Genomic DNA, 55,605 nt, shown 5'->3' with positions numbered 1-55,605 from the left:
GGTCGGGTCGACCACACGCTCGGCCGGCACGACGGGAATAGTGTACTGCTTGCCGCCGGCGTGAATCTCCGCCCCTTCTTCCCCGCGCGTGACGATGAAGGCCTCGACGCGCTGCGCAAGCTCCGTCGCACTGTAGCCCGTACGTGACAGCATGACCTGCGCTTCGTAGTCATTGACCACCACGTAGGTAGCGAGTTCAACGAAGCGGCGCAGGTCGGCGCCATCAAACAGCGGCATCGCCTGGCCCAGATCGAAGATGAACGGCACGCCCGCTTCGGCGAACTGGGTGGCGTGGTGCAGCATCCCGTCGCGGCTGTCGGGGCCGACCAGGCCGAGCCGGGCGGGCAGCGCATCCTTAACCGAATTGACGCTCGACTGGCTCATCGCGCCTGGGTGGAACGCGGTGATCTGGTTGTTGTCGCGGTCGGTGGTGATCATGGCTTGCGCCGTGAAGGTGTCCGGGATCTCCGTGATGTACTTGGTGGAGATGCCGAGCTTCTTCAGGTGGTCCAGATAGGGGCCTGCGTCCTGGCCGACGGTGCCCATGATGATGGGCTCGCCGCCGAGCAGCTTGAGCGTGTAGGCGATGTTGCCTGCGCAGCCACCGAACTCGCGGCGCATGCTGGGCACGAGGAAGGAGACGTTCAGGATGTGGATCTTGTCGGGCAGGATGTGTTCGCGGAAGTGTCCGTCGAACGTCATGATGGTGTCGTAGGCGACAGAGCCGCAGATCACGCTGGCCATATTGAGAGGGCTCCAGATATGAACGCGGCCGCCCCAGTGGACGGCCGTGTGATGGACGAGAGACCGGTGGCCGGTCCCGCAACAGTTTGCAGCTTACTTCAGCGCGGCCAGGGCAGCGTCGTAGTCCGGCTCTTCCTTGATCTCGGGCACGAGCTGCGAATACAGGACGGTGTCGTCGGCATCGAGCACGACCACGGCGCGTGCGGTCACGCCGGCCAGCGGGCCCGACGTGATGTCGACGCCGTATGCTTGCTTGAAACCCTTGTCGCGGAAGGTGGACAGCGGCTTGACGTTGGCGATGCCCTCGGTCGTGCAGAAGCGGCCGGCGGCGAACGGCAGGTCGGCCGAGATGGACAGCACGACCGTGTTGTCGAGCTTGGCAGCGGCTTCGTTGAACTTGCGCGTGGAGGTGGCGCACACCGGGGTGTCCAGGCTCGGCACGATGTTCAGGACCTTGCGCTTGCCGGCAAAGTCAGCCAGCGACACGTCCTTCAGATCTGCGCCGACCAGCGTGAATGCCGGGGCCTTGTCGCCCTTCGCCGGGAATTTGCCGCCGACTTCGATCGGGTTGCCGCCAAGGGTCACGTTTGCCATGGTGTGCTGCTCCTTCGTGTTGATACGTGTTGGGGTGAATCAGGAATTCAGGGGTAGAAGATCAGCACCCGGTAGTTGGCCGTCGGGCGCTGGGACTCGAATCGTACCCGAATCGGCAGCTCGGCGCGGGCGGGCAGCCCTGACTTGCCGTATGCACTGTCGGTCGGGTTCAGGTAGTCGGTCGGCAGCAGGGCGCGGCGCGCGAGGAGCTGGTCCTGCAGGTCGGTGGTCACCAGTTCGATGGCCGGCAGGGCGACGGGGCCGCCGGCTCGGTTGCGCAGGGTCGCCGTCAGCACATACTGGTCTGATGCGTCGCCTTCCTGACGCTGCAACTGCGACGATTCGATCTGCAGTGCGTCGAGATCACGCGGTGGTGCCACCGTGCAATGCAGGGGTTGGCACATCGCTTCCCACAGCGGCCGGGTGGACGGCACCCGCCGCGCGATTTCTGCGCGCGCCAGGAAAAGCAGCTGCGCCACCGCCAGCACCGACAGAGCGCCGATCGCAACGCGTGCGAGTGTGCGGCGGCCGGTCGACTTGCGTGCCTGCTCGCGCGCCTGTGCGGCACGCAGGAAATCGAGCGTGGCTGCCGACACGCCGTGATTGGGGCCCCGCACCTTGCGTGAGCGGGGGGCGCCGGTCAGCGTGCGCTGCGGTGTCGGGCCGGCGTGTTCCACGGGCGTGCGCCGGGCCTGGCCCTGGCGCCTCGGTACGGGCGCGAACTGTGAATGCGGGTCGGACTCGTGGCGCAGCCAGACTGAGTCGTGCCGGTCCGACGGTGCGGGGGGGGCGGGAGTTTCTTCCTCGGCGGCGATGGCCGGTTCCACCGGCAAATCTGCCGACGGCTGCCTGGGTACGGCAGCGGCGAACGGGTCCTCCTCATCTTGAGGATCGCGAATGGGTGGCAGTCCGTGGAACGGGTCAGCGGGGGCGGCGGCGGGCTGCGGGTCGGCCGGTGCGGCTTCGGCTGGTGCTTCTTCGGGCAGAGGGCGGGTGTCCGGGGCGGACGGCTGCGTGTCAGATGCCGGCGTCGCGCCTTCCACCTCACCGAGATGCACTTCGGCCACGTCGTCGCCGGGCACTTCCTCTTCCCAGATCAACGTCATGCCGAAGCCGTGGTCGTGTTCGGCGGATGCAGACGCGGCGGGTGTTTCGGTGGGCGGTGCGGCAGGCTCCGTCGCGGCGACGCGCGCAGGTTCCGCGTCGGCAACGCGTTCCTGCGCGAGCGGTGGTGGCTCTGGCTGCGCGGCCGGCGCCGGTGCAGCGCCGAGTTCGATAAGGTGATTGCGCCCATCGAAGACATGGTTGCAGCGCCCGCAGCGGACGAGGCCGCCGCGCAGCCGGAGCTGGTCGGCGACGACACGGAATGCGGTATGGCAGTTGGGGCAGCGGGCGGCGAGACGTGGCGCAGTTGCCATGCGAGACGAGGAGAAAGGAACCGACCGCGCGAGTATTGCAGACAGTGGCGCCAGCGTCGACCCACCTTTGAGGGCCGGGCCGACGCTGCGCGCGCTTCCTGACTGTTAAGCCGGTTTCACGCCGTGCAGGCAGACCCAGCCGTCACGTGCGCGCCACACCGTCAACGGAATGGCCGAGGCATACGCGGCCGCGACTTCTTCCGCCTGGCGCTCGAGTACGCCCGACAGCACCAGCCGGCCGCCTGGACGCACACGTGCGCACAGCATGGCCGCCATGAGCTTGAGCGGGTTCGACAGGATGTTGGCGACGACGAGGTCGAACGTGCCTTCCGGCGCATCGTCCGGCAGGGCGAACGTCGCTTCGACGTGGTTGCGTTCGGCGTTGTAGCGCGAGGCATCGACGGCGTTCGGGTCGATGTCGACACCGACTGTTTCACCGGCGCCGAGCTTCTTGGCGACGATGGCCAGGATGCCCGAGCCGCAGCCGTAGTCCAGTGTGCGCTCTTGCGGCTGCACGTGGTGCTCGAGCCATTCCATGCACAGGCGCGTGGTCGGGTGGCTGCCGGTGCCGAAGGCCAGACCCGGATCCAGCTCCAGCACCACGGCGTCGGGGTCCGGGGCGTCGTGCCACGAGGGCACGACCCAGATGCGCTCGCCGATATGGATCGGCTCGAACTGCGATTGCGTCACGCGCACCCAGTCCTGCTCCTCAACCTCGCGCACGGTGAACTGCGGCAGCGGCGAGAGGCCGATTTCGTTGGCCGCGGCAGCCACGAGCAGGGCGGGGTCGGCGTCGTCGGCCAGCAGCGCCACCACGCGCGAGCGGTTCCACGCCAGGCGGGTCGGCTCGTGGCCCGGCTCGCCGAAGAGCGGTTCTTCGTCGGGCGTGTCGGCATCGGCGTCTTCCACCGAGACCGACAGGGCGCCGAGGTCGAACAGCGCCTCGGACAACGCCTCGGCGTCATCCCGCGCGACTTCGAGCACGCATTCGCGGTACGTCACTTGCCGCCGCCCTTGGCCACTTCCTGTTGCGCCAGACGGTGCTCGAGGTAGTGGATGTCCGTGCCGCCTTCCACGAAGTTGGCGTCGAGCATCAGGTCGCGGTGCAGCGGCACGTTGGTCTGGATGCCCTCGACCACCATTTCCGACAGGGCGATGCGCATGCGGGCGATGGCCTGCTCGCGCGTGGCGCCGTACGAAATGACCTTGCCGATCATCGAGTCGTAGTTGGGCGGCACGAAATAGCCATTGTAGGCATGCGAATCGACGCGGATGCCGGGGCCGCCCGGCGTATGCCACGCGGTGATGCGGCCCGGGGACGGCGTGAACTTGAACGGGTCTTCCGCGTTGATGCGGCACTCGATGGCGTGGCCGCGCAGCTGGATGTCCTTCTGGCGCAGGCGCAGCTTCTCGCCGGCGGCCACGCGGATCTGCTCCTGCACGATGTCGACGCCTGTGATCATCTCGGTGACGGGGTGCTCGACCTGCACGCGCGTGTTCATCTCGATGAAGTAGAACTCGCCGTTTTCGTACAGGAACTCGAACGTGCCCGCGCCACGGTAGCCGATCTTCTTGCATGCCTCGGCGCAGCGGTCACCGATGCGCTCGATCAGTCGGCGGGCGATGTGCGGTGCCGGCGCTTCCTCGATCACCTTCTGGTGGCGGCGCTGCATCGAGCAATCACGCTCGCCGAGCCAGATGGCGTTGCGGTGCTGGTCGGCCAGAACCTGGATTTCCACATGGCGCGGATGCTCCAGGAACTTCTCCATGTAGACCTCGGGGTTGCCGAAGGCACGGCCGGCTTCTTCGCGCGTCATGTTGACGGCGTTGATCAGCGCGGCCTCGGTGTGGACCACGCGCATGCCGCGGCCGCCACCGCCGCCGGCGGCCTTGATGATCACGGGGTAGCCGACCTTGCGGGCGATCGCCAGGATCTCCTTCGGGTCATCGGGCAGGGCGCCGTCGGAGCCCGGCACGCACGGCACGCCGGACTTGAGCATCGCCTGCTTGGCCGACACCTTGTCGCCCATGAGGCGAATACATTCGGGCGTCGGGCCGATGAAGGTGAAGCCGGATTGCTCAACGCGCTCGGCAAAGTCGGCGTTTTCCGACAGGAAGCCGTAGCCGGGGTGGATGGCCTGGGCGTCGGTCACCTCGGCGGCCGAGATGATGGCCGGCATGTTCAGGTACGACAGCGGCGACGGTGCCGGGCCGATACACACGGCTTCGTCGGCCAATTTGACGTATTTGGCTTCCTTGTCCGCCTCGGAATAGACCACCACGGTCTTGATGCCGAGCTCGCGGCAGGCGCGCTGGATGCGAAGAGCGATCTCGCCGCGATTCGCGATCAGGATCTTGTCGAACATCGTGTTCTCGCTACAAAAAGGAGAGGCGAGGGCGCTGTGGCCGGGCTGCACTCAGTGGCAGCCCTTGTGCGCCGGCTCGCGCTCGGATGCGGCACGCTGCGCGCCGCACGATGAGGGTCGGATGCCTGGAGATCAGCCGATGACGAACAGCGGTTGGCCGTACTCCACAGCCTGGCCGTTCTCGATCAGGATTTCCTTGATGACGCCGGCCTTGTCTGCTTCGATTTCGTTGAGCAGCTTCATCGCTTCGATGATGCACAGCGTCTGGCCTTCCTTGACCGTGTCGCCCACCTTGACGAACTCGGCCGCGCCGGGCGACGGCGAACGGTAGAACGTACCGACCATCGGCGACGTCACGATGTGGCCCGCAGGCAGCGCCGGGGTCGAGGCTTCAGCGCCGGCGGCGGGCGCCGGGGTCGCCGTCACGGCGGGGGCAGCCGGGGCAGCGGGCATCGGCGCATACTGCATCGGCGCAGCCACCACTTGCTGCGGGGCCGACTTGACGATGCGGACCTTGCCTTCGCCCTCGGTCACTTCGAGTTCCGAAATGCCCGATTCGGCCACGAGGTCGATCAGCGTTTTCAGCTTGCGCAAATCCATGAACGTTCTCCTGCAGCGTCGGCGTCTGGGTCAGGGGATGTGCGGGAATGGCTTTTCGGCCGCACATCGGTCCAGGTGCTCCAGGCGCTGGCGTGGTTGCGTTGGTTAAAGTAGGTTGAATGAAGGAAAGAGACGGCCGTTCAGCCGCCGTGTTGATCGATTGCGTAGTCCAGCGCCGCCAGGTAGCCGCGCCAGCCGAGCCCGCAGATGACGCCGACTGCCTGGTCCGCCAGATACGAGTGGTGACGGAACGGCTCGCGGCGGTGCACGTTGGACAGGTGGACTTCGATGTACGGAATCGCCACGCCGGCCAGCGCGTCGCGCAGCGCCACACTGGTATGCGTGTAGGCGGCCGGGTTGATGATGATGAATTCGACGCCTTCACCCTTGGCGGCGTGGATGCGGTCGACCAGCGCGCCTTCGTGGTTCGACTGAAAGTGCGCCAACGTCACGCCGCGCGCCTGGGCGCGTTCCACCAGGGCGGCATTGATGTCGGCCAGGGTGGTCGCCCCATAGACTTCCGGTTCACGCGTTCCCAATAAATTGAGGTTGGGCCCGTGCAAGACGAGCACGCTGTGAAGCGCTTTGGTGGTCGGTTTGTCAGCCACGATTTGACCGGTTGAGCGAAGTTGGGCGCAATTTACAGCAACTTAGAATGCTTTGTCTAGTTTTTGCTGAAAAAGTATCGACAAATCGGTGTTTTCACGGATCTTGGCGCTTTCGACGGCAGTTTCCGGCAAAAAGAAGGGGAGTTGCCTGCACATGAACGTCATATGACGTTTTTGCAAGTTTCATATGCGTTGCAACGCGACGCGCAATTCCTCCGCATGCACTCGGCCCATCTTCCGGAAGGTGATATCACCCTGAGGGTTCAGGATCACCGTAAACGGGAGGCCCCCTACCTCGTTTCCGAACTGGCGCCCGAGTTCCGTGCCCCCAAAACCGGCCACCGCAACCGGATAGGTGACGCGCACCTTACTCAGAAACGCCTGGATGTTGGCAGCGGAGTCGATGCCGATGCCCACGAAGCGGACCTTGCCCTTCTGCTCGTTGGCCAGCGCGGATAGCTCCGGCATTTCCTCGACGCAAGGGCCGCACCACGGCGCCCAGAAATTGACCACGACCGTCTGGCCACGGAACGCCGCCAGGTCCAGGGTTGCGCCGCTCGCGTCCGGCAGTTTGGTGCCGTAGAACGTGGCGACGGCCGCATTGGCCGGCGGCTTCGGTTCGGTGTGGCGATGCCCGATGTAGACGCCCAGCGCGGCGGCGGCCGTGCCGGCAACCAGCAGGGCGATCAAAGTGGTGCGGCGGGACATGGTCGGCGTGGGCCCCTATTGTATACAGCGCGATGGCGTGCGGGATTGTACTCCTGTCGGCCCTCACCCCCCGGACAGCAGGCTGCGCACCGCCTCGGCATCGCCGCGCTGGGTCTTGCCGGTGGCGTCGGGGCGGCGGGCGCCACGCACGTCGTCCAGGTCATACAGGGCGATGTGGACGCCGACGGGGGTGCCCGTCTGCGCGCGCAGCTCCCGGGCGAGATCGCGCGATTCGGGCCCCGCCGGCCATTGACCGCGCCACAGGAAGCTGAGCGTTTCCACTTCGTCGCGGCCAGCGAAGTGAGCACTCTCTGTCGTGTCGAAATCCACGCCGGCGTTGAGCAGGAAGATCGCGACGTCCTTCGGACTGTCACAGAAGACCTGCAGGTGGATGTCGGAGTGCTCGCTGGCGGTGCCGTTGAACACTGCGCCGGCCAGATACGGGTTGTAGACCTCGAGGCCCTCCATCAAGACCAGCGCGATACGGCGTAGCAGCGCAAGCACGCGCGGCTGGGAATCCGCCTGAAACAGCGCCTGGTATTCACGGACTTCGGTTTCGACCTGCTCGTTATCCGGAAGCCACTCGCCGACTGCGCGCGCTTCCGTGCCGAGCACCTGGCGTGCGGCCTTGCGCTTGGCAGTGGCGTAGTCGGCACCGTCCTCCGCGATCATGCGGGCGGCAACGGCGGCGATTTCCTCCCGCACGCGGACGGGGTCGAGGGTAGGGCGTTTTGACATGGCTCTATTTTACTGAAGCGGGGGGAGCCGCCCCGAAACCAGCGGGTACAATGCCGCGCAACGAAGTCGAGACGTCTCCCATGCATATCCACATCCTTGGAATCTGCGGCACCTTCATGGGCGGTATTGCCCTGATCGCCCGTCAGGCCGGCCACCGCGTCACGGGTTGCGACGCCAACGTCTATCCGCCGATGAGCACCCAGCTCGAGGCGCAGGGCATTGAACTCATCGAGGGGTTCGACCCCGGGCAGCTGTCGGTCGGCGCCGATCTGTACGTGATCGGCAACGTGGTTTCGCGCGGCAACCCGCTGATGGAGGCCATCCTCGACCGCAACCTGCCTTACGTGTCGGGCCCGCAATGGCTGGGCGACAACGTGCTGCGGCAAAAGTGGGTGCTGGCGGTGGCCGGCACGCACGGCAAGACCACGACGACCTCGATGCTGGCGTGGATCCTGGAAGACGCCGGCTACCAGCCCGGTTTCCTGGTGGGCGGCGTGCCGCGCAATTTCGGTGTGTCTGCGCGGCTGACCGAATCCGACTTTTTCGTCATCGAGGCGGACGAATACGATACGGCGTTCTTCGACAAGCGCAGCAAGTTCGTCCACTACCGTCCCCGCACGGCCATCCTCAACAATCTGGAGTTCGATCACGCTGACATCTTCCCCGATCTTGGCGCGATCGAGACGCAGTTCCACCACCTCGTGCGCACGGTGCCGGGCCAGGGGCGACTCCTTGTCAATAGCCGCGAGGATAGCCTGAAGCGCGTACTTGAGCGCGGATGTTGGTCGGAAGTCGAGCATTTCGGCGCAGAAGACGTAGCAGGGTGGAACATCTCCGACCTTGGCGCCGACGACAGCTTCGACGTGGTGTTCCACGGTCAACCGCAGGGCCGGGTACGCTGGGCGCTGCAAGGCGACCACAACCGCATGAACGCCCTGGCTGCCATTGCTGCAGCCCGCCACGTCGGCGTGCCGCCCGCGCAGGCCATTGAAAGCCTGGGGCGCTTCGAAAACGTGAAGCGGCGGATGGAGGTGCGCGGTACCGTGGACGGCGTGACGGTCTACGACGACTTCGCGCATCACCCCACCGCCATCCGAACGACGCTGGAAGGCCTGCGCCGGCGCGTGGGCGATGCCCGCATCCTCGCTGTGCTGGAGCCGCGCTCGAACACCATGAAGCTGGGAGTGATGAAGCAGCAGCTGCCGGATAGCCTCGCCGGCGCGGACCAGGTGTTCGCGTTCGGCGCCGCCGATGGCCGGGACGCCATCGGCTGGGACCTCGCCGGCGCGCTGGCGCCTCTGGGCAAGCGCGCCGCTGCGTTTTCCGATTTGCCGACGCTGGTGGCGGCGGTCACGGCTGCCGCCCGCCCGGGCGACCACGTGCTTGTGATGAGCAACGGCGGTTTCGGTGGGGTGCATCAGAAGCTGCTCGACGCCTTGGCCGCCCGCGTCGGCGCGGCGCACTGAGCGCATATGCTGGCATCCATCGTCTATCTGCACGGATTTCGCTCGTCGCCGCGCTCCTTCAAGGCGCAGTTGCTTGGTAAGCGGATGGCGTCTGTCGGGCTGGCCGGCCGCTACGTGTGCCCCGCGCTGCCTGTCTCGCCGCGCCATGCCCTGGAAGAGGTCGAGGCGTTGATCGCTGAACTTGAAGCGCGTGACGGCGTCAAGCCGGCCCTCATCGGTTCCTCGCTGGGTGGCTACTACGCCACATGGCTCGCGGAGCGACACGGCTTGCGTGCGGCGATGCTGAATCCCGCCACCCGCCCTGACCGCGATCTTGCCAAGTACGTCGGCGAGCAGCCGTTGTGGCACGGTGGCGGCACGATTCGCGTCGAGCCGCATCACCTCGACGAGCTGCGGGCGCTGGCCGTGCCGGCCGTCACGCAGCCGGAGCGCTATTACCTGCTGGCTGCCACGGGCGACGAGGTGCTGGATTACCGTGAAATGCTGGCCCACTTCCCCGGCGCGGCCACGCGCATCATCGAAGGCGGCGACCACGGGATCAGCGATTTCGCGCGCTACATGGACGAAGTGCTCGTCTTCTGCGGCGTTCCGGCCGACATCTTGGCGACGCATCCCTTCGACGGCACATGACCGGGACCCCGTTGTACCCGCGTAGCGCCTGGCGTCGCGCGTTGCCTCCCGCCGTCGTGTATGCCCGGCACTGGGCGCGTTGGGCAGTCGGCGCCAGTTCGCTGACGGCACGGCTGCGTGCGGCCTCGTCCACGTTCGAGGTGCGGCTGCTTGGCCAGAAGCGCGCGATGCCGTTGCGGGACGAATGGCGGTGTCTCGGCATGACCGGGCCCGCAGAGACCCTGGTGCGCGAGGTACTGCTCGCCTGCAACGGCATCCCGGTCGTCTATGCGCACACCGTCGTGCATCCCCGCAGCGTGGCGCTCGACTGGCCGTTCCTGAAGGCGCTTGGCACGCAGCCGCTCGGCCATTCGCTGTTTGCCGATCCGCGGGTCGAGCGCGGCGCGTTCGAGTTTGCGCTGCTTGACGCGCGGCATCCGCTGGTACGTCGCGCAGACGATGCCCTGGGAGACGCGCCGGTCGCTAGGAGTGGGCGTCTGCCGGCGCGGCGGTCGGTGTTCCGGCGCGGCGCCAGTGCGATGCTGGTGACGGAAGTTTTCCTGCCGGCGCTGGCGGCTTTTCACCCGCCGCGGTAGGCGCATTTCGCGGGCGCGGGGCCCGGTCAGTGCGGTATCATCGGCCCCAACTTTTCGTTGCCGCACACGCTTCGGGTGTGGCGATTCCACCTCATTCAGAGCGGCCAGACATTGCGTTCGTGCCGCGATCCAGACAAATCCATGCAGTTGCTGTTCGAAGAAGGCGGCGAGATCCGCGCGGGCACCGTCTTGTCCCAACAGGGCGAGGCCTACCAGGTCGAGTTGCCGAGTGCCAAGCGCACCAAGGTCAAATCCCGGGACGTGTTGCTGCAGTTCGCCCAGCCGTCGGCGGGCGAGCTGTCGCAGGCTGCGCAGGCGCTGTCGACAGAGATCGATCTGGATTTCCTGTGGGAGTGCGCCCCCGCCGATGAGTTTGGCTTTACCGATCTGGCGGCCGAGTATTTCGGCGCCGGGGCAGATGCCACCCAGCAAGCGGCGCTGGCCCTCGCGCTGCATGGCGCACCCATCTACTTCCGCCGCAAGGGCCGCGGCCGGTACCAGCGTGCGCCGGAAGATCAGCTGAAGGCCGCGCTGGCCGGCCTCGAGCGCAAGAAGCAGCAAGCCGCGCTGCAGGCCGAATACGAGGCCGAGCTCAAGGCCATGCGCCTGCCTGAAGCGTTCCGCGGCAAGACGCTGCAGCTGCTGTTCAAGCCGGACAAGAACAGCCTCGAATACAAGGCGCTCGATGCGGCATGCACGGCGCTGGGCCTGTCGCCGATGCGCCTGATGGTGGCGGTCGGCGGCATTGCCAATGCGCGCGCGCTGCACGAAGCGCGCTTCCTCTCGGAGTGCTTCCCGAAGGGCACCGGCTTTCCGGAGGTAGCCGTGCCGGAACCGGCGTTGGAGTTGCCGGCGGCCGATGTGCGCGCGTTCTCCATTGACGACGTGACCACCACCGAGATCGACGACGCCATCTCGGTCACGCCGATTGACGACACGACGGTGCGCATCGGCATCCACATCGCCGCGCCGGGCTTCGGCATCCAGCGCGGCGATGCGCTCGATGCGATCGCCCGCCAGCGCCTGTCGACCGTGTACTTCCCCGGCGACAAGATCACGATGCTGCCGGAATCGGTGGTCGATCGCTACACGCTGCAGGAAGGGCGCGCGTGCCCGGCGCTGTCGCTGTATGTGACGGTCGACCGTACCACGTGGACGGTGACCGCCAGCGAGACGCGCTGCGAATCTGTGACGGTGGCGGCCAACCTGCGCCACAACCTGCTCGAGGAGGTCATCACCGCCGAGGCCCTGGCCGCAGGCTCGGGCGAGTACCCGTTCAAGGCGGAGCTGGCTGTGCTGTGGCCGTTTGCCTGCGCGTTGTACGACGCGCGTCAGCAGGCACGCATTGCCAGTGGCCTGAAACCCGAGGGTGCGCAGCGGGGCGATTACTCGTTCTACATCGACCCGATCCCCGAGGCCGAAGGCGGCGGCGAGCGCGTACGCATCGAGCAGCGCAAGCGCGGCTCGCCGCTGGACAAGATCGTCGCCGAGCTGATGATCCTGGCCAACAGCACGTGGGGTCGCATGCTGGCGGACGCCGGCGTGCCTGGCATCTATCGCACGCAGAAGGCGTGGGGCATGCACCGCACGCGCATGCAGACGTATCCCGCGCCGCACGAGGGCCTGGGCGTGGCGCAATACGCGTGGAGCACGTCGCCGCTGCGCCGCTACGTCGACCTCGTGAATCAGTGGCAGATTGCTGCGGTGGCGCAGCATGGCGTCACGGCCAAGCTGGTTGCGCCCTTCAAGCCCAAAGACGCCGACCTGCTGGCCGCCGTGGCCGATTTCGAAGCGACCTACGCCGCTTACGCCGATCATCAGTCGACCATGGAGCGCTACTGGTGCCTGCGCTGGCTGAAGCAGGAAAACCGCACGCGCATGCCGGCTGTGGTGCTCAAGGACGGCGCCGTGCGCTTCGCCGAGATTCCGCTGGTGACCAAGGTGCCGGAACTGGCACAGGCCGCGCGCGGCACGCACGTCGTGCTCGACATCCTGGACACCGATGAGATCGGCCTGGAGGTGTCGTGCCGCGTGGTGGAAATCCTTGCGCCTGCCGCGGACGCCGAAGCCGAAGCCGAGGCGATGGAAGAAGAACTGGCCGAAGCCCCGGCCGAACCACAACCTGGCGCCGATGGGGAAGAGGCGCATGCCGAAGCCGAGACAGCTGTGGCGCCGCCGCCGCAGGATGGCGAGACCGGTGGAACGCCCGCGGCCGCATAACTACAATCGCAGTCAGCTTTTTTCTTCGCGCATCGCTCAGGAACCGCCTCGACATGGCCGCCCTTGCAAACCGCCCGGACTGGTCCGGCAGCAGTACGCTCACCAAGGCGCTGGTGGTGTCGCTGGCCGTGCACGTTCTGTTGCTGTTCGTGCGCGTGGTAGCGCCGGAGGCATTCGACATCAAGCGCGACGATCCGGGGCTGGACGTGGTGCTGGTCAATGCCAAGTCATCCACGGCGCCGGCCAAGGCGACGGCCGTGGCGCAGGTCAACCTCAACGGCGGCGGTGAGTTCGACCAGCAGCGCGCCACCACGCCGCTGCCGGCCGATACCAACGAACAGACCGGCGATGCCATCAAGCTTACGCAGCGCCGCCTTGAGTATCTGGAGCAGGAGCAGCGCCGCCTGCTGACGCAATCGAAGGAGCGCGCGCCGCTGGTCAATGACCGCCAGGTCAAACCGGGCGAGCGTCCGCAGCCATCGCCCACCAACGGCACCGACGACCGCACCACTCAAGACGAAATCGCCCGCTTGCAGGCCGAGATCGACCGCAATCTCGAGCACTACGCCAAGCGCCCGCGCCGCAACGTGCTGACCGCCGCCAGCGCCCGCCAGGTCGACTACGCCCGCTACTACGATGCCGTGCGCCGCAAGATCGAGACGCGCGGCACCGCCAACTTTCCGAGCCAGAACGGCCACCCGCTGTACGGCGAACTGATTGTCGTGATCAGCATCAACCGAGATGGCCAGCTTGGCTACAACCAGGACGGCTACAAGATCGAGGGCATCGAGATTGCCAAGAGCTCCGGCAACCCGGCGCTCGATCGCCAGGCCATCGCCATCGTCCGTTCGTCGGCCCCGTTCGGCAGCTTCCCGGCCGAGATGCGCAAGCGCGTCGACATCCAGGATGTGGTCGCCACGTTCAAGTTCACCCGGGCAGGGCTCGAAACGCACCTGCAGACCCGCTGATGTCGTCGTCCAAGTCTTCGTTCCAAGACGCGATTCTCGCCGCCGCGAGCGCGCCGCCCACGGATCGCTATGGCGTGATCGGCAACCCGATCTCGCACAGCAAGTCGCCCACCATCCACGCCGCGTTTGCGCAGCAGACCGGCCAGCACATCCGCTACGAACGCATCTATGCCGAGCTCATCGCATTCGAAGAGACCGTGCAGAACTTCGTACGCGAAGGCGGACGCGGGCTGAATGTGACCGTGCCGTTCAAGCTCGATGCATATGGGATGGCGACGTCGCTGTCGCTGCGGGCGCAATCCGCAGGCGCGGTCAACACACTGAAGTTCGACGGCGAGGAGATCTTCGGCGACAACACCGACGGCGTGGGCCTGGTGCGTGACATCACGCACAACATCGGCAACAGCCTGGAAGGCGAGCGCGTGCTGCTGCTCGGCGCCGGAGGCGCGGCGCGCGGCGTGCTGCTGCCGCTGCTGGAGCACAAGCCGTCACGGGTGTTCGTTGCCAATCGCACCGCTGACCGCGCAGTCATGCTGGCGGAGCGCTTCGAGGCGGCCGCCAAGCTCCACGAAGTCGAACTCATCGGCAGCGGCTATGACCAGCTCGGTGTCGACGACGTGTTCGACGTCATCATCAACGCTACCGCCAGCAGCCTGCAGGCCGAGGTGCCGCCGATCCCGACCACCGTGTTCGGGCCCAACGCGCTGGCGTACGACATGATGTACGGGCCGCGGCCGACGGTATTCATGGAGTTCGCCAAGCGCAACGGCACGCGTGCGTGGGACGGACTGGGCATGCTGGTCGAGCAGGCCGCGGAGTCGTTTCTCGTCTGGCGCGGCGTGCGCCCGGAAACCGCGCCGGTGCTGCACGCCATGCGTGAAGGCCTGCAGGGCGAAGCCGCGGTGGCCGCGCGCACGCAACGCTGAACCGCCCCCTAGCGAAGACCCGCGATGATGCGTTGGTTCGGCTACGTGATCGGCTGTTTCGTGGCGGGCGTGGTCGCGCTCAACCTGTACTTCTTCGCTGCCATCGCGAGCTGGCAGGTGTTCAATCCCTCGTCCACCTCGTTCATGCGTGCGGAGCGCATGCGCCTGTGCGGCGCCAACGTCTTCACCTGCAGGATCGACCATCGCTGGGTGAACTACGACCAGATTTCGCGCAACCTCAAGCGGGCCGTCATCGCCAGCGAAGACGCGGATTTCGTCTCGCACAGCGGCTGGGAAGTCGACGCCATGCTCGACGCCTGGGAGAAGAACAAGAAGCGCGGCCGTGTCGTCGCGGGCGGCTCGACCATCACGCAGCAACTGGCCAAGAACCTGTTCCTCTCGGGCGAGCGCCACTACCTGCGCAAGGGCGAGGAGCTGCTCATCACGTGGATGCTCGAATTCTGGCTCGACAAGGAGCGCATCCTCGAGATCTATCTGAACTCGGTCGAGTGGGGCGAGGGCGTATTCGGCGCCGAGGCCGCTGCCCAGCATTACTTCAAGCGCCCTGCCTCGCAGTTGACGGTGGGCCAGGCGGCTCGCCTCGCCGCGGCGCTGCCGGCGCCCAAGTGCTTCGACAAGAAGAGCTACTGCGCCAATGTGCACGTGAACTTCACGCGCAAGGCGACCATCATTGCCAACCGGATGGGCTCGGCCACGCTGCCGGACTGACGCGCCGGTTCAGTTGAGCCAGCCCTTGCGCCGGAAGTAGATCAGCGGAATCGCTGCCGACACGATCATCAGCCCGATTGCATACGGGTAGCCCTCAGCCCACTCCAGCTCCGGCATCACCTTGAAATTCATGCCGTAGATCGAGGCGATCAGCGTGGGCGGCATCAGCGCCACCGACACCACCGAGAACAGCTTGATGATCTTGTTCTGGTTGATGTTGATGAAACCGACCGTGGCGTCCATCAGGAAGTTGACCTTGTCCGACAGGAACGCCGTGTGGTTCTCGATGGAGTCGATGTCGCGCAGCACCTGGCGCGCCTCGTCCTGCTGATCGGTCGACAGCAGCTGGCTGCGCAGCAGGAACGACACGGCGCGACGCGTATCCATCACGTTCCGGCGGATGCGGCCGTTCAGGTCTTCCACGCGGGCGATGATCTCCAGCACGTCGGCGGCGGCGGCGTCCGTCACCTCATCGGCCAGCACGCGTTTGCTGGCGTCCTCCAGCCGTTCGTAGACTTCCTCGATGGAGTCCGCCGAATATTCCGCGTCGGTGGCGTAGAGATCCATCAGCACGTCTTTCGCGTTGCGTACCGACCCCGGGCGCAGCCGCGCCCGCATGCGCACGAGGCGGAACGCGGGCAGGTCTTCGTCGTGGATGGAGAACAGCACATCCTTGGTCAGCACGAACGCCACGCGCACGTTGCGGGACGTGGTCTCCTCGTCGAGCAGGAAATCGGTGCGGATGTGGATGTGGCCGTCTTCGCCTTCAAAGTAGCGGGCGGAAGCCTCCAGGTCGCCCAATTGCTCGAGTTCGGGCAGCACGACGCCGTAGGCTTCCTTGATCCAGGCGAGTTCTTCGTCATCCGGGTCGATCACGTCGATCCAGATCGGCTTGTGCTGCAGCAACTCGCTGCGGTCTTCGACCTGTTCCTGCGCGAGACGGCCTTTTTGCACGACGAACAGGTTGATCATGCGGAGCTTCCTTGGAGCGGGGCGTTGAACAGCGGGGCGAAAAATCGCGCCGAGTGTAGCGTAAAGACACGGCGGAATCAGCCAGAAACCGTGACTCGGCCCGCACGCGTGGGATGGATGCGACGCCAGGATGATGCCGCCATCTGGCCGCCCCGCGGGTAAAATGGAGCGAAGTCATGCGGCAGCCCGGCCGCGTCCTCACCTTCCCGACACCATGCGATTTACCGAACAACTGGCTGCCGCCTGGCAGCGCAACAACTCCTTGCTGTGCGTCGGGCTCGATCCCGATCCGGCGCGCCTGCCGGCGTCGCTCACCAGCACGGGCGGCGCGATCTTCTCGTTCTGCCGTGCCATCGTCGATGCCACCGCCGACCTCGTCTGCGCATTCAAGCCGCAGATTGCGTACTTCGCATCGCAGCGCGCGGAAGACCAGCTCGAGCAGCTCATCAATTACATCCATGAGGCCTATCCGGGCATTCCGGTCATCCTCGATGCCAAGCGCGGCGACATCGGCTCGACGGCCGAACACTACGCGAAGGAAGCCTTCGAGCGCTATCACGCCGATGCCATCACCGTGAGCCCTTACATGGGCTTCGACTCCATGCAGCCGTACCTGGCGCACGCCGACAAGGGCGTGATCGTGCTGTGCCGCACGTCCAATGCGGGCGGCAGCGATGTGCAGTTCCTGGAAACGGGCGGCCGCCCCGTCTACCAGGTCGTGGCCGAACGCGCGCGCGATGTGTGGAACACCAGCGGCCAGATGGGCCTGGTGGTGGGCGCGACGTTTCCGCAGGAGATCGCCAAGGTGCGGGAGATCGTCGGCGACATGCCGCTGCTGATTCCGGGCATCGGCGCCCAGGGCGGCGATATCGAGGCCACCGTGCGCGCTGGCCGCACTGCCGACGGGACCGGCATGATGATCAACTCGTCGCGCGCGATCCTGTACGCGAGCAGCGACAGCGATTTCGCCGATGCCGCCCGGCGCGTCGCGGAACACACCCGCGACCAGATCAACCAGTTCCGCAACTGAGCCGGGTTCCCGGCCCGGTTGCTGTGAGAGCGAGGACGCCATGACCACGCATCCACATCCGCCTGTGGCCGGTACCCACCGGGACGAGACGGGCAAGGATCCGGACCGCAAGCTCGAGAAAGAGCGCGACGACACCCACGAGCATGAGACGACGCGCCGCGATCACGATCGCGACCGTCGCCACGAGCACGATCACGAACACCAGCCGGAACACGACCACGCGCCGCATCGACGGCCCGATCATCCAACCGACTGAAGCGGTCAGGACTCGGCTGCGTCCAGGAAGTCGAGCAGGCCGCGCAGGGCGTGCTCCGCCGCTTGCAGCCGCACCTGCTTGCGATCGCCTTTGAAGTGACGTGTCTCCACGCGTGTCTGCAGCCGGTTGCTCCAGCCGAAGCAGACCATGCCGACCGGCTTGTCGGGCGTGCCGCCGGTCGGGCCGGCCACGCCGGTAATCGCCACCGCCATCTGGGCGCGGCTATTGAGCACAGCGCCTTCGGCCATGGCGCGCGCGACGGCCTCGCTCACCGCGCCGTGCTCGCGGATCAGCGCCGCCGGCACTCCCAGCATCTGCGATTTGGCCTCGTTGGAATACACCACGAAGCCTCGCTCGAGCCATCCCGACGAGCCTGACACATCTGTGATCGCGGCCGACACGAGGCCGCCGGTGCACGACTCGGCCGTCGCCATCATCAGGCTGCGCTTGTGGAGTGTGTCGCCAACCAGTTCGGCCAGTTGAGCCAGTGCGCGGGATTCAGCCATTGCAATACCTTCCGGACTTCGGACTTCAAAGACTTCAGATCGAGCGCCAGAGCGCAAATACGAGCAGCGTGTAGAAGGCCGCCAGAATGTCGTCGACCATCACGCCGTAGCCACCGCGCAGGCCAAAGCCCTTGAGCGTGCGGTCGTAATGGCGGATGGGCGCGGGCTTGGCCATGTCGAAGAAGCGGAACCACAGGAACGCGGCAAACTGCCCGCCCAGCGTGGTCGGCGTCACGAAGGCGAGGACGAGCCAGAACGCCACCATTTCATCCCACACCATGGCACCGTGGTCCGCCACACCCAGGTCGCGCGCGGTACGGGCGCAGGCCCAGATGCCGACCACGAAGCCCACGGCGGCAATCGCGAGCCAGGCCGGCCCGCTGATCCAGCGCGCCAAGACCACGTAGATGAGCCAGGCATACAGCGTCCCCATCGTGCCCGGCAGCACCGGCGAGAGGCCCGAGCCAAAACCGAGCGCCAGGATGCGCGCCGGATGGCCGAACATGAAGCGGGCGGTGGGGCGGCGGACCTGCGCGGTCTGTCCTGCCTCGAGGATCACGGCTTCGGGCTGGCCCGGCGGGTTGGAGGGAGGAAACGGTGCAGAAGACATCATGATGCGGAAGAAAAATGGTCAAAGCTGCCGTGCGTGAAAGTGACCGGCGCCCCGTGCGCGTCCACCAGGCGCAGCCCGGCTTCGGCTTCGATGCGGCCGATGCGCGTGACGGCCACGCCTGCCTGCCGGCCGGCAGCCACCACGGCACCGCGCGCCTCAGCCGGCGCGGTGAAGCAAAGCTCGTAGTCGTCCCCGCCGGCGAGCGTGCATTGCAACTGCAGCGCCGCCGGTTGCGCAGACAGCGTCGCCGAGCGCGGCACGCGCGCCACGTCGATCGTCGCCCCGACGCGCGATTGCGCCAGGATGTGGCCCAGGTCGCCGAGCAGCCCATCGGAAACATCGAGCGCCGCCCGGGCGATGCCCCGCAGCGCGAGGCCCAGTGCAACGCGCGGCGTCGGCATGTCCATGCGCGGCTGCACCTGGGCCAGCGCCCCGGGTGGCAGCGGCCATTCGTTGCGCAGCGCGCCCAGTGCGAGCCTCGCATCCCCGACGGTGCCCGAAAGCCACACATCGTCGCCTGGGCGGGCAGCATCGCGGCGCAGTGCGACGTCGGCCGGGACATCGCCAAAGACGGTCAGGCTGAGCGTGAGCGGACCGCGCGTGGTGTCACCGCCGATCAGCTCGCAATGGAGCGCGTCCGCCAATGCCAGCAACCCTTCCGAGAATGGGCCGAGCCACGCGGGATTCGCGTCGGGCAGCGCCAATGCCAGCGTAAACGCACGAGGCTCCGCGCCCATGGCGGCCAGGTCCGACAGATTCACAGCCAGCGCCTTGTGTCCAAGTGCGCGTGGCTGCGCATCCGCGAAGAAATGGCGGCCGGCGACCAGCATATCGGTCGAAATGGCGAGTTCATGCCCGGGGCGCGGCCCGAGCAGGGCGCAGTCGTCGCCCACCCCCAGCGTGGCACGGCGCGCGGGGCGCGTGAAATAACGGCGGATCAGCCCGAATTCCGACAATTCTGCGGTCAGATCGGCGGAGTTGGAGGGCGCGGCGGATGTGGGCACGGCAGCGGTGTTGGAAGGAAGTGGGGCAAGCCCGATGGTGCCGTGGCAAGGCGGTGGAATATTGTAGCGAATGCGCACAGCAGTCCTACCCAAAATCCCGTTGTGAGATCAGTTTTCACTATATAAAATGACGGGCCCAAGGAGGCGGACCTAGGGCCGGATATCGGCCTATCCCGAGACGCTCGTGAGGGTTTCCCGGCGGCCCGCTAGATGCGACGGCCGGCGTGCGCGCTGGCCACCCGATACGAGAGACCCATGACCACGGTGGATACCCAGCCTCAGCAGCCCGCCCGCACGGATGAAGAACTCAAGGCGCAGCAACGCGCCGCCTTGCGCAAGGCCGCGCTGGAGTACCACGAGTTTCCGACGCCGGGCAAGATTTCGGTCACGCCGACCAAGCCGCTGTCGAACCAGCGCGATCTGGCCCTGGCCTATTCGCCGGGTGTGGCCGCAGCCTGCGAAGAGATCGTCGAAGACGTCGCCAATTCGTTCCGCTACACCGCGCGCGGCAATCTGGTGGGCGTGGTGACCAACGGCACCGCCGTGCTGGGCCTGGGCGACATCGGCCCGGAAGCCTCCAAGCCGGTGATGGAGGGCAAGGCGGGCTTGTTCAAGAAATTCGCCGGTATCGATGTGTTTGACATCGAGATCAACGAAAAAGACCCGCAGAAGCTGGTCGACATCATCGCTTCGCTGGAGCCGACCTTCGGCGGCATCAACCTCGAAGACATCAAGGCACCCGAGTGCTTCTTCGTCGAGCGCGAGTTGCGCAAGCGCATGAAGATTCCCGTCTTCCACGACGACCAGCACGGCACCGCGATCGTCGTGGGCGCGGGCATCACCAATGCCCTCAAGGTGGTCGGCAAAGACATCAAGAAGGTCAAGCTGGTTGCGTCCGGCGCGGGCGCCGCAGCGCTGGCGTGCCTGGACCTGCTGGTCGACCTCGGCCTGCCGCGCGAGAACATCTGGGTGACGGACCTGGCCGGTGTCGTCTACGAAGGCCGTACCGAGCTGATGGACCCGGACAAGGCCCACTTTGCGCAGAAGACCGACAAGCGCACGCTGGCCGAAGTCATTGACGACGCTGACATCTTCCTGGGCCTGTCGGCCGCGGGCGTGCTCAAGCCGGACATGGTCAAGCGCATGGCCGACAAGCCGATCATCTTCGCGCTGGCCAACCCGAACCCGGAAATCCTGCCGGAACTGGCCAAGGAAGTGCGCCCCGACGTCATCATGGGCACGGGTCGCACGGACTACCCGAACCAGGTCAACAACGTCCTGTGCTTCCCGTTCATCTTCCGCGGCGCGCTCGATGTGGGCGCGACGACCATCACGCGTGAGATGGAAATTGCCGCCGTGCACGCCGTGGCCGAGCTGGCCCGCCAGGAGCAGAGCGACATCGTCGCCTCCGCCTACGGCATCCAGGATCTGTCGTTCGGCCCCGAATACCTGATCCCGAAGCCCTTCGACCCGCGTCTGATCGTCAAGATCGCGCCGGCCGTGGCGCAGGCGGCCATGCTTTCGGGCGTGGCGCAGCGTCCGATCGAAGACATGGACGCCTATCGCCAGCACCTGCAGCAGTTCGTCTACCACTCGGGCACGCTGATGAAGCCGATCTTCTCGGCGGCCCGCAAGGTGCCGATGGAGCACAAGCGCATCATCTTTGCCGAGGGCGAGGAAGAGCGCGTGCTGCGCGCCGTCCAGATCGTCGTGGACGAAAAGCTCGCCAGCCCGATCCTGATCGGCCGCCCGGGCGTGATCGCACACCGCATCGAGCGCTTCGGCCTGCGCCTGCGCGAAGGCGTGGATTTCACCGTGGTCAACCCCGAACACGACCAGCGCTTCCGCGAGTACTGGGAAACCTATTACAAGCTCATGGCGCGCAAGGGCGTGACGCCACAGTACGCCAAGCTCGAACTGCGCCGCCGCTCGACGCTCATCGGCGCGGTCATGATCCACAAGGGCGAAGCCGATGGCATGATCTGCGGCACGGTCAGCAACACGGCCGCGCACCTCCGTTACATCGACCAAGTCCTGGGTGGCACGAACAGCGTATACGCCGCAATGAATGGTCTGGTGCTGCCGGGGCGTCAGATCTTCCTGGCCGACACCCACGTCAATATCGACCCGACGGCGGAGCAGTTGGCGGAGATCACCATCATGGCCGCCGAGGAGCTGTGCCGCTTTGGCATCAAACCGAAGGTCGCGCTAGTGTCGCACTCGAACTTTGGCTCGTCAGAGGCGCCGTCGGCGGTCAAGATGCGCGAAACGCTCGCCATCTTGCGCGAACGTGCCCCGCAACTCGAGGTCGACGGCGAAATGCACGGGGACGCCGCACTGGACGAAAAGCTGCGCAACTCGCTGGTGCCGGACTCCACCCTCGCAGGTGAAGCGAACCTGCTGGTGATGCCGAACATCGATGCCGCCAACATCGCGTACAACCTGCTCAAGACGGCCGCCGGCAACAACATCGCCATTGGGCCGATCCTGCTCGGGGCGAAGAAGCCGGTGCACATCCTCACGCCGTCGGCCACCGTGCGTCGTATCCTTAACATGACGGCGCTGACCGTTGTGGATGCGGCCGCGCAAGTGCAGCGCTGATTGGCATTGCACAAGAAGGGGGCGCACGATGCTGCGCTCTTCTTTTTTGGCTCGCCAAGTGTGTGTGCGCTCACATTGCGACAGCGTTAAGACTGGCAACAAAAAACCGCTCCAACATCGGCCGCCGGTTGATTGTTGTCATCGATGAGCGTACCCTTACGGCCTGAAGGGGTGCTTCTGAGCACACGAGGCCGGTAATCGCCTGGGCGCAGTCAAAAAAGCGGTGTTTTGTACGCGTTCGGTTTGCCTTGTTCTGTGCACGCAATCGGTGTTGCAAGCGGAAGGATTCCCCAAGTCGTCTTCGGCGCTCGCCCGACTTGTCATTCTCCCCGCAAGGCCTCTTGATTGAGCCGCTTCGCTTTCAGCTGCAAACCGGTCGTCTGGATTCACGAGACGGCCGCCTGCGCTTGTAACCTGCGCCGGGCTGTCCTGTCGGCGCGATTCTCCCGTTAGGGCCTTGCTGATGACAAAGCGACTTGGAGCGTGGATCAGGCGCTCCGTTTGCCAGGTGGCGGTGCGCGGCGCGGTAGCGGCGACGCTGGCGTTCTTGCTGGCGGGAGTGCCGGCCAGCGCGATTGCGCGAGATACCACGAATCTCAACGCCGGGCTGGGAACCATTCGCGTCGCAGATTTGCCCAACGAGGCGCAGCGCACGCTCGCGTTGATTGAGCAGGGCGGCCCCTTTCCGTATGCGAAAGATGGCACCACCTTCGGCAATTATGAGCGACGGTTGCCGGCGCAACGGCGCGGCTACTACCGCGAATACACCGTCAAGACGCGCGGTGCCCGCAACCGGGGCGCCAGGCGCATTATCTGCGGCGGCGATCAGCAGGCGGCCAACGACTGCTATTACACGGAAGATCACTACAACAGTTTTCAACGGATACAGCGATGACGACCAACATGTTTGGGCTGGACGACTCGCTCACCGCACGCGATGAGCGCGTGGCCCGCGAAGCGTGGCACAAGGCGCAAAATCTGTACGACGGCGTGGTCGGGATGCAATCCCTCGGCGCACGCCTTGGGGGTGCGACGGCAAAACCGCCGCAGACGAGCATGACGCAGGACATTACCAAGACGGACGACGGAGGCCGCGAAGACGCCATGAACCTGTTCAAGACCGTGCGTCCGAACATCGTGCAGTCGATTCGTGCGTTTCGCGTGGCGGACCTGGCCGAATCGGCGGCAAGCCTGGGCCAGCACTTCCTGTACGCCAACTGTTCGGCGGCCACCACGAAGAGCGAAGTGCTGGACGTCATCGCGCGCGAATTCCTCTTTCCCAAGCATTTCGGGAAGAACTTCGATGCGCTGGCCGATTGTCTGACCGACATGATCTACAAGGCCGGCCCGCAACCGGGTTTCGTGATCGTGCTCGAGGGCCTGCCGTGCCAGCCCAAGTTCGACAAGGAAGCGCGCGAGACGCTGCTGGATGTGTTTCGCGATGCGGCCGAGTTCTGGGCGGAGCGGAAGGTGCAGTTCCGCGTGTTCTACTCTTTCGCCTGAGGCGGCCGGCCGGTTCCTCGGCGTAGCGATGAAAAAGCCCGCAACTGCGGGCTTTTTTGCGTCTGGTGAACGCTGCGGCTCAGGCCGCGCGCTTGTTGCGGCGGATGCGGTCGAACCAGACCGCGAGCAGCAGTATTCCGCCGCGGATCAGGTACTGATAGAACGTCGGGACGTTCATCAGGCTCATCGCGTTCTGCACGGATCCCATGATGAGCACACCGACGAGGACGCCCGAGACCGTCGCCACGCCGCCCGTCAGCGAGACGCCGCCCAGCACGCAAGCGGAAATCACGCCGAGCTCCAGCCCGACCGACGTCTTCGGGTCGCCCAGGCTCATGCGCGAGGCGAGCATCACGCCGGCAAAGCCCGTCACCAGGCCCTGCAGCACGAACACGGCGATCTTGATGCGCATGACCGGCAGGCCGGCCAGCAGGGCCGCCTCCTCATTGCCGCCCACGGCCAGCACGTTCTTGCCGAAGACGGTCTTCTTGAGCAGGAAGCCGAACAGCGCGAAGCCGACGATGTTGCTCCAGATCGGGTAGGAGATGCCCAGGAACGCGCCGCCGCCGAGATCGAAGAAACGCTCTTCGGAAATCATCACCGCGTCGCCGTTGGAGGTGATGTAGGCGAGGCCGCGTACGACTTCCATCATGGCCAGCGTGACGATCAGCGAGTTGATCTGGTACCGCGCCACGAGCACCCCGTTGACCAGCCCGACCAGGCCGCCGGCCAGCACGCCCGCCGCCACGCCCAGCATCACGCTGTGCGTGGCGGTGATGAGCGTGGAGGCGACCACGCCCGCGAACGCGACGATGGACGCGACGGACAGGTCGACCTCGCCGAGCGCGAGCACGAACATCATCGTCACCGAGATCGAGCCGATGAGGGTGACCGACAGCAGCAGGCCCTGGATGTTGCGGCTGCTCACGAAGCCCGGCACGGTGAAGGCGAGGGTCGCAAACAGCAGCAGGAACACCACGACGATGCCCGATCGGTTGACGAGTTCCCACGCCAGGGTGGCGCGGTTGCCGAGGCGCGGAGGTGCCAGCGATGGCGCGCCCGGCACAGGTTCGGTGGATGGCGTTTGCATAGGTTCGGTTTCCATGGTCGTTGCGCGGCCCGTGAGTGGCGCGCCTTCAGCGCGGCAGCGCGAGTTTGATCAGTGCGTCGGGCGTGGCGTGCTGCCTCGGCAGATCGCCGACGATGCGGCCTTCCTTCATGACGAGCACGCGGTCGGCCACGCCGATGACTTCGGCCAGGTCGCTCGACACGACGATGACGGTGCGCCCGGCCTCGGCCAGGCCGTAGAGCAGGCTGTAGATCTCGCTGCGGGCGCCGACGTCGATGCCGCGCGTGGGCTCGTCCATCAGGAAGACGTCGATGTCTTCGGCCAGCCAGCGCGACAGGATCACCTTCTGCTGGTTGCCGCCCGAGAGCTTGCCGATCGGCGTGTCGCCGTTGCGCGTCTTGATGGCAAGCTTGTCGATGAACGCCTTCGTGGTCCGCGCCTCCTGCCGGTTGTTCAGCACGTTGAAGCGGCTGAAGTGGCGCCGGCAGCTGATGTTGAGGTTGTCCGACACCGAGGCGATGGCGACGATGCCTTCCTGCTTGCGGTCTTCCGGACAGAGGGCGACGCCGGCGCGCACGGCATCGCGCGGCGTGCTGAACTGTACGCGCCTGCCTTTGAGGTGCACCTCGCCTGCGGTCGGCTTGACTGCGCCGTACAGCAGCTTCATCAATTCCGAGCGCCCCGCGCCGACCAGCCCGAAGAAGCCCACGATCTCGCCGGCGCGTGCCGTGAACGAGGCGGGTTCGCGCAGGCCCGGGCCCATCAGGCCGCGCACGTCGACCTGCACCTCGCCGAGCTGGCGTGGCCGGTAGCCGTAGACGTCCTGGATGTCGCGGCCGACCATGCCGCGGATCAGCCGTTCGCGGTCGAGGCCCGCGCCGGCGTCGAACGTGTCGATGCGCCGGCCGTCCCGGAACACGGTGACGCGGTCGCACAGCTCGTACACCTCTTCCATGCGGTGCGTCACGTAGATGACGGCGCGGCCTTCGGCCCGCAGCGCGCGGATGATGCGGAACAGCTGCTGCGTCTCGCGCGAGGACAGCGAACTCGTCGGCTCGTCAAATGCGATGACGCGCGCATCGCGCATCAGCGCCTTGCCGATCTCGATCATCTGGCGCTGGCCGATCGACAGGTGCTTGACCGGCTGGTTCGGGTCCAGCTTCTCGCCGAGGCGTTCGAGCTCGCGCAGCGCACGCGCCATGAGCGTTTTCTCGTCGAGCACGCCGAGGCGGTTGGGCAGCGCGCCGAGCATCAGGTTTTCGGCCACCGTCAGCTCCGGCACGAGGTGCAGTTCCTGGTAGATGATCGCAATGCCCGCCGCGATGGCCGCGCGCGTGTTCGTGAACTGCTGCGGCACGCCGCCGAGCGACAGCGTGCCGTCCTCCGGTTGGTTGACGCCCGACAGCACCTTGAGCAGCGTCGATTTGCCGGCGCCGTTCTCGCCCATCAGGCCGTGCACCTCGCCGCGACGGATGTCGAGCGATACGTGGTCGAGCGCCAGCACGCCAGGAAAGCGCACGGTGATGCCGTCGAGCTTCAGATAGGCGCCAGCGGAAGCGTCGGCCGGACCGCTCGCATCAAGTGATTGGACTGTCATCGATTGCTCTTTGCGGATGCGCGTGGGGCGCGGAGCAGGCCCGCGCCGCGCGTTGCATCAAATGCCCAGTTCCTTGCGCACCTCCTGCCAGTTGCTGCGCGTCATCAGCTTGCCGGTGGTCTGCGTATCGGCGGGCGGCTGCTTGCCGGTCTTGATCCACTGGACGAGGTTGGCGGCGCTGTCCTTGCCGTGGCTCGTCGAACTCACGGCGATCGTGCCGAAGAAGCCTGTCGGTTCCTTGCGCTGGAACTCGGCAAACGCCTCCCCCGCGCCGTTGATGCCGACGCCGATCACATCGGCCGCGGGAATGTGCAATTGCTCCGTCGCCCGCACGCCGCCCAGCACGGTTTCTTCGTTGAGCGCGAAGATCACCCACTTCTTGATGTTCGGATGCTGCGCCAGCACCGGCGACGCCGCATTGAAGCCGCCTGCGTCATCGGTGGTCTTCTGCGGCGCGTCGAAGATGTTCTCTTTCTTGAAGCCGCCGGCCAGCAGCGTCTGCGTGGCGCCGTCGGTGCGCAGCTTGGCGGTCGGCAACTCGTAGTTGGTGATGCGCAGCGCGCCGACCTCTTCGGGTTTCCAGCCGCGGCGCTTCATCTCGTCGGAGATGGCCTGGCCGACCTGGTTGCCGATCTTGAAGGCGGACATGCCGAGGTGCGGCACGTCGGCCAGCGGCTTGCCGGACGAATCCACGAGTTGATCGTCCACGGTGACGAACTTCATGTCATAGCGCTTGGCGCGCGCCTTGATGGCCGGGCCCAGGCGCACGTCGGGCGCACAGATGACAAAGCCCTTGGCGCCTTGCGCGCCGAGGTTGTCGATGGCGGACAGCACCTTCTCGCCATCGGGCGTACCGATGTTCACGACCGTGAAGCCTTCCTTCTTGCCGAGATCCGTGGCGGCCTTCTGCTCGTTGATGAACCAGGCCTGCTCGGGCATCTTGACCAGGAAGCCGATCTTGAGCGGCTCGTCTGCATGGGCGGGCAGGCTGGCGGCCAGCGACCCCAGGCACAGGGCAGCGGCCAGGGCGGACAGGGTCAGCCGGCGAAGTTTGTGTTGCATGGTTTGTCTCCTCGTTGGTATGGCTCTAGTGGCACGACGTACTGCGGTGTGACTTCAGGGCTCGAACGGTTCGACCAGGTGGCGCCGGCCGAGCAGCATGGCGTCGGCCACGTGCTGCAGCGGGCGGACGTCCACGTCGCTCTGGCCGGCGTGGATCAGCTCAAGAAAGCGGGCGTACAGGCTGGGGTATTCGCGCTCCGGGCCGATCTCGATACCGACCCGGTCGATGGTCAGTTCCTTGCCGCCATGCGCGAGCCGCAGCGTGCCGTCACGCGTGGCGACTTCGATCTGCCAGAGCTCGCCGGCATCGTGGCGCCAGTCGAACTCCGCGTGGATGGGCGTGCCGCGCGCATCCGTAAAGTTGAGGTTCGCGGCAATCGGCGTTTGCTGGTTGGCGGGTACCCACAGCTCGGCGGACTCCAGGAAGAACGCGCGCGGCAGGATGCGCGTCAGGATCGACAGCGCGTTGATGCCGGGGTCGAACACGCCCAGCCCGCCTGGTTCCCAGATCCACTGCTGGTTCGGGTGCCAACGGCGCACGTCTTCCTTCCATTGCACGTCGACCGAGAAGATGGCCCGCTCAGCAAGCCACGCGCGTGCCGCCTCGACCCCCGGGGCGTGGCGCGAATGCCAGGACGCGAACAGCGTGCGGCCACGTTCGCGTGCCATCTGGGCGAGGAGGCCGACTTCGGACACGCTGGCGCCGGGCGGCTTCTCCAGCATCACGTGCTTGCCGGCGGCCAGTGCCGTGCGGGCTTGCGCAAAGCGCACCTGCGGCGGCGTGCACAGCGATACGGCCTGCAACTCCTGCTCGGCGGCCAGCATGGCCTCGAGCGACGTGTAGTGCCGCAGCCCCTCCACACGCGAATGCGGGCTCGCACACGCTGCCAGGCTGAACCCCGGTTCTGCGGCCAACGCCGGCAGGTGCTGATCGCGCGCGATCTTGCCCACACCGACGATGCCGATCGACACCTGCGTGAGTTCTCGGTGCATGGTCTATCGCCCCCAGCGCAGCACGAGCGGATCGAGCCGCCGCGCAATGTCGATCAGGCCGCGCCGCGTTTCCGGATGCATCGGCGGCAACGGGTGGCGCGGCGCCTCGCACGCGATCACGCCGCCTTCCTTCATCAGCGCCTTGGCGGCGAGGAGGCCGGCCTGGCGGTTCTCGTGATTGATGAGCGGCAACCAGCGCTGATAGCGCTCGAAGGCTAGGTCGAGCTGCCCTTGGGCGTGCGCCTCGATGATCGGCCGGATGCCGTCGGGATACGCGCCGCCGGTCATGCTGCCCGTGGCGCCGGCGTCGAGATCGGCCAGCAGCGTGATGGCTTCTTCGCCGTCCCAGGGGCCTTCCACCGCGTCACCGCCGAGGCGGATCAGTTCGCGCAGCTTGGCCGCAGCCCCGGGCGTTTCGATCTTGAAGTAGGCCACTTGCTCGATCTCGCGGGCCATGCGCGCGAGGAAGGCGGGCGACAGCACCGTGCCGCTGGCCGGCGCATCCTGGATCATGATCGGAATGTCCACCGCGTCGGACACGCGCGCGAAGAATTCGTAGATCTGCGCCTCTGGCACGCGGAAGGTGGCGCCGTGGTACGGCGGCATCATCATCAGCATGGCGGCGCCCATGTCCTGGGCGCGGCGGCTGCGCTGTGCGCACACCTGGCTGCTGTAGTGCGACGTGGTGACAATCACCGGCACGCGGCCCGCCACGTGCTCGAGCGCCGTGCGGGTGAGCACTTCGCGCTCGTCGTCGGACAGCGAGAACTGCTCCGAAAAGTTGGCCAGGATGCACAGGCCGTCCGAGCCCGCGTCGATCATGAAGTCGATGGCACGTTTCTGGCTGGCGAGGTCGAGCTCGCCGGCTTCTGTGAACGTGGTGGGCACCACCGGAAAGATGCCCTGATAGCGCGGCTTGCGGGTCATGGAATCTGGAATGGGAGGAAGTCAGCGAACGTGTTGCGATCAGCGTGCAGGCCGCGCCGTCAGCAGGGCGCGCACGACAAACGTCATCATCACGGCAAACACGAGCGCGGCGGCGAGGAAGTACAGGCCGGCGGACAGGCTGCCCGTGGCGTTCTTGATGACGCCGATGCCGTAAGGGCCGAAGTAGCCGCCCAGATTGGCCAGCGAATTGATGGTGGCGATGCCGACCGCGGCGCTCGCGCCTGTCAGGAACTGCCCCGGGAGCGCCCACACCACGGCCTGGATCGCATAGGCCGCAAACCCGAAGAGGCACAGGCAGGCCAGTTGCAGCGCGGGCGTTTGCGCCCACGCGCTGGCCGCCATGCCCACCGCAGCCAGCGCCGACAGGGCGGCGATATGCCAGTACCGCTCGCCCGTGCGGTCCGAATGGCGCGGCACCAGGAGCAGGCCCACCACGGCAAACAGATATGGCACCGCCGACAGCACGCCCGTGGTGGCATCGCTCACGCCAAACTGCTTGATGATGGTCGGCAGCCACAGCGAGAGGCCGTAGATGCTCAGGGGAAACGGCAGGAACAGCAGCGCCAGCGCCAGGACGCGCACATCCTTGAGCGCCTTGAGCGGATTGCCGTGCGACTTCAGCGCATAGGCGGCGTGGTCTGCGGCCAGCTCGTGCTCGATCCACGCGCGGTCGGCGGCGGGCAGCCACCGTGCATGCGCCGGGGATTCCGGCAGCACGCGCAGCGTGGGCAGGCACAGCAGCACAGCCGGCAAGCCGCTCCACACGAACAGCATCTGCCAGCTCGACAGCCCGAACGCGCCGGGCACCGACAGCAGCCACCCTGCCACCGGCCCCGTGATGATGAGCGCGATGGGCTGCGCCAGCACCAGCAGGCCGACGACGCGTGCGCGATGGCGCATCGGAAACCACTTGGTCAGGAAGTAGAGGATGCCGGGGTACAGGCCGGCTTCGGCCGCACCGAGCAGAAAGCGCAGCACGTAGAAGCTGACGGGCCCGCTCACGAGCGCCATGGCCATGGTGATCACGCCCCAGGTGAACAGGATGCGCGCGAACCAGCGGCGCGCGCCAAAGCGTTCCAGCGCCAGGTTGCTCGGCACTTCACACAGGAAATAGCCGACAAAGAACAACCCTGCGCCCAACCCGTAGGCCGCATCGCCGATACCGACCGCCGCATTCATGTGCAGCTTCGCAAATCCGACCACCGAGCGGTCGATATACGCCACCACGTAGATGAGCGCGAGAAACGGCATCAGCTTGCGCGTGAGCATGCCGATGATGCGCTGCTCCTGCGAGGCGTCGGCCGGGTTGGTGTGGGCGGTGCGGGCCGAAGTCGGCGTGCTGACGGTTTGAGTGGTCGCCATGTGTGCCCTCGGCTCAGTGGGAGTGGCGCGGCACGGCCGCGCCCCGGCAGCCGACCAGGAAATCGAGGTCGCAGCCTTCGTCGGCCTGCAGCACGTGGTTGACGTACAGGCGCTGGTAACCTCCCGCTTCGCCGTGCGAGCGCTGGTGCGGGTAGGCCGCCAGGCGGCTGGCGAGTTCTTCAGGCGAGATGTCGAGGTGCAGCGTGCCGGCCTCGCAGTCGAGTTCGATCCAGTCGCCGTCCTGCACGGCCGCGAGCGGTCCACCGGCGGCGGCTTCGGGCGCCACGTGCAGCACCACCGTGCCGTAGGCGGTACCGCTCATGCGGGCGTCGGAGATGCGCACCATGTCCTTCACGCCCTGACGCAGCAGCTTGGGCGGCAGGCCCATGTTGCCGACCTCGGCCATGCCCGGATAGCCCTTCGGTCCGCAGTTCTTCATCACGAGCACGGAGCTGGCATCCACCTCCAGGGTTTCGTCGACGATGCGCTCCTTGTAGTGCTCGAGATTTTCGAACACGACGGCGCGGCCGCGATGCTTGAGCAGCTCCGGACTCGCCGCGGAGGGTTTGAGCACCGCACCGCGCGGCGCCAGGTTGCCACGCAGCACGCGGATGCCGCCGTCGGCGATCAGCGGCTTGCTGAGCGGGCGGATGACTTCGTCGTCGGTGATGGGCGCGTCCTTGACGTTCTCCCACAGGGTCTTGCCGTTGACCGTCAGCGCGTCGGGATGCGGCAGCAGCTTGGCCTCGCCCAGGCGGCGCAGCACGGCTGGCAGGCCGCCGGCGTAATAGAACTCCTCCATCAGGAAGCGGCCCGAGGGCATCAGGTCAACGATGGTCGGCGTGTTGCGCCCGATGCGCGTCCAGTCTTCGAGCTCGAGCGGCACGCCGATGCGCCCGGCAATCGCCTTGAGGTGGATGACCGCATTGGTCGAGCCGCCGATCGCTGCGTTCACGCGGATGGCGTTCTCGAACGCTTCGCGCGTGAGGACCTTCGACAGCGTCAGCCCTTCCAGGGCCATCTCGACGATGCGGATGCCCGACATGTGCGCCAGCACGTAGCGCCGCGCATCCACCGCCGGGATGGCCGCGTTGTGCGGCAGCGAGGTGCCCAGCGCCTCCGCCATGCACGCCATGGTGGACGCCGTGCCCATCGTGTTGCACGTGCCGGCCGAGCGCGACATCCCCGCTTCGGCCGAGAGGAAGTGATGCAGCTCGATCTCGCCGGCCTTGAGCGCTTCGTGCAGTTGCCACACGGCGGTGCCCGAGCCGATGTTCTTGCCGTCGAGCTTGCCGTTGAGCATCGGCCCGCCGGTCACCACGATGGCCGGCACGTCGCAGCTTGCCGCGCCCATCAGCAGGGCCGGCGTGGTCTTGTCGCAGCCGGTGAGCAACACCACCGCGTCGATCGGGTTGCCGCGAATCGCCTCTTCGACGTCCATGGCCGCGAGGTTGCGTGTGAGCATGGCGGTCGGGCGCAGGTTCGATTCGCCATTGGAGAACACCGGAAACTCCACCGGAAATCCGCCCGCTTCGTAGATGCCACGCTTGACGTGCTCCGCCAGCTTGCGGAAATGCGCGTTGCACGGCGTGAGCTCCGACCAAGTGTTGCAGATGCCGATGACCGGGCGGCCGTCGAACTCATGATCGGGAATGCCCTGGTTCTTCATCCAGCTCCGGTACATGAAGCCGTTCTTGTCGGCAGTGCCGAACCATTGGGCCGAGCGCAGCTTGGGTTTTGTTTCCGCCATGGGTGCGTGTGGGACGGACGCGCGCAATACTGGCGGCGCAGCATGCAGAAGCCGCGGGGCGTCCGTTGTCTCCGGTGTGGTTGTGGTTTTGATCGCCCCGAGTGTACGGAGGGCCCTGATATCCTTCCAATGAAATATTGGCCCCTACCGATATCGAATCCGATATCCCAGGAACACTCCGATGTCGAACACCAGTCCGTGGTACGTGCGTGCGCGCCTGAAGACGCGGCAACTCCTGCTGCTTATTGCGCTGGCTGAGGAAGGCAACATCCACCGCGCCGCCGCGGTGCTCAACATGACGCAGCCGGCCGCCTCCAAGCTGCTGCGCGAGCTCGAGGCGATGCTCGACGTGCCGCTGTTCGAGCGCATGCCGCGCGGCATGCGGCCGACGCGCTATGGCGAAGCGTTGATCCGCCACGCACGCGCGGTGGTCGGCAGCCTGGACCAGGCGCAGGAGGAAGTGCTGGGCCTCAAGGCCGGCCACCTTGGTCATGTGGCGGTGGGCACGATCACGTCGCCGGGCGTGCGGCTGCTGCCGCCGGTGGTGGCGCAGGTCACGCGCGAGCACCCGGGGCTGCGGGTGTCGCTCGAGATCGAGAACAGCAACGTGCTGCTGGAGCGCTTGGCGCAAGACAAGCTCGACCTTGTCGTCGGCCGGCTGTTTGCCGAGCACGACAAGCTGCACCTGCGCTACGAGCCCCTGGCCGACGAGCCGGTGGTGGCAGTCGCCCGCCCGGGGCATCCGCTGCTGGCCGAGCCGAGCCTGACGCTGAACGATGTGCAATCGGCCACATGGGTGGTGCCGCCCATCGGCAGCGTGCTGCGCCATCGGTTCGATCTCATGTTCCAGCGCGCCAGCCTGACCGCACCGACGAGCGTGGTGGAGACCTCCGCGCTGCTGTTCCTCACGCGCATCCTCGAGCAGAGCGACATGCTGGCCGTGATTGGCGTCGACGTCGCGCAGTACTACGCGTCGTATCGCATGGTGGAGATCCTGCCGCTGCCGATGCCGTGCCAGATGGACGACTTCGGCATCATCACGCGCACGGACCGGTTGCTGTCGCCCGCCGCGCTGCACGTGGTGGAAGCCTTGCGCGCGGCTGGGCGGGCGGCGTACGGCGCGGCGTGATGCAGCCTCGGCCTGAAGACAAGAAAAGCCCGCGCTTGCGGGCTTTCTGCTGTTGGGGGCTTGCCGCTCAGGCGTTGGGCAGCGTGCCTTGCGGCGTCAGGTGGTTTACCGCCTCGGGCAGGCCTTCCGCGAGCTGGTCGGCAAGATCGCTTTCGTTGATTCCGAAGCTCGACGCGAGTTGCGACAGGGCGCCCGTGCCGCCCAGCGCCTGTGCGATCTGTTCGCCGGACACCGGCAGGTTTTGCCCGTTGCCGATCCACGACTTCACCTGTTCGCCCAGGCCGGCCTGCTCCAGGATCTGCTGCAGCGGGCCGATGCCGGCCGGGGCTGCCGCATCGACGGCAGCCGCATGGTCGGCGTTGCCACCGCCAAGCAGCCCGCCTAGCAGGCCGCCCAGGCCACCTGCGCCGGCCCCGCCGAGCAGGCTGCCAAGGGCCCCGCGCCACCGGCTGCACCGAGCAGGCCGCCGAGCGAACCGAACAGGCCGCCGCCCTGGTCCGCCTGGGCCTGCGGCGCAGCGTCGTCGGCACCTTGGGACCGGTGCTTCATCGCCAGGTACGCCAGCACGCCCACGGCGAGCAATAGCTTCTTGTTGCCGAGCAGGGACGATGGCGCGCCATTGGCGTCAGTGCCGCCGAGGATGGAATCGAGTAGACCCATGATGAAGCTCCTTTGGTCAGTGGCGGGCAAAGGGGGAAAGCCCGCCGGGGTGAGATCAAACGGTCAAGGTGTTGTCGTCAGAGCTCAAAACTCGCCAAGTACGGCGTGCAGCGCGGACACGGCCACCAGCGCAGCCGATTCCGTTCTGAGAATACGTCGTCCAAGTGTCAGTGGTAAGAAACCGGCAGCCTGGACAAGCGCTTCTTCGTCGGGGGAAAGGCCGCCTTCGGGGCCGATCAGCACAACGATGCCCGCAGCTTCGATGCGTGCGCGGGATTGCGCCGCCCACTGCGTGAGCGATTGCGTGCCGCGCGGCGACAGCAACACGCGCGGTGTGTCGGTCGAGCGGGCGGCAGCCAGCCACTCACGCAGCGTGGCGATGGGTGCGACGCTTGGCACGCGCGCACGGCCGCATTGCTCGCATGCGGCCTGTACGAGCGCCTGCCAGTGCTGCACGCGTTTGACGGCGCGCTCGCCGGAGAGCCGCACCACGCCGCGCTCGGTCTGCAGCGGGGCGATGGCGTGCACGCCAAGCTCGACGGCTTTTTCGATCAGCCAGTCCATCTTGTCGCCGCCGGCGATGCCCTGGGCGAGCGTCAGGTGATAGCGTGCTTCGGTATCGGGTTGCGTCGCCTCTGCGAGGGTGGCGGTGGCATCGCGCTTGTTGATGGCGTCGAGCCGCGCCCGGAATTCCTGGCCGGAGCCGTCGAACAGGCAGACGTCATCGCCCACGGCCAGGCGCAGCACATGGATATGGCGCGTCACCGGTTCAGGCAGCGCGACGGTGGTGTCCGGGGCGAGCGGGGTGTCGACGTAAAAGCGGGGAAGCCCCATTTGAAGCGGTCCTTGTGGTGAATCCGGTCAGGCGATCAGGCAATCAGGCGGCTGCGGCGGGGCGGCAGGCCAGGCCCCAGCGGTAGCCGTCGGGGTCGCGCACGGCGGCGTAGCGTTCGCCCCAGAAGGCGTCGTGCGGGGCCATGACCGACGTGGCGCCCTGGTTCAGCGCGCGCTGGTAGACGGCATCGACGTCTTCGCAATACAGGTGGAAGTTCTGCGGGCATTCAAAGCCCGCGCTGGCCGGCGCCTTGGCGGTGGAGCCGAAGGCGCCCTCGGGGGCGAACATCAGCGTCAGTTCACCGTGGTAGGTCATCTCGACGTGGATCGGCCTGCCATGGTCATGAACTTCGTCCTGCACATCGAAACCGAACGCGTTGCGATAGAAGCTGATGGCGGCCGACGCGTCGCGCACGGTCAGGTAGGGCACGAGCCACGGTGTGTTGGCGGGGCGGGGGATGCTCATGGCGGGCTCCTTGTTCGGCTCAGGGCAACCAGGGACGACTAGTGTAGAGCGCCCGCCACGACACAATCAAAAAGAAATCAAAACACCTCGCTGGTGGGCGGCACGTTGCGCGCGCGCCCGCCGCTGCGTGCGACTTCATCGATGAGCCATTGGCGGAACAGCGCAAAGCCGGGGTGTTCGGCAGCCTGGTGCGGGTGGATCAGGTAGTACGACAGGCGCAGCGACGCCTCGGTCGCCAGCGGGCGCGTGAGCCGGCCGGCGGCGATGTCGTATTCGACGAGGATGCCCTGGCCCAGCGCCACGCCGTGGCCGTCGATCGCGGCCTGCAGTGCCATCAGCGCTTCGGAGAATGCCGGGCCGCGCGTCGCGTCGATCTGGCGCACGCCCACCTCGTCGAGCCATTGCTGCCAGGTGGGGTGGTGCGCGAGGTGGCGTCCGCCGCGTTCGTGCAGCAGCGTATGGGCGGCCAGGTCCTGCGGCATGCGGATGGCCGCCTGCAGCGCAGCGTTGCAGACGGGAAAGAAGTCGGTGGAGGTGAACCATTCCACGCGCAGGTTCGGCGCATTGACCTGGCGGTCGTCGATGCACAGGTCGAACTGGCCGTGGTCCTGCACGTCGGCGGTGGAGACCTCGACGCGCACATGCGGATGCTGGTTGAAGAAGCGATACAGCCGCGGAACCAGCCACTTGGCGCCGAAGGTCGGCGGGACGGCCACGCGCAGGGGCGCATCGGCGGTGTCCATCAGCAGGTCGGTGGCCTGCTCGAGTGCGCGCAGGGCATCGCGCACACGGGGCAGGTAGTTCTCGCCGGCGTCTGTCAGCGTGAGCTGGTTGTTGCGGCGGGCGAACAGCTTTTTCCCCAGATGATCTTCGAGCTGCTTGATCTGGTGGCTGACGGCGGCATTGGTGACGCAAAGCTCGTCGGCGGCCCGGCTGAAACTCAGGTGACGGCCCGCGACTTCAAAGACACGCAATGCATTGAGGGGAGGGAGGCGCCGTGGCATGCGTTCTCGTTAAGAAAAATTTAACGTCTCGCGAAGAATTTGTAGTTTGCCACGCTTCGGGCACGCCCACTACAAATACGCCCGGGGACGGCGACGATGCCTGGTGTGTGCCTCCAGCGATCTCGAACCGCGCGGCGCGCCGGACCCCGTCCTACAAAAACATTTCAGGAGACGTCATGAATCGAACCACCGCTGTTCGCGGGATGCTTGCGTGCGCGATTGCGCTGGCAGGCTGGACCGCTCCCACCTTCGCCCAAACCAACGTCACGCTGTACGGCCGCGTGGCTGCCGGCATCGACTACCAGAACAACGTGGCCCCCACGTCCACGTCGCCGGGCGGCAGCCTCTGGCGCGGCGCCGACAACCAGTGGGGAACCAGCATGTTCGGCCTCATGGGCAAGGAAGACCTGGGCGGCGGCCTGCAGGCGGTGTTCCGGCTCGAATCCGGTTTTGGCGCGAGCAAGGGGCGCACGAACGGCGATGCGCTCTTCAACCGCCGTTCGTACGTCGGCCTGTCCAGTCCGACCTGGGGCACGCTGACGGCCGGCAAGAACCTCTTCATCAGCAACGACGTCTGGTTCCTCGACCCGACCGGCCAGCAGTTCATCGGCTCGGCCACGCTCGTGCGCGGGCGCAACTGGCCGGGCGCGAACAACATCGTTGAGTACCAGAGCCCGACCTGGGGTGGCTTCCAGATCGGCCTGCAGACCGGGCTGGGCGAACAACCGGGCTCGTTCAGCAACGGCCGCCGCGATGGCGTATCGGCCGTCTACAAGACCGGCCCCGTGGAGGTGCGCGCGATCTACGACGTGATCCGCGACGGCAACGGCAAGTTCAGCGACATCTTCAACTTCTCGAAGGAAGCGACGATCGGCGGCACGTACACCATCGGCAAGGCGAAGCTGTTTGCCGTGTATGAAAACCTGTCTGCGCCCGATGCCGTGGCCGGTGCCCCCACCAAGGCGCACCACTACTGGCTTGGTGTGAACTACGAGGTGACGCCGGCACTGACGCTGATCGGCGCGGCATACCGCGTGAATGTGAACCATGGCGGCGGCAACGCGAACCTGTTCATGGCCGGCGCGAACTACAACCTCTCGAAGCGCACGATGCTGTACGCGAGCGTCGGCACGGTGCAGAACAGCGCCAACGCCAACTTCTCGGTGGAAGCGACCAACAACAACCCGGCGCCGGGCAAGAACCAGCTGGGTGCCTATACGGGTATCGTTCACTCGTTCTAAACCCGCGGCCCACTCCCCTAGCAATGCCACGCATGAACATCCTCACCATCGATACAGGTACCACCAACACGCGCGTCACGGTGTGGCGTGATGACGTTGCACTCTGCCAGGCCGCGCGCCAGGTGGGGGTGCGCGACACCGCCATCACCGGCAACCGGACGACGCTGCAGCGCGGCGTGCAGGACACCATCGAAGCCGCGCTGCAGAGGGCCGGCTTCGGCATCGGCCAGGTCGACCTCGTGCTGGCCTCCGGCATGATCACCTCCAACGTCGGCCTGCACGAGGTGCCGCACCTGGTGGCGCCAGCCGGGCTGCGCGACCTGGCAGCGGGGATGGTGCAGGCCAGCATCCCCGAGGTGTGCGCCAAGCCGATCTGGTTTGTGCCCGGCGTGCGCAATCCGGTGGACAACCTCGGCCTGCACAACATCGAGTCGATGGACATGATGCGTGGCGAAGAGGTCGAGACCATGGGCCTGGTCTCGCGCCTCGGGATCAACGAACCGGCGGTGATCGTGCTGCCGGGCTCCCACTCGAAGTTCGTACACCTGGACGCCGACCAGCGCATCACCGGTTGCGTGACGACGCTCGCCGGCGAGCTGCTGCACGTGATCACGCACAACACCATCCTGGCCGATGCGCTGGATTCCGACTTCGCCAGCGAGGTCGATCCGGAGATGCTGCTCGCCGGCGCGCGCAGCGCCAGCAGCATCGGCCTCGGGCGTGCCTGCTTCATGGTGCGCACGCTGGGCCAGTTCACGATCTACGAGCGCAATGCGCGGGCGAACTTCCTGCTGGGCGCGGTACTGGGCGCGGATCTGCTCACGCTCAAGAACAGCAGCGCGATCCGCATGAACCCGGGCACGCAGTTCGTCATCACGGGCAAGCCGCTGCTGCGCGAAGCGCTGGCCGTGCTGGTGTCGGAGGACGACTTCTTCTCCGGCAAGGTCACGGTGACGAGCACTGAACAGCAGGAACACCTGGCCGGCAGCGGCGCAATCGCCGTCGCCCGCGAGCGTGGCCTGGTGAAGACATTGAAGGTGGCGCAGGGCTAGCGCTCCGCACCGCCAGACTTTCATCCAACGCAAGACAGGTGCCGCCAGGACGGCATCGCAAGGAGACAACATGCAACAACAACGACGCGGGACATTCAAGGCCATTGCGGCCGCCACACTGTTCGCCATGGCAGGCGGCCTTTCGGTCTTTGCCCACGCAGCCGATGACGTGAAGATCGGCTTCCTGGTCAAGCAGCCCGAAGAGCCGTGGTTCCAGGACGAATGGAAGTTCGCAGACCAGGCTGCCAAGGAGAAAGGCTTCAAGCTGGTGAAGATCGGCGTGCCCAGCGGCGGCGAAGTGCTGACCGCCATCGACAACCTGGGCGCGCAGCACGCGCAGGGTTTCGTGATCTGCGTGCCCGACGTGAAGCTCGGACCGGCGGTCGTCGCCAAGGCCAAGCAGAACAACCTCAAGCTGATGACGGTGGATGACCGGTTGGTCGACGGCGCAGGCAAGCCGATCGAAGCCGTGCCGCACATGGGCATCTCGGCCACGAAGATCGGCGAACAGGTGGGCGATGCCATCGCGCAGGAGATGAAGAAGCGCGGCTGGAACCTGTCAGAGGTTGGCGCCATCCGCATCGCCTATGACCAGCTGCCGACCGCCAAGGAACGCACCGACGGCGCCGTCGCCGCGCTCACCAAGGCAGGCTTTCCGGCCGCCAACGTGCTGACCAGCCCGCAGGCCAAGACGGATACCGAGGCCGCGTTCAACGCCGCCAACATCACCCTGACCAAGAACCCGAAGTTCAAGCACTGGATTGCCTTCGGCTTGAATGACGAAGCCGTGCTGGGCGCCGTGCGTGCGGCGGAAGGCCATGGCGTGAAGCCGGCAGACATCATCGGGGTGGGCATCGGCGGCAGCCAGTCGGCGCTCAACGAATTTGCCAAGCCCGAGAAGACCGGCTTCTTCGGTACCGTGCTCATCAGCCCGAAGCGTCACGGCTACGAGACCTCGGTCAACATGTACGAGTGGATCAAGAACAACAAGGCGCCGGACCCGCTCATCCTGACCAGCGGCCGCCTGATGACGCGCGAGAACGAGAAGCAGGTCCGCCAGGAGATGGGTCTGTGATCCTGCGGACGACGTTGTTGAAGGAGACTTGCCATGTCGGCGTTTCTTGAGTTTCGTGGCATCAGCAAGGTGTTTCCGGGTGTGCGGGCGCTGTCCGATGTGTCGTTCGGCATCGAATGCGGTCGCGTGCACGGCTTGCTGGGCGAGAACGGCGCGGGCAAGTCGACGCTGCTGAAGATCCTGGGCGGCGACTATCAGCCCGATGGTGGGCAGATCGTCGTCGAGGGAAAGCCGACCGCATTTCCGACCACGCGCGCGGCGCTGGATGCCGGCATTGCGGTCATCCATCAGGAGCTGCAGACGGTGCCCGAGCTGACGGTGATGGACAACCTGCTGCTCGGCCACCTGCCGGCCAGCGGCGGGTTCATCCGTCAGCGCGAGGCGATGGCGTGGACGCGCGAGCAGCTCGGCCGCATCGGCGTCGACCTGGACCCGCGCGCCAAGCTGAAGCACCTGTCGATCGGCCAGCGCCAGATGGTCGAGATCTGCAAGGCGATCCTGCGCGATGCGCGGGTGATTGCGCTGGACGAGCCGACGAGTTCGCTGTCGATCCGGGAGACCGACATCCTGTTCCGCCTCGTGAAAGACCTGCGCGCGCAGGGCCGTGCGCTGATCTACATCTCGCACCGGCTCGATGAGATTTTCGAGCTGTGCGATGGCTGCACGATCTTCCGCGACGGCCGCAAGGTGGCGGATTTCCCATCGATGACCAACGTCACGCGCGACGAGCTGGTGGCGCAGATGGTCGGCCGCCAGATCGACGACATCTTCGATTACCGCGCGCGGCCGCTGGGCGAGGTGCGCTTGCGGGTGGATGGCCTGATGGGCCCGAAGCTGGCTGAGCCGGCAAGCCTGTCCGTACGCCGCGGCGAGATTGTCGGCTTGTTCGGGCTGGTGGGCGCAGGGCGCTCGGAACTGGCGCGATTGATCTACGGGGCCGATCGCAAGACGGCGGGCAGCATCACGCTCGATGGCGCGCCGATCCGCATCCGGGATGTGGCCGATGCCATCCGCCAAGGCATCGTGCTGTGCCCGGAAGACCGCAAGGAAGAGGGCATCATCGGCTGCCGCTCGGTGTCGGAAAACATCAACATCAGCTGCCGGCGCAACCAGCGCCGCTTCGGCCTGTTCGTCAACGACCGGCAGGAAGCGAAGACGGCCGATCACTACATCACGCGCCTGCGCATCAAGACGCCCAACCGCGAGCAGCCGATCCGCCTGCTGTCGGGCGGCAATCAGCAGAAGGCGATTCTGGCGCGCTGGCTGGCCGAAGACGACATGCGCGTGCTGATCATCGACGAGCCCACGCGCGGCATCGATGTCGGTGCCAAGAACGAGATCTACCAGGTGCTGTACGAGCTGGCCGAACGCGGCGTGGCCGTGCTGATGATTTCCAGCGAGCTGCCGGAAATCCTCGGTGTGGCCGACCGCGTGCTCGTGATGAGCGAAGGCCGCATCGCCGGCGAATTGCCGCGCGAACAGGCCAGCGAGCAGGCCGTGCTCAAGCTCGCGCTGCGGCCAGAGTCCGCGCCGTTGCCGTCCGCACCTTTGCCGCCGCTGGCGGCATGAGAACCCCGGAGTCCAAGATGTCCCAGTCTCAACCCCTGCAACATTCCGATGCGCTTGCCGCATCGGCACGCTCTGCCATGAACAAGACGCGCCTGCTTCGCCTGCTGGACGATTTCAGCCTGCCGCTGATCTTCGCCATTCTCTTTGCCGCGCTGTCGTTCTCCGTCGAGTATTTCTTCTCGTGGCAGAACATGGTCGGCCTTGCGTTGTCCGTCTCGCAGATCGGCATGGTTGCCTGCACGATGATGTTCTGCCTGGCGTCGCGTGATTTCGATCTGTCGATCGGCTCCACGGTCGCGTTTGCCGGCGTGCTGTGCGCCATGATCATCAACGCCACCGGCAGCATTGCACTCGGCATTGGCGCGAGCCTGGTGGCGGGCGCGATCATCGGCGGCATCAATGGTTTCGTGATCGCCAAGCTGAAGATCAATGCGCTGATCACAACGCTGGCCACGATGGAAATCGTGCGGGGCCTCGCATTCATCGCCTCGCACGGGCAGGCGGTGGGCGTGTCCGACATGGATTTCTTCGACCTCGGCAACACGATCTTTTTTGGTGTGCCGACGCCGGTGTGGGTCGCGGCGCTGTGCTTTGTCGTGTTTGGTGTGCTGCTCAACAAGACGATCTACGGCCGCAATACGCTGGCGATTGGCGGCAACCCGGAAGCCGCGCGGCTGGCCGGCGTGAACGTCAACATGACGCGCATCGTGATCTTCCTGATCCAGGGCGTGATTGCCGCGCTGGCCGGCGTGATCCTGGCGGCGCGCATCACCAGCGGCCAGCCGAATGCGGCGCAAGGCTTTGAGCTGAACGTGATTTCGGCCTGCGTGCTGGGCGGCGTGTCGCTGCTCGGCGGCCGCGCAACCATCAGCGGGGTGCTGGTCGGCGTGCTCATCATGGGCACCGTGCAGAACGCGATGAACCTGCTGAACATCGACGCGTTCTATCAGTACCTCGTGCGCGGCGCGATCCTGCTGGCAGCGGTGCTGGTCGACCAGTTGAAGAACCGTGGCGGCCGTGAGTGAGGCCGTGCAGATGACAACCGCAACCACGCTGTCCGATCTGCGCTGCACGCTGGGCGAAGGCATCGTCTGGGACGACGCCCTGCGCGTGCTCTGGTGGACTGACATCCAGGAATCGCTGCTGTGGCAGCACGATCCGGCGACGGGGCAGGAGCGTCAATGGCCGCTGCCGCAACGCGTGGGCTCTTTCGTGCTGACGGACGAGCCCGGCGTGCTGATCCTCGGCCTTGCCAAGAACATCGCCCGCTTCGACACGCGCACCGGCGCGCTCACGCTGCTGGCCGACGTCGAATCCGACAACCCGACCACGCGCATCAATGACGGTCGCGCAGACCGCACCGGCAATTACGTCTTCGGCACCTTGCATGAAGGCGGCCCCGAACCGACTGGCAGCTTCTACCGCTTCACGCCGATGGGCGTGCTGCAACGCCTGGCGCTGCCCTCCATCGCGATTGCCAACAGCATTGCCTTCAGCCCCGACGGCGGGACGATGTACTGGTGCGATACGCTCAGCCGCCGCATCCACGCGTGCGACTACGACGGGCAGACCGGCGCAGTCGCCAATATTCGCGTCTTCGCCGATCTGCGTGACCAGGATGCCGATGGCGCCCACAAGGGCTCGCCGGATGGCTCCACCGTCGACGCAGACGGCTGCCTGTGGAATGCCGAGTGGGGCGGCAACCGACTGACGCGCTACGCACCGGACGGCCGCGTGCTGGCGCGCGTGTCCGTGCCGGCTTCGCAGCCCACATGCCCGGCATTTGGCGGCGAGGCGCTCGACACGCTGTATCTGACGACGGCGCGCGACGGTTTGTCGGCGCGCCGCCTGGCAGAAGACGTGCATGCCGGCGCGACGTTGCAGCTTGCCGTGCCGGGCGTACGGGGATTGCCGGAGGGCCGGTTCGGCCATGCCTACATTGCAGCTTGAAAACGGCACGCTGCGCGCCGAGGTATTGCCCGAAGCCGGTGGCGGCTTGCTACGTTTCGATCTGCTGCGTGACGGCGATGTCGCGCCGATCTTCCGGCCGGGGACATCAGAAGCCGCGCTGCACGATCCGAGAGCGCTCGCCTGTTTTCCGCTCGTGCCGTGGTCCAACCGCATCGGCGGTGGGCGCTTCCAGTTCGAGGGGCGGACCATCGACGTGCCGGGCACGCGTGACGACGAAGCGTATCCGCTGCACGGCCACGGCTGGCTGATGCCGTGGGAGGTGGTCTCACAAACGGACACGTCAGTCGAACTCGCCGCAACGGTCCACCACGGCCGCCCCTTCCGCTACCTGACGACGCAGCGCTACACGCTCGCGGGCAACACGCTGGAAATCTCGCTGACGGTACGCAACGAAGGCGCGCCGCTGCCGTTCGGGCTGGGCGTGCATCCGTTCTTTCCGCGCACGCCCGATGTTCGGTTGCTCGCCAGCGCCACGGCCATGTGGGAATCCGCATCGGACCATCTGCCGACGGTTCTGCAGGCGCCACATGCAGATGCAGACTTTCGCAAGCTCCGGAAGCTCGAAGCCAACGCCGCCATCAATCACAGCTTTGAAGGCTGGGATGGCCACGCCGAGATCGACTGGCCCAGCCGCCGCGTGTCTGTGCAGATCACGGCCGACACGTCGCGCTATGTGCTGTACACCCCAGCCGGGTACGACTTCTTCTGCTTCGAGCCGGTCGACCACGCCATCAACGCGCACAACTTGCCCGGCCTGGCGCAAGACCACGGGCTGACGGTTCTCGGCACGGGCCAGAGCCTGCAGCGCAGCTATCAATTCACCGTGAACCGAACTGACGCATGACTGTTTCTCCGATGTCTTTTCCGCCGCGTCTTGCCGGCAAGGTCGCCTTGGTCACGGGCGCCACGCAAGGCATTGGCGGCGCGATTGCCAAGCTGTTCGCGCAGCACGGCGCGCGCGTGATCGTCAACGCGCTGGTGCGTGACGCGCGCGCCGAAGCCTTTGCCGCCGAAATTGGCAACAGCGTTGGCAACGACAACATCCTCCTCGTGCAAGCCGACGTGCGCGACCGCGCCCAGATCGACGCAATGGTCGCCGCGGGCGTCGAGCGCTTCGGCGGCATCGATGTGCTGGTCAACAACGCCGGCATCAACGTGTTTGCCGATCCGCTCGAGTTGAGCGAGGACGACTGGGCGCGCTGCCTTTCCGTCGATCTGGAAGGTGCGTGGCATTGCGCGCGCGCCGTGCTGCCGCACATGCTGGCGCGCGGGGCGGGCAGCATGGTCAACATCGCGTCGGTGCACGGGCACAAGATCATTCCGGGCGCGTTTCCGTATCCGGTGGCCAAGCATGGGCTGATCGGGCTCACGCGTGCGCTGGGTATCGAATATGCAGCGCGCGGTATCCGCGTCAATTCGATTTCGCCGGGACTGATCCTCACGCCGATTGCCGAGGCCGGCTTTGCCGCTGCCCCCGATCCGGAAGCCGAACGCCGCCGCCAGGCCGAGCTGTTGCCGTGCAAGCGCATTGGCGAGCCCGAAGAAGTGGCCTACACCGCGCTGTTCCTCGCCTCCGACGAGGCGCGCTTCATCAACGCGACCGACATCCTCATCGATGGCGGCCGCTCGCAGCTCTATCACGAATGACCTGGACAACCCACCTTCCGCTGATCGCCATCCTGCGCGGCATCCGGCCTGACGAGGTGCTCGCGCACACGCAGGCGCTGGTCGATGCCGGTTTCGACGCCATCGAAATTCCGCTGAACTCGCCGGACTGGGCGCAGAGCGTGCAGCTCGCCGCGCGTGCCTTTGGCGACCGCGCGCTGATCGGCGCGGGCACCGTGCTGCGCCCCGAAGACGTTGACCTGATGGTCGCGGCCGGCGGCAAGCTGGTCGTCACGCCCAACACGCATACGCCGGTGATCCGCGCTGCCGTCCACGCCGGCCTCGTCACCTGTATCGGCTGCATGACCGCCACCGAGGCTTTTGCCGCGCTCGACGCAGGCGCGCAGGCGCTGAAGATCTTCCCGGCCGGCAATCTCGGGACCGGTTATGTCCGGGCGCTCAAGGCCGTGCTGCCCGCTGACGTGCCGGTATTTGCCGTCGGCGGCATCACGCCGGAGAACCTTGCCGATTACCTTGCCGCCGGCTGCATCGGCGCCGGGCTCGGCAGCGACCTGTATCGCCCCGGCCAGCCCGCCGAGCGCACCGCCGAACGCGCGCGCGCCTTTGTCGCGGCCTACCGCGCCGTCCAATCTGTCCGCACCTGAACGCACCTTCGATTCGATCCATGAAAATCACCCGCCTGACCACCTACCGCCTGCCTCCGCGCTGGATGTTCCTGAAAGTCGAGACCGACGAGGGCGTCACCGGCTGGGGCGAGCCCGTCATCGAAGGCCGTGCGCGCACGGTGGAAGCGGCGGTGCACGAGCTGTCCGACTACCTCGTCGGCCAGGACCCGAGCCGCATCAACGACCTCTGGCAGACCATGTACCGCGCCGGCTTCTACCGCGGCGGGCCGATCCTGATGAGTGCCATCGCCGGCATCGACCAGGCGCTGTGGGACATCAAGGGCAAGGTGCTGGGCGTGCCGGTGTACGAACTGCTCGGCGGCCTCGTGCGCGACAAGATGCGCACCTACAGCTGGGTCGGCGGCGACCGCCCGGCCGACGTGATTGCCGGCATGAAGGCGCTGCAGGCCGGCGGCTTCGATCACTTCAAGCTCAACGGCTGCGAAGAGATGGGCATCATCGACACGTCCCGCGCGGTGGACGCGGCGGTGGCCAAGGTTGCCGAGATCCGCTCGGCGTTTGGCAACACTGTCGAATTCGGGCTGGATTTTCACGGTCGTGTGTCTGCGCCGATGGCCAGGGTGCTCATCAAGGAGCTGGAGCCGTATCGCCCGCTCTTTATCGAAGAGCCCGTGCTGGCCGAGCAGGCCGAAACCTATGCCCGCCTGGCCGCCCACACCCATCTGCCCATCGCCGCTGGCGAGCGCATGTTCTCGCGCTTCGACTTCAAGCGGGTGCTGGAGGCAGGCGGGGTGTCGATCCTGCAGCCGGACCTGTCTCACGCGGGCGGCATTACCGAATGCGTGAAGATCGCCGCCATGGCCGAGGCTTACGATGTGGCGTTGGCGCCGCATTGTCCGCTTGGCCCCATCGCGCTGGCGGCCTGCCTGCACGTGGATTTCGTCAGCTGGAACGCCACGTTGCAGGAACAGAGCATGGGGATCCATTACAACAAGGGCGCCGAACTGCTCGATTACGTGCGGAACAAGGCCGACTTCGCGCTGGAAGGCGGCTATATCCGCCCGCCGCGCCTGCCCGGCCTGGGCGTGGACATCGACGAGGCGCTGGTCATCGAACGCAGCAAGGAAGCCCCCGACTGGCGCAACCCCGTGTGGCGACACGCAGACGGCTCCGTCGCGGAGTGGTAAGCCGGGCGGGGGAGGGCAGCGGGCGGGCCGAAGATCGCCAAAACGGCCCCAGCCGGGCCGTGTCGGTCTGGTAAAATCGCGGTTTTCCCGCCTACCGTCTTTCCGCCCGCAGGTTCGCATGACCGCCCCCGCACTCCACTCGAATACGACCCAGCCCACCCAGCTGATGGCCAATGCCATCCGCGTGCTTGCCATGGACGCCGTCCAGCAGGCCAACTCTGGCCACCCCGGCGCGCCGATGGGCATGGCTGACATCGCCGTGGCACTGTGGAGTCGCCACCTGCGGCACAACCCGCTGAACCCGCGCTGGCCCGATCGCGACCGCTTCGTGCTGTCCAACGGCCACGGCTCGATGCTGATCTACGCGCTGCTGCACCTGACCGGCTATGACCTGCCGATGTCGGAACTGAAGAACTTCCGCCAGTTGCACAGCAAGACCGCCGGCCACCCCGAATACGGCATCACCCCGGGCGTCGAGACGACGACCGGCCCGCTGGGCCAGGGCATCACCAACGCCGTCGGCATGGCACTGGCCGAGCGCCTCCTGGGCCAGGAGTTCAACCGCCCCGGCTTTGACATCGTCAACCACCACACCTACGTCTTCCTGGGCGACGGCTGCCTGATGGAAGGCATCAGCCACGAAGCCTGCTCGCTGGCCGGCACGCTCAAGCTGAACAAGCTGATCGCGCTGTGGGACGACAACGGCATCTCGATCGACGGCGACGTCGTCCACTGGTTCAACGACGACACCCCGAAGCGCTTCGAAGCGTACGGCTGGAACGTGATCCGCGCCGTGGACGGCCACAACGTCGACGCCGTGGACGCCGCCATTGCCGAAGCGAAGAAGTCCGACAAGCCGACGCTGATCTGCTGCCGCACCGTGATCGGCAAGGGCGCGCCGAACAAGCAAGGCGGCCACGACGTGCATGGCGCCCCGCTGGGCGGGGTGGAAATTGCCGCTGCGCGTGAAGCGCTGGCCTGGCCGCACGCCCCGTTCGAAGTGCCGCAAGCCGTGTACGACGCGTGGGACGCCAAGGGCCAGGGCCAGGCGCTGGAGAAGGCCTGGAATGCGCTGTTCGATGCCTATTCCGACCGCTACCCGGCCGAAGCCGAGCAATTCGAGCGCCGCATGCGCGGCGAACTGCCCGCCAGCTTTGAAAAGGCCGTCGACGCGTTCATCGAGAAGTGCGAACTCAAGGCCGAGACCATCGCCACGCGCAAGGCGAGCCAGAACACCCTCGAAGCGTACGGTCCGGTGCTGGGCGAACTGCTGGGCGGCTCGGCCGACCTGACGGGCTCGAACCTGACCAACTGGAGCGGCAGCAAGGCCGTGCGTGTGGACGCCTGGGGCAACCACATCAACTACGGCGTGCGCGAGTTCGGCATGAGCGCCATCATGAACGGCATCGCGCTGCACGGCGGTTACATCCCGTACGGCGGCACGTTCCTGACGTTCTCCGACTACAGCCGCAACGCGCTGCGCATGGCCGCGCTGATGAAGATCCGCTCGATCTTCGTCTTTACGCACGACTCCATCGGCCTGGGCGAAGACGGCCCGACGCACCAGTCGATCGAGCACGTCGCCAGCCTGCGCCTGATCCCCAACATGGATGTGTGGCGTCCGGCCGACACCACCGAAACCGCCGTGGCCTGGGCTGCCGCCATCGAGCGCCAGCATGGCCCGAGCTGCCTGATCTTCAGCCGCCAGAACCTGCCGTTCCAGGCGCGCAATCCGGCCACGCGCGAGGCCATTGCGCGCGGCGGCTATGTGCTCCGCGATGCCGCCAACGGCAAGCCGGACGTGGTCATCATCGCCACCGGCTCGGAAGTCGGCCTGGCCGTCGGTGCAGCCGACCAGCTCGCCGCCGAGGGCATTCACGCGCGCGTGGTGTCGATTCCGTCCACCACGGTGTTCGACAAGCAGGACGCCGCGTACAAGGCCGGTGTGCTGCCGCATGGCGTGCCGCGCATTGCCGTCGAAGCCGGTGTGACCGACTTCTGGTGGAAGTACCAGGTGCAGGCCGTGGTGGGCATCGACACGTTCGGTGAATCCGCCCCGGCAGGCGTGCTGTTCAAGCACTTCGGCTTCACGGTCGAGAACGTGGCGAACACCGCCAAGAGCGTCATTGCCTAACTGAATTTGCGCGCGCGGCACCCACGAGGTGCCGCGTTGCTTTCGTCGATTTCTTTTCTGCTATCAGGAGACTGACCATGACCATCAAGATCGGCATCAATGGCTTCGGCCGCATCGGACGCATGGTGTTCCGCGCCGCCGTCGCCAACTTCAAGGACATCGAAGTCGTTGCCATCAACGACCTGCTCGAGCCCGACTATCTGGCGTACATGCTGAAGTACGACTCGGTGCACGGCCGCTTCGAGGGTGAAGTCTCGGTCGACGGCAACACGCTGGTCGTCAACGGCAAGAAGATCCGCCTGACCGCGGTCAAGGATCCGGCCGAACTGAAGTGGGGCGAAGTCGGCGCAGACGTGGTGGTCGAATCCACCGGCATCTTCCTGACCAAGGAAGGCGCACAGAAGCACATCGACGCAGGCGCCAAGAAGGTGATCATGTCGGCCCCGTCGAAGGACGACACCCCGATGTTCGTGTATGGCGTGAACCACGAAACGTACAAGGGCGAGGCGATCATCTCGAACGCTTCGTGCACGACCAACTGCCTGGCACCGGTTGCCAAGGTGCTGAACGACAAGTGGGGCATCAAGCGCGGTCTGATGACGACCGTGCACGCTGCCACCGCCACGCAGAAGACCGTTGACGGCCCGTCCAACAAGGACTGGCGCGGCGGCCGCGGCATCCTGGAAAACATCATCCCGTCCTCCACCGGCGCCGCCAAGGCCGTGGGCGTGGTGATCCCGCAGCTGAACAAGAAGTTGACCGGCATGTCGTTCCGCGTGCCGACCTCCGACGTGTCGGTGGTCGACCTGACCGTCGAGCTGGAAAAGTCCGCCACGTACGACGAAATCTGCGCCGAAATGAAGGCGCAGAGCGAAGGCGCCCTGAAGGGCGTGCTCGGCTACACCGAGGACAAGGTCGTCGCTACGGATTTCCGCGGCGATGCGCGCACCTCGATCTTCGACGCCGAAGCCGGTATCGCGCTGGACGGCACCTTCATCAAGGTCGTGAGCTGGTACGACAACGAATGGGGCTACTCGAACAAGGTGCTCGAAATGGCCCGCGTGGTGGCCAAGTAAGCCGGTACGCCGCCCAGGAAAAAACGCGCCTTCGGGCGCGTTTTCTTTTAACCGGTGGCCGGCATTCCTTCGGCCAGCGGCGCTTTTTTTGTTATACAGTTGGAGGAAAACGTTTGCAACGGGGTCAACCGGACGTGCGCGTCCATTGGAATTTGCTTTGAAATTCGGGTTGCCTTCCGTACACTGAACAAATACTACATTCGGGTGCGGCAACCGCGTCTGCCGCACCGGGCCCATTGCCTCGGCAATGGTTGCCCCTGCACCTTCCAATGTGTCTGAGCCAAGGCGTCCCATGGTCAACGTCGATACCAAACTGTTGGTGATTTTTGTCGAGCTGCTCAGCAAGCGGAACGCCACCTACGTGGCAGAAAAGATGCACATGACGGCGCCGGCGGTGTCGCATTCGCTGGGCCGCCTGCGGGAAATCTTCGATGATCCCCTCTTCATTCGTGTTCCGCACGGGCTGACCCCGACCCCCAAGGCGCTGGAACTCGGCCCGAAGGTCCGCGAGATGCTCGATCTGTGGGCCGCCATCAACGAGGGCGATATCGCCGCGTTCGAGCCGGCCGAGGCGACGGGCACCTTCAACATCAGCTTTGCCGGCACGCTCGGCGATGCCTTGTTCGACCGCTTCCTGCTGCGCATCAAGCGCCTCGCGCCGGGCCTGCAGGTCCGGCTGACCGAGTCGTCGTCGTGGGAGGCCGACGTGGCCGCCATGCGCGCCAATGAGCTGGATCTGGCGTTCTCGCCTTTCCCGACGCGCCATCCCGAGATCGTGGAAGAGGTCGTGACCTCCTTCAACATGTGGGTCTGCGCACGCAAGGGCCACCCGATCCTGGGCAATGGCTGCACGCTCGAGCAGTACCTCGACTGCGAGCACATCTTCGTGGCGCAGGGCAGCCCCGGCGCCCGCGTCGCGCCGTCGCTGATCCCGCTCGACTACGCCTTGCAGCAGCGCGGGCTCAAGCGCAATTCGACCATGACCGTGCACGGCTGGCGCACGCAGGCCGAGGTGGCGGCGCAAACCGACATGATCTTCACGGTCAATTCGCTGATGAAAGAGCTGGTCTGCCAGACGTACGAGCTGAACGCCTTCCCGCTGCCCACCGAACTCGAAACCGTCCTTGGCCTGAACATGCTGTGGCACCGTAGCCGCAACACGCACCCGATGCTCGTGTGGGCGCGCCAGTTGTTCAAGCAGGTCGTGGCCGAATACACAGGGCAGCCCGTGGATGCCTCAGGTCATCCGACGCTGCCGTCCGATGGCTCCGGCAAGGGCAAGGCTGCCAGGAGCAGCAAGGGGGATCCGGAAAAGGAGGGTGAGACGCGGTTGTCCGTGTGACCCGCGCTTCCCGCCTCAACAAAAACGGCCGCAGATGAAGCGGCCGTTTCTTTTTCCCTGGAGCAATGCGTCAGCGTTTCGGGCGGTGCGGGCAGGGCTCTTTCGTGCAGTTGCCGTAGAGCGACAGCGCGTGTTCCTGCAGCGCGAAGCCGCGTGCGCGGGCAATGCTCTGCTGGCGCTGCTCGATCTCGGCATCGAAGAATTCTTCCACGCGGCCGCAATCGAGGCACACCAGATGGTCATGGTGCTTGCCTTCGTTGAGTTCGTAGATCGCCTTGCCGGATTCGAAGTTGTTGCGCGACAGCAGGCCCGCCTGCTCGAACTGCGTGAGGACGCGATAGACCGTGGCCAGGCCAATGTCCATGTGTTCCGCGAGCAGGATGCGGTACACGTCTTCAGCGCTCATGTGGCGCTCATCGCTGGTCTGAAAGATCTCGAGAATCTTCAACCGCGGCACCGTGGCTTTCAGACCGATGTTCTTGAGGTCTGCAGGACTCGGCATGCGCCAGGCTCCCTAGAGTACAATGTTCGGATATTCCAATCATAAGGGTTTTGGCGATAAAAGTCCCATTGACGGGCCTGCCTCAGGTGCCCGGGCCGTCGCCAGAACCCCCCGTGCCGGGCTTGCCCCGGAACCGTTTGAAGGCCGATCGCTCATGACCTTTTCCTTTGCGCGCAGTCCTGCCCGTTTTGCCCATGTCGCCCGTCGCGGCGGCCTGTTGATGGGCGCCATGCTCGCCGCGTCGGCGTTGCTGGCCGGGTGCGGCACCTATGACAGCACCACGCGCAGGATCGCGAATGCCATCACGCCGTATCGCATCGATATCGTGCAGGGCAACTTCGTGTCGCGCGAGCAGGCCGCGCAGCTCAAAGAAGGCATGACGCGCGACCAGGTGCGCTTCGTGCTCGGTTCGCCGCTGCTGACCGACATGTTCCACGCCAACCGCTGGGACTACATCTTCTCGTTCAAGCGCGGCAATACCAACGTCGTGCAGGAGCGCAAGCTGACGGTGTGGTTCGACGGCGATCGCTTGGCTAAATGGGCCGGGGCTGAAGACCTGCCGTCGGAGCAGGACCTGATTGCCGAGATCGACGGCATTAAGCGTCCGAAGAAGGACGCTGCCCAGGCCGCTGCAGCGGCGGGCGCAGCGCCGGCATCGCGTGCGCCGTCCATCCCGTCGGCCGAAGTGAGCGACCGTGTGCAATCGACCGCCGGCTCGAAGAACAACGTCGACGTGACGCTGCCGGAGCGCCGCAGCGGCGGCGGTGGCACGGATACCAGCGTTCCGCCGCCGGCCACCCAATCGCAGTAAACGCCGTGAAGCGCGCATAGCCAGCGCGCCGGCATCACGACTTCGAGCGAGCGGCGGACGGGTTCCGCCGCTTGTGCGTTTTACAGACCGTTTCCCCTTTTGCAGCTTTTCGCTTCCACCGACATGAAAATCGCGATTGCAGGCGCCTCGGGCCGCATGGGCCAGATGCTGATCGACACCGTATTGCGCACCCCCGGCGTGACGCTGGGCGCTGCGCTGGATCGTCCGGGCAGCGATGCCGTGGGGCAGGACGCCGGCGCTAGGCTTGGCAAGGCCACGGGCGTGATCGTGACCGACGATGTGCGCGCAGGCCTGTCGCAGGCTGACGTGCTGATCGATTTCACCCGCCCTGACGCGACGATCCACCACCTGGACATCGCGCGTGAACTCGGCAAGGCCGTGGTGATCGGCACCACCGGCTTCTCGGCCGAGCAGAAGGCCAGCTTCAAGACCTACGGCGAGTCGATCGGCGTGGTCTGGGCGCCCAACATGAGCGTGGGCGTGAACGCCACGTTCAAGCTGATCGAAGTGGCGGCCAAGATCCTGGCGCAGGGCTACGATGTCGAGATCATCGAGGCACACCACAAGCATAAGATCGATGCGCCGTCGGGCACCGCGCTCAAGATGGGCGAGATCGTGGCCGAGGCGCAGGGCACCCGGCTGGCCGACCGCGCCGTCTATGCGCGCGAAGGCGAGACCGGCCCGCGCGAGCTGGGCACCATCGGCTTTGCCACCGTGCGCGGTGGCGACATCGTCGGCGACCACACCGTGCTGTTTGCCGGCGAAGGCGAGCGCATCGAGATCACGCATCGCTCCAACACGCGGCAGTCGTATGCCGAGGGCGCGGTGCGCGCAGCGGTGTTCGTGGCCGGCAAGAAGGGCCTGTACGACATGAACGACGTGCTGGGCCTGTAGCAAGCGCACAAAAAGAGGCGCCGGCAGGCCTGTCCGGCGCCTTCTTGCGCCGTTGCCGCGGCTCCGGCGGGGCGGGTGGCGACGGTATAATCGGGCCTTTTCCGTTATCCAATCCGGCCGCGCGCGCAGGCGCCGCGGCTGCAATCGCCCGCAGCATCCGGGCGTTCCGTCACCATGCAAGAGAAATATTCCCCGTCTGACGTTGAACAGCTGGCGCAACAACACTGGCAGGCCAAAGACGCCTATCGCGTGACCGAACACGCGCGCGCCGCTGACGGCTCGGACAAGCCCAAGTTCTACGCCTGCTCGATGCTGCCGTATCCGTCGGGCAAGCTGCACATGGGCCACGTGCGCAACTACACGATCAATGACGTGATGACGCGTCATCTGCGCATGAAGGGGTACAACGTCCTGATGCCGATGGGGTGGGACGCCTTCGGCATGCCGGCGGAGAACGCGGCGCTCAACAACGGCGTGGCCCCGGCCACCTGGACCTACGACAACATCGCTTACATGAAGAAGCAGATGCAGTCGATGGGCCTGGCGATCGACTGGTCGCGCGAGGTCGCCACCTGCGACCCCAACTACTACCGCTGGAACCAGTGGCTGTTCCTGAAGATGCTCGAGAAGGGCATCGCCTACCGCAAGACTGGCACCGTGAACTGGGATCCGGTCGACCAGACCGTGCTCGCCAACGAACAGGTGATCGACGGGCGCGGCTGGCGCTCGGGCGCGGTGGTGGAAAAGCGCGAGATCCCGATGTACTACCTGCGCATCACCGAGTACGCGCAGGAACTGCTCTCCGATCTGGATGCACTGGGCTGGCCGGAGCGCGTCAAGCTGATGCAGCAGAACTGGATCGGCAAGAGCGAGGGCGTGCGCTTTGCGTTCCCGCACACCATCCCGGGCGAAGATGGCAAGCCGATCAATGACGGCAAACTGTACGTCTTCACCACGCGCGCCGACACCATCATGGGAGTCACCTTCTGCGCCGTGGCGGCCGAACACCCGATCGCCACGCATGCCGCGCAGACCAACCCGGCACTCGCGGCCTTCATCGACGAATGCAAGCACGGCAGCGTCATGGAAGCCGACATGGCGACCATGGAAAAGAAGGGCATGCCGACCGGCCTGACGGTCACGCACCCGCTCACGGGCGAGCCCGTGCCGGTGTGGGTCGGCAACTACGTGCTCATGAGCTACGGCGACGGCGCCGTGATGGGCGTGCCCGCGCACGATGAGCGCGACTTCGCGTTCGCCAACAAGTACGGCCTGCCGATCAAGCAGGTCGTGGATGTGAAGGGCCAGCCGTACGACACCACCACCTGGGCCGACTGGTACGCTGACAAGGAGCACGGTGTGCTCGTCCACAGCGGCAAGTACGATGGCCTGAACTATCAGCAAGCCGTCGATGCCGTGGCCGCCGACCTGGCCGCTCAGGGCGTCGGCGAGAAGAAGACCACCTGGCGCCTGCGCGACTGGGGCATTTCGCGCCAGCGCTACTGGGGCACGCCGATCCCGCTGATCCACTGCGAGAGCTGCGGCGTCGTGCCGGTGCCCGAGCAGGACCTGCCGGTGCGTCTGCCCGAAGACCTCGTTCCGGACGGCACGGGCAACCCGCTCGCCAAGGATCCGCGCTTCCTGAATTGCACGTGCCCGTCGTGCGGCAAGCCCGCGCGCCGCGAGACCGACACGATGGATACCTTCATCGATTCGTGCTGGTACTACATGCGCTATACGTGCCCGGACGGCGCCACGATGGTCGACGCCCGCAACGATTACTGGATGCCGATGGACCAGTACATCGGCGGCATCGAGCACGCGATCCT

General features: G+C 66.1%; 53 protein-coding genes and 1 pseudogene (1 of these 54 only partly in view). 29 read left to right on the top strand and 25 right to left on the bottom strand.

Annotated elements, in window-relative coordinates:
• The 9 genes from A6M56_RS17195 to A6M56_RS17155 all read right to left on the bottom strand — a co-directional run.
• Positions 1-744 carry the 5' portion of a carbohydrate kinase family protein gene (locus A6M56_RS17195; protein WP_102080123.1) on the bottom strand. The gene continues 192 nt to the left of window position 1, outside the view, so the window shows 744 of its 936 coding nt (coding positions 1-744); its start codon is at positions 742-744; the stop codon falls past the left edge of the window.
• A gap of 93 nt (positions 745-837) precedes the next feature.
• Entirely contained in the window at positions 838-1,338 is a 501-nt protein-coding gene (gene tpx, locus A6M56_RS17190) for a thiol peroxidase (protein WP_045785974.1), read from the bottom strand.
• 47 nt (positions 1,339-1,385) lie between these two features.
• Positions 1,386-2,756: a DUF3426 domain-containing protein gene (locus A6M56_RS17185; RefSeq protein ID WP_102080122.1), complete on the bottom strand. Its 1,371-nt coding sequence runs from the start codon at positions 2,754-2,756 to the stop codon at positions 1,386-1,388.
• Between the two features lie 105 nt (positions 2,757-2,861).
• The gene (gene prmA / locus A6M56_RS17180; protein ID WP_045785976.1) at positions 2,862-3,758 is read right to left on the bottom strand and encodes a 50S ribosomal protein L11 methyltransferase; all 897 of its coding nucleotides are present in this window, start codon (positions 3,756-3,758) and stop codon (positions 2,862-2,864) included.
• On the bottom strand, positions 3,755-5,122 hold the full coding sequence (gene accC, locus A6M56_RS17175) for an acetyl-CoA carboxylase biotin carboxylase subunit (protein WP_045785977.1): 1,368 nt from the start codon (positions 5,120-5,122) through the stop codon (positions 3,755-3,757). Before accC ends, prmA begins: the two co-directional genes overlap by 4 nt.
• 132 nt (positions 5,123-5,254) lie before the next feature.
• Positions 5,255-5,722 carry an acetyl-CoA carboxylase biotin carboxyl carrier protein gene (gene accB, locus A6M56_RS17170; RefSeq protein ID WP_045785978.1) on the bottom strand — a complete coding sequence of 156 codons (468 nt, stop codon included), beginning with the start codon at positions 5,720-5,722 and terminating at the stop codon, positions 5,255-5,257.
• 140 nt (positions 5,723-5,862) lie between these two features.
• The gene (aroQ, locus tag A6M56_RS17165) at positions 5,863-6,330 is read right to left on the bottom strand and encodes a type II 3-dehydroquinate dehydratase (RefSeq protein WP_045785979.1); all 468 of its coding nucleotides are present in this window, start codon (positions 6,328-6,330) and stop codon (positions 5,863-5,865) included.
• 183 nt (positions 6,331-6,513) lie between these two features.
• On the bottom strand, positions 6,514-7,038 hold the full coding sequence (locus A6M56_RS17160) for a TlpA family protein disulfide reductase (protein ID WP_045785980.1): 525 nt from the start codon (positions 7,036-7,038) through the stop codon (positions 6,514-6,516).
• A 63-nt stretch (positions 7,039-7,101) separates the two neighbouring features.
• Complete coding sequence (locus A6M56_RS17155; protein WP_045785981.1) at positions 7,102-7,776, bottom strand: hypothetical protein; 675 nt, start codon at positions 7,774-7,776, stop codon at positions 7,102-7,104.
• An 80-nt stretch (positions 7,777-7,856) separates the two neighbouring features.
• On the opposite strand from A6M56_RS17155, the gene mpl reads away from it, so the two are divergent.
• The 7 genes from mpl to mtgA all read left to right on the top strand — a co-directional run bounded on the left by mpl (position 7,857) and on the right by mtgA (position 15,290).
• Entirely contained in the window at positions 7,857-9,242 is a 1,386-nt protein-coding gene (mpl, locus tag A6M56_RS17150; RefSeq protein ID WP_102080285.1) for a UDP-N-acetylmuramate:L-alanyl-gamma-D-glutamyl-meso-diaminopimelate ligase, read from the top strand.
• Positions 9,243-9,248: 6 nt separating this feature from the next.
• Positions 9,249-9,872, top strand: a complete 624-nt coding sequence (locus tag A6M56_RS17145; RefSeq protein ID WP_045785982.1) for a YqiA/YcfP family alpha/beta fold hydrolase — start codon at positions 9,249-9,251, stop codon at positions 9,870-9,872.
• Positions 9,869-10,447, top strand: a complete 579-nt coding sequence (locus tag A6M56_RS17140; protein WP_045785983.1) for a chorismate--pyruvate lyase family protein — start codon at positions 9,869-9,871, stop codon at positions 10,445-10,447. Before A6M56_RS17145 ends, A6M56_RS17140 begins: the two co-directional genes overlap by 4 nt.
• A gap of 141 nt (positions 10,448-10,588) precedes the next feature.
• Complete coding sequence (locus A6M56_RS17135) at positions 10,589-12,667, top strand: ribonuclease catalytic domain-containing protein (RefSeq protein WP_102080121.1); 2,079 nt, start codon at positions 10,589-10,591, stop codon at positions 12,665-12,667.
• A gap of 53 nt (positions 12,668-12,720) precedes the next feature.
• Positions 12,721-13,635, top strand: a complete 915-nt coding sequence (locus A6M56_RS17130) for an energy transducer TonB (protein ID WP_045785985.1) — start codon at positions 12,721-12,723, stop codon at positions 13,633-13,635.
• Positions 13,635-14,561: a shikimate dehydrogenase gene (aroE, locus tag A6M56_RS17125; protein WP_045785986.1), complete on the top strand. Its 927-nt coding sequence runs from the start codon at positions 13,635-13,637 to the stop codon at positions 14,559-14,561. The genes A6M56_RS17130 and aroE overlap by 1 nt, the downstream gene beginning before the upstream one ends.
• 24 nt (positions 14,562-14,585) lie before the next feature.
• On the top strand, positions 14,586-15,290 hold the full coding sequence (gene mtgA / locus A6M56_RS17120) for a monofunctional biosynthetic peptidoglycan transglycosylase (RefSeq protein ID WP_045785987.1): 705 nt from the start codon (positions 14,586-14,588) through the stop codon (positions 15,288-15,290).
• Between the two features lie 9 nt (positions 15,291-15,299).
• Here mtgA and corA read toward each other — a convergent pair whose 3' ends face one another.
• Positions 15,300-16,262 (bottom strand): magnesium/cobalt transporter CorA, encoded by a 963-nt coding sequence (gene corA, locus A6M56_RS17115; protein ID WP_045785988.1) that lies wholly within the window; start codon positions 16,260-16,262, stop codon positions 15,300-15,302.
• 214 nt (positions 16,263-16,476) lie between these two features.
• Here corA and pyrF point away from each other — a divergent pair, with 214 nt between their 5' ends.
• Together pyrF and A6M56_RS17105 are read left to right on the top strand one after the other, a co-directional pair.
• The gene (gene pyrF / locus A6M56_RS17110; RefSeq protein ID WP_045785989.1) at positions 16,477-17,292 is read left to right on the top strand and encodes an orotidine-5'-phosphate decarboxylase; all 816 of its coding nucleotides are present in this window, start codon (positions 16,477-16,479) and stop codon (positions 17,290-17,292) included.
• 40 nt (positions 17,293-17,332) lie between these two features.
• Positions 17,333-17,548 (top strand): metal transporter, encoded by a 216-nt coding sequence (locus A6M56_RS17105; protein ID WP_082062858.1) that lies wholly within the window; start codon positions 17,333-17,335, stop codon positions 17,546-17,548.
• 5 nt (positions 17,549-17,553) lie between these two features.
• Here A6M56_RS17105 and A6M56_RS17100 read toward each other — a convergent pair whose 3' ends face one another.
• The 3 genes from A6M56_RS17100 to thiL are packed head-to-tail and all read right to left on the bottom strand — an operon-like array spanning position 17,554 to position 19,671.
• Positions 17,554-18,054: a CinA family protein gene (locus A6M56_RS17100; protein ID WP_045785991.1), complete on the bottom strand. Its 501-nt coding sequence runs from the start codon at positions 18,052-18,054 to the stop codon at positions 17,554-17,556.
• A gap of 34 nt (positions 18,055-18,088) precedes the next feature.
• Positions 18,089-18,667 (bottom strand): phosphatidylglycerophosphatase A family protein, encoded by a 579-nt coding sequence (locus A6M56_RS17095; protein ID WP_045785992.1) that lies wholly within the window; start codon positions 18,665-18,667, stop codon positions 18,089-18,091.
• Positions 18,664-19,671, bottom strand: a complete 1,008-nt coding sequence (gene thiL, locus A6M56_RS17090; RefSeq protein WP_238587551.1) for a thiamine-phosphate kinase — start codon at positions 19,669-19,671, stop codon at positions 18,664-18,666. Before thiL ends, A6M56_RS17095 begins: the two co-directional genes overlap by 4 nt.
• A 255-nt stretch (positions 19,672-19,926) precedes the next feature.
• Between thiL and A6M56_RS17085 the strand changes: the two genes are divergently transcribed.
• From A6M56_RS17085 to A6M56_RS17075, 3 genes are all read left to right on the top strand, one after another.
• On the top strand, positions 19,927-22,272 hold the full coding sequence (locus A6M56_RS17085; RefSeq protein WP_045785994.1) for an NADP-dependent malic enzyme: 2,346 nt from the start codon (positions 19,927-19,929) through the stop codon (positions 22,270-22,272).
• Positions 22,273-22,735: 463 nt separating this feature from the next.
• Entirely contained in the window at positions 22,736-23,167 is a 432-nt protein-coding gene (locus A6M56_RS17080) for a ribonuclease (protein WP_102080120.1), read from the top strand.
• Entirely contained in the window at positions 23,164-23,775 is a 612-nt protein-coding gene (locus A6M56_RS17075; RefSeq protein ID WP_045785996.1) for a barstar family protein, read from the top strand. Before A6M56_RS17080 ends, A6M56_RS17075 begins: the two co-directional genes overlap by 4 nt.
• A 79-nt stretch (positions 23,776-23,854) precedes the next feature.
• On the opposite strand, the gene araH (A6M56_RS17070) is transcribed toward A6M56_RS17075, so the two are convergent.
• The 7 genes from araH (A6M56_RS17070) to A6M56_RS17040 are packed head-to-tail and all read right to left on the bottom strand — an operon-like array spanning position 23,855 to position 32,556.
• Entirely contained in the window at positions 23,855-24,865 is a 1,011-nt protein-coding gene (gene araH / locus A6M56_RS17070) for an L-arabinose ABC transporter permease AraH (RefSeq protein WP_062737962.1), read from the bottom strand.
• A gap of 46 nt (positions 24,866-24,911) precedes the next feature.
• On the bottom strand, positions 24,912-26,441 hold the full coding sequence (gene araG, locus A6M56_RS17065; protein ID WP_045785998.1) for an L-arabinose ABC transporter ATP-binding protein AraG: 1,530 nt from the start codon (positions 26,439-26,441) through the stop codon (positions 24,912-24,914).
• Between the two features lie 57 nt (positions 26,442-26,498).
• On the bottom strand, positions 26,499-27,503 hold the full coding sequence (locus tag A6M56_RS17060) for an arabinose ABC transporter substrate-binding protein (protein ID WP_062737961.1): 1,005 nt from the start codon (positions 27,501-27,503) through the stop codon (positions 26,499-26,501).
• 54 nt (positions 27,504-27,557) lie between these two features.
• Positions 27,558-28,496, bottom strand: coding sequence for a Gfo/Idh/MocA family protein (locus A6M56_RS17055; RefSeq protein WP_062737960.1), 939 nt, complete (start codon positions 28,494-28,496; stop codon positions 27,558-27,560).
• 3 nt (positions 28,497-28,499) lie between these two features.
• Complete coding sequence (locus tag A6M56_RS17050) at positions 28,500-29,423, bottom strand: dihydrodipicolinate synthase family protein (protein ID WP_102080119.1); 924 nt, start codon at positions 29,421-29,423, stop codon at positions 28,500-28,502.
• 39 nt (positions 29,424-29,462) lie between these two features.
• Positions 29,463-30,806 carry an MFS transporter gene (locus A6M56_RS17045; protein WP_102080118.1) on the bottom strand — a complete coding sequence of 448 codons (1,344 nt, stop codon included), beginning with the start codon at positions 30,804-30,806 and terminating at the stop codon, positions 29,463-29,465.
• 13 nt (positions 30,807-30,819) lie between these two features.
• Positions 30,820-32,556: an IlvD/Edd family dehydratase gene (locus A6M56_RS17040; RefSeq protein ID WP_062737957.1), complete on the bottom strand. Its 1,737-nt coding sequence runs from the start codon at positions 32,554-32,556 to the stop codon at positions 30,820-30,822.
• A gap of 181 nt (positions 32,557-32,737) precedes the next feature.
• On the opposite strand from A6M56_RS17040, the gene A6M56_RS17035 reads away from it, so the two are divergent.
• On the top strand, positions 32,738-33,685 hold the full coding sequence (locus A6M56_RS17035) for a LysR family transcriptional regulator (protein WP_102080117.1): 948 nt from the start codon (positions 32,738-32,740) through the stop codon (positions 33,683-33,685).
• Positions 33,686-33,752: 67 nt separating this feature from the next.
• On the opposite strand, the pseudogene A6M56_RS17030 reads toward A6M56_RS17035, so the two are convergent.
• From A6M56_RS17030 to gcvA, 4 genes and pseudogenes are all read right to left on the bottom strand, one after another.
• A pseudogene (locus tag A6M56_RS17030) lies at positions 33,753-34,345 on the bottom strand (YidB family protein).
• An 84-nt stretch (positions 34,346-34,429) separates the two neighbouring features.
• The gene (locus A6M56_RS17025; RefSeq protein WP_045786006.1) at positions 34,430-35,179 is read right to left on the bottom strand and encodes a 16S rRNA (uracil(1498)-N(3))-methyltransferase; all 750 of its coding nucleotides are present in this window, start codon (positions 35,177-35,179) and stop codon (positions 34,430-34,432) included.
• A 43-nt stretch (positions 35,180-35,222) separates the two neighbouring features.
• Positions 35,223-35,645 (bottom strand): VOC family protein, encoded by a 423-nt coding sequence (locus A6M56_RS17020; protein ID WP_045786007.1) that lies wholly within the window; start codon positions 35,643-35,645, stop codon positions 35,223-35,225.
• Between the two features lie 77 nt (positions 35,646-35,722).
• Positions 35,723-36,649, bottom strand: coding sequence for a transcriptional regulator GcvA (gene gcvA, locus A6M56_RS17015; protein ID WP_102080116.1), 927 nt, complete (start codon positions 36,647-36,649; stop codon positions 35,723-35,725).
• Positions 36,650-36,825: 176 nt separating this feature from the next.
• Between gcvA and A6M56_RS17010 the strand changes: the two genes are divergently transcribed.
• From A6M56_RS17010 to A6M56_RS16950, 13 genes are all read left to right on the top strand, one after another.
• Positions 36,826-37,890 carry a porin gene (locus A6M56_RS17010; protein ID WP_062737955.1) on the top strand — a complete coding sequence of 355 codons (1,065 nt, stop codon included), beginning with the start codon at positions 36,826-36,828 and terminating at the stop codon, positions 37,888-37,890.
• A 32-nt stretch (positions 37,891-37,922) separates the two neighbouring features.
• Positions 37,923-38,942, top strand: coding sequence for a 2-dehydro-3-deoxygalactonokinase (locus tag A6M56_RS17005; protein ID WP_102080115.1), 1,020 nt, complete (start codon positions 37,923-37,925; stop codon positions 38,940-38,942).
• A gap of 70 nt (positions 38,943-39,012) precedes the next feature.
• Positions 39,013-40,017 (top strand): arabinose ABC transporter substrate-binding protein, encoded by a 1,005-nt coding sequence (locus A6M56_RS17000; protein ID WP_045786011.1) that lies wholly within the window; start codon positions 39,013-39,015, stop codon positions 40,015-40,017.
• 33 nt (positions 40,018-40,050) lie between these two features.
• The gene (gene araG, locus A6M56_RS16995) at positions 40,051-41,586 is read left to right on the top strand and encodes an L-arabinose ABC transporter ATP-binding protein AraG (RefSeq protein ID WP_286758253.1); all 1,536 of its coding nucleotides are present in this window, start codon (positions 40,051-40,053) and stop codon (positions 41,584-41,586) included.
• 17 nt (positions 41,587-41,603) lie between these two features.
• Entirely contained in the window at positions 41,604-42,611 is a 1,008-nt protein-coding gene (gene araH, locus A6M56_RS16990; protein WP_027680541.1) for an L-arabinose ABC transporter permease AraH, read from the top strand.
• Positions 42,612-42,621: 10 nt separating this feature from the next.
• Entirely contained in the window at positions 42,622-43,536 is a 915-nt protein-coding gene (locus tag A6M56_RS16985) for an SMP-30/gluconolactonase/LRE family protein (RefSeq protein WP_102080284.1), read from the top strand.
• On the top strand, positions 43,517-44,401 hold the full coding sequence (locus A6M56_RS16980) for an aldose 1-epimerase (RefSeq protein ID WP_102080113.1): 885 nt from the start codon (positions 43,517-43,519) through the stop codon (positions 44,399-44,401). The genes A6M56_RS16985 and A6M56_RS16980 overlap by 20 nt, the downstream gene beginning before the upstream one ends.
• Complete coding sequence (locus tag A6M56_RS16975; protein ID WP_102080112.1) at positions 44,398-45,204, top strand: SDR family oxidoreductase; 807 nt, start codon at positions 44,398-44,400, stop codon at positions 45,202-45,204. Before A6M56_RS16980 ends, A6M56_RS16975 begins: the two co-directional genes overlap by 4 nt.
• Complete coding sequence (locus tag A6M56_RS16970) at positions 45,201-45,827, top strand: 2-dehydro-3-deoxy-6-phosphogalactonate aldolase (RefSeq protein ID WP_102080111.1); 627 nt, start codon at positions 45,201-45,203, stop codon at positions 45,825-45,827. The genes A6M56_RS16975 and A6M56_RS16970 overlap by 4 nt, the downstream gene beginning before the upstream one ends.
• A 20-nt stretch (positions 45,828-45,847) precedes the next feature.
• The gene (gene dgoD, locus A6M56_RS16965) at positions 45,848-46,996 is read left to right on the top strand and encodes a galactonate dehydratase (protein ID WP_045786015.1); all 1,149 of its coding nucleotides are present in this window, start codon (positions 45,848-45,850) and stop codon (positions 46,994-46,996) included.
• 118 nt (positions 46,997-47,114) lie between these two features.
• Entirely contained in the window at positions 47,115-49,130 is a 2,016-nt protein-coding gene (gene tkt / locus A6M56_RS16960) for a transketolase (RefSeq protein ID WP_062737950.1), read from the top strand.
• Between the two features lie 77 nt (positions 49,131-49,207).
• Positions 49,208-50,206 carry a type I glyceraldehyde-3-phosphate dehydrogenase gene (gene gap / locus A6M56_RS16955; protein WP_045786017.1) on the top strand — a complete coding sequence of 333 codons (999 nt, stop codon included), beginning with the start codon at positions 49,208-49,210 and terminating at the stop codon, positions 50,204-50,206.
• 292 nt (positions 50,207-50,498) lie between these two features.
• Positions 50,499-51,548 (top strand): LysR family transcriptional regulator, encoded by a 1,050-nt coding sequence (locus A6M56_RS16950; protein WP_045786018.1) that lies wholly within the window; start codon positions 50,499-50,501, stop codon positions 51,546-51,548.
• 70 nt (positions 51,549-51,618) lie between these two features.
• Here the strand turns inward: A6M56_RS16950 and fur are convergent, their stop codons facing one another.
• Positions 51,619-52,050 (bottom strand): ferric iron uptake transcriptional regulator, encoded by a 432-nt coding sequence (gene fur, locus A6M56_RS16945; RefSeq protein ID WP_045786019.1) that lies wholly within the window; start codon positions 52,048-52,050, stop codon positions 51,619-51,621.
• 154 nt (positions 52,051-52,204) lie between these two features.
• Between fur and A6M56_RS16940 the strand changes: the two genes are divergently transcribed.
• The 3 genes from A6M56_RS16940 to leuS all read left to right on the top strand — a co-directional run.
• The gene (locus tag A6M56_RS16940) at positions 52,205-52,861 is read left to right on the top strand and encodes an outer membrane protein assembly factor BamE (RefSeq protein WP_045786020.1); all 657 of its coding nucleotides are present in this window, start codon (positions 52,205-52,207) and stop codon (positions 52,859-52,861) included.
• 123 nt (positions 52,862-52,984) lie between these two features.
• Positions 52,985-53,776 (top strand): 4-hydroxy-tetrahydrodipicolinate reductase, encoded by a 792-nt coding sequence (dapB, locus tag A6M56_RS16935; protein ID WP_045786021.1) that lies wholly within the window; start codon positions 52,985-52,987, stop codon positions 53,774-53,776.
• A gap of 174 nt (positions 53,777-53,950) precedes the next feature.
• Positions 53,951-55,605 (top strand): leucine--tRNA ligase (gene leuS, locus A6M56_RS16930; RefSeq protein WP_286758252.1); only part of this gene is annotated, 1,655 nt, incomplete at its 3' end.

The sequence above is a fragment of the Ralstonia sp. RL genome, assembly GCF_001683835.1.
GTDB lineage: Bacteria > Pseudomonadota > Gammaproteobacteria > Burkholderiales > Burkholderiaceae > Ralstonia > Ralstonia mannitolilytica.
This window is presented reverse-complemented; position numbering and strand designations above follow the sequence as displayed.

What these genes read in the sequence shown, in the direction of transcription:
- araH (WP_062737962.1), bottom strand. Translation starts at nt 24,865, where the DNA reads ATGCAAACGCCATCCACCGAACCTGTGCCGGGCGCGCCATCGCTGGCA.
- corA (WP_045785988.1), bottom strand. Translation starts at nt 16,262, where the DNA reads ATGATCAACCTGTTCGTCGTGCAAAAAGGCCGTCTCGCGCAGGAACAG.
- A6M56_RS16970 (WP_102080111.1), top strand. Translation starts at nt 45,201, where the DNA reads ATGACCTGGACAACCCACCTTCCGCTGATCGCCATCCTGCGCGGCATC.
- dgoD (WP_045786015.1), top strand. Translation starts at nt 45,848, where the DNA reads ATGAAAATCACCCGCCTGACCACCTACCGCCTGCCTCCGCGCTGGATG.
- fur (WP_045786019.1), bottom strand. Translation starts at nt 52,050, where the DNA reads ATGCCGAGTCCTGCAGACCTCAAGAACATCGGTCTGAAAGCCACGGTG.
- A6M56_RS16975 (WP_102080112.1), top strand. Translation starts at nt 44,398, where the DNA reads ATGACTGTTTCTCCGATGTCTTTTCCGCCGCGTCTTGCCGGCAAGGTC.
- A6M56_RS17050 (WP_102080119.1), bottom strand. Translation starts at nt 29,423, where the DNA reads ATGACCCGCAAGCCGCGCTATCAGGGCATCTTTCCGGTGGTGCCCACC.
- A6M56_RS16980 (WP_102080113.1), top strand. Translation starts at nt 43,517, where the DNA reads ATGCCTACATTGCAGCTTGAAAACGGCACGCTGCGCGCCGAGGTATTG.
- A6M56_RS17155 (WP_045785981.1), bottom strand. Translation starts at nt 7,776, where the DNA reads ATGTCAAAACGCCCTACCCTCGACCCCGTCCGCGTGCGGGAGGAAATC.
- tpx (WP_045785974.1), bottom strand. Translation starts at nt 1,338, where the DNA reads ATGGCAAACGTGACCCTTGGCGGCAACCCGATCGAAGTCGGCGGCAAA.
- A6M56_RS17135 (WP_102080121.1), top strand. Translation starts at nt 10,589, where the DNA reads ATGCAGTTGCTGTTCGAAGAAGGCGGCGAGATCCGCGCGGGCACCGTC.
- A6M56_RS17025 (WP_045786006.1), bottom strand. Translation starts at nt 35,179, where the DNA reads ATGGGGCTTCCCCGCTTTTACGTCGACACCCCGCTCGCCCCGGACACC.
- A6M56_RS17035 (WP_102080117.1), top strand. Translation starts at nt 32,738, where the DNA reads ATGTCGAACACCAGTCCGTGGTACGTGCGTGCGCGCCTGAAGACGCGG.
- araG (WP_045785998.1), bottom strand. Translation starts at nt 26,441, where the DNA reads ATGACAGTCCAATCACTTGATGCGAGCGGTCCGGCCGACGCTTCCGCT.
- A6M56_RS17105 (WP_082062858.1), top strand. Translation starts at nt 17,333, where the DNA reads ATGACCACGCATCCACATCCGCCTGTGGCCGGTACCCACCGGGACGAG.
- mpl (WP_102080285.1), top strand. Translation starts at nt 7,857, where the DNA reads ATGCATATCCACATCCTTGGAATCTGCGGCACCTTCATGGGCGGTATT.
- A6M56_RS17040 (WP_062737957.1), bottom strand. Translation starts at nt 32,556, where the DNA reads ATGGCGGAAACAAAACCCAAGCTGCGCTCGGCCCAATGGTTCGGCACT.
- A6M56_RS17010 (WP_062737955.1), top strand. Translation starts at nt 36,826, where the DNA reads ATGAATCGAACCACCGCTGTTCGCGGGATGCTTGCGTGCGCGATTGCG.
- A6M56_RS17060 (WP_062737961.1), bottom strand. Translation starts at nt 27,503, where the DNA reads ATGCAACACAAACTTCGCCGGCTGACCCTGTCCGCCCTGGCCGCTGCC.
- A6M56_RS16985 (WP_102080284.1), top strand. Translation starts at nt 42,622, where the DNA reads ATGACAACCGCAACCACGCTGTCCGATCTGCGCTGCACGCTGGGCGAA.
- A6M56_RS17045 (WP_102080118.1), bottom strand. Translation starts at nt 30,806, where the DNA reads ATGGCGACCACTCAAACCGTCAGCACGCCGACTTCGGCCCGCACCGCC.
- aroE (WP_045785986.1), top strand. Translation starts at nt 13,635, where the DNA reads ATGTCGTCGTCCAAGTCTTCGTTCCAAGACGCGATTCTCGCCGCCGCG.
- gap (WP_045786017.1), top strand. Translation starts at nt 49,208, where the DNA reads ATGACCATCAAGATCGGCATCAATGGCTTCGGCCGCATCGGACGCATG.
- A6M56_RS17005 (WP_102080115.1), top strand. Translation starts at nt 37,923, where the DNA reads ATGAACATCCTCACCATCGATACAGGTACCACCAACACGCGCGTCACG.
- A6M56_RS17020 (WP_045786007.1), bottom strand. Translation starts at nt 35,645, where the DNA reads ATGAGCATCCCCCGCCCCGCCAACACACCGTGGCTCGTGCCCTACCTG.
- A6M56_RS16950 (WP_045786018.1), top strand. Translation starts at nt 50,499, where the DNA reads ATGGTCAACGTCGATACCAAACTGTTGGTGATTTTTGTCGAGCTGCTC.
- mtgA (WP_045785987.1), top strand. Translation starts at nt 14,586, where the DNA reads ATGATGCGTTGGTTCGGCTACGTGATCGGCTGTTTCGTGGCGGGCGTG.
- A6M56_RS16940 (WP_045786020.1), top strand. Translation starts at nt 52,205, where the DNA reads ATGACCTTTTCCTTTGCGCGCAGTCCTGCCCGTTTTGCCCATGTCGCC.
- A6M56_RS17085 (WP_045785994.1), top strand. Translation starts at nt 19,927, where the DNA reads ATGACCACGGTGGATACCCAGCCTCAGCAGCCCGCCCGCACGGATGAA.
- dapB (WP_045786021.1), top strand. Translation starts at nt 52,985, where the DNA reads ATGAAAATCGCGATTGCAGGCGCCTCGGGCCGCATGGGCCAGATGCTG.
- pyrF (WP_045785989.1), top strand. Translation starts at nt 16,477, where the DNA reads ATGCGATTTACCGAACAACTGGCTGCCGCCTGGCAGCGCAACAACTCC.
- tkt (WP_062737950.1), top strand. Translation starts at nt 47,115, where the DNA reads ATGACCGCCCCCGCACTCCACTCGAATACGACCCAGCCCACCCAGCTG.
- A6M56_RS17140 (WP_045785983.1), top strand. Translation starts at nt 9,869, where the DNA reads ATGACCGGGACCCCGTTGTACCCGCGTAGCGCCTGGCGTCGCGCGTTG.
- A6M56_RS17160 (WP_045785980.1), bottom strand. Translation starts at nt 7,038, where the DNA reads ATGTCCCGCCGCACCACTTTGATCGCCCTGCTGGTTGCCGGCACGGCC.
- A6M56_RS17130 (WP_045785985.1), top strand. Translation starts at nt 12,721, where the DNA reads ATGGCCGCCCTTGCAAACCGCCCGGACTGGTCCGGCAGCAGTACGCTC.
- araG (WP_286758253.1), top strand. Translation starts at nt 40,051, where the DNA reads ATGTCGGCGTTTCTTGAGTTTCGTGGCATCAGCAAGGTGTTTCCGGGT.
- A6M56_RS17185 (WP_102080122.1), bottom strand. Translation starts at nt 2,756, where the DNA reads ATGGCAACTGCGCCACGTCTCGCCGCCCGCTGCCCCAACTGCCATACC.
- araH (WP_027680541.1), top strand. Translation starts at nt 41,604, where the DNA reads ATGTCCCAGTCTCAACCCCTGCAACATTCCGATGCGCTTGCCGCATCG.
- A6M56_RS17055 (WP_062737960.1), bottom strand. Translation starts at nt 28,496, where the DNA reads ATGCACCGAGAACTCACGCAGGTGTCGATCGGCATCGTCGGTGTGGGC.
- A6M56_RS17095 (WP_045785992.1), bottom strand. Translation starts at nt 18,667, where the DNA reads ATGATGTCTTCTGCACCGTTTCCTCCCTCCAACCCGCCGGGCCAGCCC.
- accB (WP_045785978.1), bottom strand. Translation starts at nt 5,722, where the DNA reads ATGGATTTGCGCAAGCTGAAAACGCTGATCGACCTCGTGGCCGAATCG.
- gcvA (WP_102080116.1), bottom strand. Translation starts at nt 36,649, where the DNA reads ATGCCACGGCGCCTCCCTCCCCTCAATGCATTGCGTGTCTTTGAAGTC.
- A6M56_RS17080 (WP_102080120.1), top strand. Translation starts at nt 22,736, where the DNA reads ATGACAAAGCGACTTGGAGCGTGGATCAGGCGCTCCGTTTGCCAGGTG.
- A6M56_RS17100 (WP_045785991.1), bottom strand. Translation starts at nt 18,054, where the DNA reads ATGGCTGAATCCCGCGCACTGGCTCAACTGGCCGAACTGGTTGGCGAC.
- A6M56_RS17000 (WP_045786011.1), top strand. Translation starts at nt 39,013, where the DNA reads ATGCAACAACAACGACGCGGGACATTCAAGGCCATTGCGGCCGCCACA.
- A6M56_RS17145 (WP_045785982.1), top strand. Translation starts at nt 9,249, where the DNA reads ATGCTGGCATCCATCGTCTATCTGCACGGATTTCGCTCGTCGCCGCGC.
- accC (WP_045785977.1), bottom strand. Translation starts at nt 5,122, where the DNA reads ATGTTCGACAAGATCCTGATCGCGAATCGCGGCGAGATCGCTCTTCGC.
- A6M56_RS17075 (WP_045785996.1), top strand. Translation starts at nt 23,164, where the DNA reads ATGACGACCAACATGTTTGGGCTGGACGACTCGCTCACCGCACGCGAT.